This is a genomic window from Kaistella sp. CFF1-2 (assembly GCF_059509915.1).
Genome location: NZ_JCAKLF010000001.1, coordinates 692060 through 749730 on the forward strand (window position 1 = coordinate 692060; position 57671 = coordinate 749730).

At 36.8% G+C, this 57671-nt stretch carries 45 protein-coding genes (2 of these 45 running past the window's edge); 22 read left to right on the forward strand and 23 right to left on the reverse strand.

From position 1 onward, the window contains the following. Both AC5XHR_RS03205 and AC5XHR_RS03210 read left to right on the forward strand, forming a co-directional pair. Window positions 1-587, forward strand: the 3' portion of a protein-coding gene (locus AC5XHR_RS03205) for a porin family protein (protein ID WP_495949334.1). It extends 460 nt beyond the left edge of the window; the window shows 587 of its 1047 coding nt (coding positions 461-1047); its start codon lies off the left edge, out of view; it ends in the stop codon at window positions 585-587. Window positions 588-703: 116 nt separating this feature from the next. Then, entirely contained in the window at window positions 704-1882 is a 1179-nt protein-coding gene (locus AC5XHR_RS03210; RefSeq protein WP_495949335.1) for a thioredoxin family protein, read from the forward strand. A gap of 81 nt (window positions 1883-1963) precedes the next feature. Here the strand turns inward: AC5XHR_RS03210 and AC5XHR_RS03215 are convergent, their stop codons facing one another. Beyond that, window positions 1964-2986 carry a 3-oxoacyl-ACP synthase III family protein gene (locus tag AC5XHR_RS03215; protein ID WP_495949336.1) on the reverse strand — a complete coding sequence of 341 codons (1023 nt, stop codon included), beginning with the start codon at window positions 2984-2986 and terminating at the stop codon, window positions 1964-1966. A 127-nt stretch (window positions 2987-3113) separates the two neighbouring features. Between AC5XHR_RS03215 and AC5XHR_RS03220 the strand changes: the two genes are divergently transcribed. Continuing rightward, the gene (locus AC5XHR_RS03220) at window positions 3114-4016 is read left to right on the forward strand and encodes a CorA family divalent cation transporter (RefSeq protein ID WP_495949337.1); all 903 of its coding nucleotides are present in this window, start codon (window positions 3114-3116) and stop codon (window positions 4014-4016) included. 47 nt (window positions 4017-4063) lie between these two features. Here the strand turns inward: AC5XHR_RS03220 and AC5XHR_RS03225 are convergent, their stop codons facing one another. The 5 genes from AC5XHR_RS03225 to AC5XHR_RS03245 all read right to left on the reverse strand — a co-directional run bounded on the left by AC5XHR_RS03225 (window position 4064) and on the right by AC5XHR_RS03245 (window position 9639). Then, on the reverse strand, window positions 4064-5644 hold the full coding sequence (locus AC5XHR_RS03225; RefSeq protein WP_495949338.1) for a DHA2 family efflux MFS transporter permease subunit: 1581 nt from the start codon (window positions 5642-5644) through the stop codon (window positions 4064-4066). Window positions 5645-5691: 47 nt separating this feature from the next. Continuing rightward, window positions 5692-6792 (reverse strand): HlyD family secretion protein, encoded by a 1101-nt coding sequence (locus tag AC5XHR_RS03230; RefSeq protein WP_495949339.1) that lies wholly within the window; start codon window positions 6790-6792, stop codon window positions 5692-5694. 27 nt (window positions 6793-6819) lie between these two features. Then, entirely contained in the window at window positions 6820-8124 is a 1305-nt protein-coding gene (locus AC5XHR_RS03235; RefSeq protein WP_495949340.1) for a TolC family protein, read from the reverse strand. Then, window positions 8111-8725, reverse strand: coding sequence for a TetR/AcrR family transcriptional regulator (locus AC5XHR_RS03240; RefSeq protein ID WP_495949341.1), 615 nt, complete (start codon window positions 8723-8725; stop codon window positions 8111-8113). The genes AC5XHR_RS03235 and AC5XHR_RS03240 overlap by 14 nt, the downstream gene beginning before the upstream one ends. Before the next feature lie 107 nt (window positions 8726-8832). Beyond that, window positions 8833-9639, reverse strand: coding sequence for an SDR family oxidoreductase (locus AC5XHR_RS03245; protein WP_495949342.1), 807 nt, complete (start codon window positions 9637-9639; stop codon window positions 8833-8835). A gap of 53 nt (window positions 9640-9692) precedes the next feature. Here AC5XHR_RS03245 and AC5XHR_RS03250 point away from each other — a divergent pair, with 53 nt between their 5' ends. Then, a complete protein-coding gene (locus tag AC5XHR_RS03250; protein WP_495949343.1) occupies window positions 9693-11054 on the forward strand; it encodes an aldehyde dehydrogenase in 1362 nt (453 codons plus the stop codon). 43 nt (window positions 11055-11097) lie between these two features. Here AC5XHR_RS03250 and AC5XHR_RS03255 read toward each other — a convergent pair whose 3' ends face one another. Then, window positions 11098-11634, reverse strand: coding sequence for a thioredoxin family protein (locus tag AC5XHR_RS03255; protein ID WP_495949344.1), 537 nt, complete (start codon window positions 11632-11634; stop codon window positions 11098-11100). A 67-nt stretch (window positions 11635-11701) separates the two neighbouring features. Between AC5XHR_RS03255 and AC5XHR_RS03260 the strand changes: the two genes are divergently transcribed. From AC5XHR_RS03260 to AC5XHR_RS03270, 3 genes are read left to right on the forward strand one after another with little or no spacing between them, the layout of a single operon-like run. After that, entirely contained in the window at window positions 11702-12595 is an 894-nt protein-coding gene (locus AC5XHR_RS03260) for a lysophospholipid acyltransferase family protein (RefSeq protein ID WP_495949709.1), read from the forward strand. Next, window positions 12595-13557, forward strand: a complete 963-nt coding sequence (locus AC5XHR_RS03265) for a glycosyltransferase family 2 protein (RefSeq protein WP_495949345.1) — start codon at window positions 12595-12597, stop codon at window positions 13555-13557. Before AC5XHR_RS03260 ends, AC5XHR_RS03265 begins: the two co-directional genes overlap by 1 nt. 6 nt (window positions 13558-13563) lie before the next feature. Next, on the forward strand, window positions 13564-14121 hold the full coding sequence (locus AC5XHR_RS03270; RefSeq protein ID WP_495949346.1) for a 3'-5' exonuclease: 558 nt from the start codon (window positions 13564-13566) through the stop codon (window positions 14119-14121). Here the strand turns inward: AC5XHR_RS03270 and apaG are convergent. From apaG to glgB, 7 genes are all read right to left on the reverse strand, one after another. Then, on the reverse strand, window positions 14118-14504 hold the full coding sequence (gene apaG / locus AC5XHR_RS03275) for a Co2+/Mg2+ efflux facilitator ApaG/CorD (RefSeq protein ID WP_495949347.1): 387 nt from the start codon (window positions 14502-14504) through the stop codon (window positions 14118-14120). The two genes, AC5XHR_RS03270 and apaG, sit on opposite strands and share 4 nt — an antisense overlap. 100 nt (window positions 14505-14604) lie before the next feature. After that, entirely contained in the window at window positions 14605-15849 is a 1245-nt protein-coding gene (gene odhB / locus AC5XHR_RS03280; protein ID WP_495949348.1) for a 2-oxoglutarate dehydrogenase complex dihydrolipoyllysine-residue succinyltransferase, read from the reverse strand. A gap of 44 nt (window positions 15850-15893) precedes the next feature. After that, the gene (locus AC5XHR_RS03285) at window positions 15894-18692 is read right to left on the reverse strand and encodes a 2-oxoglutarate dehydrogenase E1 component (RefSeq protein ID WP_495949349.1); all 2799 of its coding nucleotides are present in this window, start codon (window positions 18690-18692) and stop codon (window positions 15894-15896) included. Window positions 18693-18790: 98 nt separating this feature from the next. Then, a complete protein-coding gene (locus AC5XHR_RS03290) occupies window positions 18791-19813 on the reverse strand; it encodes an SRPBCC family protein (RefSeq protein ID WP_495949350.1) in 1023 nt (340 codons plus the stop codon). A gap of 109 nt (window positions 19814-19922) precedes the next feature. After that, window positions 19923-21194 carry a glucose-1-phosphate adenylyltransferase gene (locus AC5XHR_RS03295; RefSeq protein ID WP_495949351.1) on the reverse strand — a complete coding sequence of 424 codons (1272 nt, stop codon included), beginning with the start codon at window positions 21192-21194 and terminating at the stop codon, window positions 19923-19925. 53 nt (window positions 21195-21247) lie between these two features. After that, a complete protein-coding gene (locus AC5XHR_RS03300) occupies window positions 21248-22657 on the reverse strand; it encodes a glycogen synthase (protein WP_495949352.1) in 1410 nt (469 codons plus the stop codon). 38 nt (window positions 22658-22695) lie between these two features. Then, on the reverse strand, window positions 22696-24681 hold the full coding sequence (glgB, locus tag AC5XHR_RS03305) for a 1,4-alpha-glucan branching protein GlgB (protein ID WP_495949353.1): 1986 nt from the start codon (window positions 24679-24681) through the stop codon (window positions 22696-22698). Window positions 24682-24968: 287 nt separating this feature from the next. On the opposite strand from glgB, the gene AC5XHR_RS03310 reads away from it, so the two are divergent. From AC5XHR_RS03310 to AC5XHR_RS03350, 9 genes are all read left to right on the forward strand, one after another. Then, window positions 24969-26078 (forward strand): alpha/beta hydrolase-fold protein, encoded by a 1110-nt coding sequence (locus AC5XHR_RS03310; protein ID WP_495949354.1) that lies wholly within the window; start codon window positions 24969-24971, stop codon window positions 26076-26078. Window positions 26079-26083: 5 nt separating this feature from the next. Next, complete coding sequence (locus tag AC5XHR_RS03315) at window positions 26084-27499, forward strand: M17 family metallopeptidase (protein WP_495949355.1); 1416 nt, start codon at window positions 26084-26086, stop codon at window positions 27497-27499. A 113-nt stretch (window positions 27500-27612) separates the two neighbouring features. After that, complete coding sequence (locus AC5XHR_RS03320) at window positions 27613-28827, forward strand: ATP-grasp domain-containing protein (protein WP_495949356.1); 1215 nt, start codon at window positions 27613-27615, stop codon at window positions 28825-28827. Between the two features lie 18 nt (window positions 28828-28845). Then, window positions 28846-29565 (forward strand): alpha/beta hydrolase-fold protein, encoded by a 720-nt coding sequence (locus tag AC5XHR_RS03325; protein ID WP_495949357.1) that lies wholly within the window; start codon window positions 28846-28848, stop codon window positions 29563-29565. A 38-nt stretch (window positions 29566-29603) separates the two neighbouring features. Further along, window positions 29604-30560: an ATP-grasp domain-containing protein gene (locus AC5XHR_RS03330; protein WP_495949358.1), complete on the forward strand. Its 957-nt coding sequence runs from the start codon at window positions 29604-29606 to the stop codon at window positions 30558-30560. A 41-nt stretch (window positions 30561-30601) separates the two neighbouring features. Beyond that, on the forward strand, window positions 30602-31711 hold the full coding sequence (locus tag AC5XHR_RS03335; RefSeq protein WP_495949359.1) for a carboxylate-amine ligase: 1110 nt from the start codon (window positions 30602-30604) through the stop codon (window positions 31709-31711). A gap of 49 nt (window positions 31712-31760) precedes the next feature. Then, the gene (locus AC5XHR_RS03340) at window positions 31761-32594 is read left to right on the forward strand and encodes a type 1 glutamine amidotransferase (RefSeq protein ID WP_495949360.1); all 834 of its coding nucleotides are present in this window, start codon (window positions 31761-31763) and stop codon (window positions 32592-32594) included. A gap of 55 nt (window positions 32595-32649) precedes the next feature. Continuing rightward, the gene (locus AC5XHR_RS03345) at window positions 32650-33834 is read left to right on the forward strand and encodes a hypothetical protein (protein WP_495949361.1); all 1185 of its coding nucleotides are present in this window, start codon (window positions 32650-32652) and stop codon (window positions 33832-33834) included. A gap of 82 nt (window positions 33835-33916) precedes the next feature. After that, on the forward strand, window positions 33917-36172 hold the full coding sequence (locus AC5XHR_RS03350) for an FUSC family protein (protein ID WP_495949362.1): 2256 nt from the start codon (window positions 33917-33919) through the stop codon (window positions 36170-36172). Here the strand turns inward: AC5XHR_RS03350 and AC5XHR_RS03355 are convergent. Further along, a complete protein-coding gene (locus AC5XHR_RS03355) occupies window positions 36156-36767 on the reverse strand; it encodes a 4'-phosphopantetheinyl transferase family protein (protein WP_495949363.1) in 612 nt (203 codons plus the stop codon). The two genes, AC5XHR_RS03350 and AC5XHR_RS03355, sit on opposite strands and share 17 nt — an antisense overlap. A gap of 167 nt (window positions 36768-36934) precedes the next feature. Here AC5XHR_RS03355 and AC5XHR_RS03360 point away from each other — a divergent pair, with 167 nt between their 5' ends. From AC5XHR_RS03360 to ahcY, 5 genes are all read left to right on the forward strand, one after another. Beyond that, window positions 36935-37318: a hypothetical protein gene (locus AC5XHR_RS03360; RefSeq protein ID WP_495949364.1), complete on the forward strand. Its 384-nt coding sequence runs from the start codon at window positions 36935-36937 to the stop codon at window positions 37316-37318. Between the two features lie 132 nt (window positions 37319-37450). Further along, the gene (locus AC5XHR_RS03365; protein WP_495949365.1) at window positions 37451-38533 is read left to right on the forward strand and encodes an efflux RND transporter periplasmic adaptor subunit; all 1083 of its coding nucleotides are present in this window, start codon (window positions 37451-37453) and stop codon (window positions 38531-38533) included. Window positions 38534-38555: 22 nt separating this feature from the next. Beyond that, window positions 38556-41750: an efflux RND transporter permease subunit gene (locus AC5XHR_RS03370; RefSeq protein ID WP_495949366.1), complete on the forward strand. Its 3195-nt coding sequence runs from the start codon at window positions 38556-38558 to the stop codon at window positions 41748-41750. Further along, window positions 41725-43176: a TolC family protein gene (locus tag AC5XHR_RS03375; RefSeq protein WP_495949367.1), complete on the forward strand. Its 1452-nt coding sequence runs from the start codon at window positions 41725-41727 to the stop codon at window positions 43174-43176. Before AC5XHR_RS03370 ends, AC5XHR_RS03375 begins: the two co-directional genes overlap by 26 nt. Window positions 43177-43347: 171 nt before the next feature. Next, window positions 43348-44661: an adenosylhomocysteinase gene (gene ahcY, locus AC5XHR_RS03380; RefSeq protein ID WP_495949368.1), complete on the forward strand. Its 1314-nt coding sequence runs from the start codon at window positions 43348-43350 to the stop codon at window positions 44659-44661. Between the two features lie 54 nt (window positions 44662-44715). Here the strand turns inward: ahcY and AC5XHR_RS03385 are convergent, their stop codons facing one another. The 8 genes from AC5XHR_RS03385 to AC5XHR_RS03420 all read right to left on the reverse strand — a co-directional run bounded on the left by AC5XHR_RS03385 (window position 44716) and on the right by AC5XHR_RS03420 (window position 56774). Continuing rightward, window positions 44716-45249, reverse strand: a complete 534-nt coding sequence (locus tag AC5XHR_RS03385; protein ID WP_495949369.1) for a hypothetical protein — start codon at window positions 45247-45249, stop codon at window positions 44716-44718. Further along, a complete protein-coding gene (locus AC5XHR_RS03390) occupies window positions 45249-47672 on the reverse strand; it encodes a hypothetical protein (protein ID WP_495949370.1) in 2424 nt (807 codons plus the stop codon). The genes AC5XHR_RS03385 and AC5XHR_RS03390 overlap by 1 nt, the downstream gene beginning before the upstream one ends. A gap of 155 nt (window positions 47673-47827) precedes the next feature. Further along, window positions 47828-49633 carry a cytochrome-c peroxidase gene (locus AC5XHR_RS03395; protein WP_495949371.1) on the reverse strand — a complete coding sequence of 602 codons (1806 nt, stop codon included), beginning with the start codon at window positions 49631-49633 and terminating at the stop codon, window positions 47828-47830. 66 nt (window positions 49634-49699) lie between these two features. Then, complete coding sequence (locus AC5XHR_RS03400; RefSeq protein ID WP_495949372.1) at window positions 49700-51175, reverse strand: PhoX family protein; 1476 nt, start codon at window positions 51173-51175, stop codon at window positions 49700-49702. A gap of 213 nt (window positions 51176-51388) precedes the next feature. Then, window positions 51389-52129 carry a hypothetical protein gene (locus AC5XHR_RS03405; protein WP_495949373.1) on the reverse strand — a complete coding sequence of 247 codons (741 nt, stop codon included), beginning with the start codon at window positions 52127-52129 and terminating at the stop codon, window positions 51389-51391. A gap of 118 nt (window positions 52130-52247) precedes the next feature. After that, complete coding sequence (gene alaS / locus AC5XHR_RS03410; RefSeq protein ID WP_495949374.1) at window positions 52248-54851, reverse strand: alanine--tRNA ligase; 2604 nt, start codon at window positions 54849-54851, stop codon at window positions 52248-52250. Between the two features lie 178 nt (window positions 54852-55029). Continuing rightward, window positions 55030-55878, reverse strand: coding sequence for an ABC transporter permease (locus AC5XHR_RS03415; RefSeq protein WP_495949375.1), 849 nt, complete (start codon window positions 55876-55878; stop codon window positions 55030-55032). Next, window positions 55878-56774 carry an ABC transporter ATP-binding protein gene (locus tag AC5XHR_RS03420; RefSeq protein WP_495949376.1) on the reverse strand — a complete coding sequence of 299 codons (897 nt, stop codon included), beginning with the start codon at window positions 56772-56774 and terminating at the stop codon, window positions 55878-55880. Before AC5XHR_RS03420 ends, AC5XHR_RS03415 begins: the two co-directional genes overlap by 1 nt. Before the next feature lie 101 nt (window positions 56775-56875). Between AC5XHR_RS03420 and AC5XHR_RS03425 the strand changes: the two genes are divergently transcribed. Next, window positions 56876-57671, forward strand: partial view of an AAA family ATPase gene (locus AC5XHR_RS03425; RefSeq protein WP_495949377.1) — the 5' portion only. It continues 548 nt past the right edge of the window; 796 of the gene's 1344 nt are visible here — the first part of the coding sequence; its start codon is at window positions 56876-56878; its stop codon lies beyond the right edge, outside the window.

A 57671-nucleotide genomic window follows, 5' to 3' on the forward strand; every position in this document is an offset into this window, starting at 1 on the left:
CTATGATTTTAGACAAAAGCAACGAAGAGACCTTAGATCAGCATAAAGGTTTTGCTAATAATTTGGAGGTAGGCTTTAAACTTAATTATCAATTTTCACAAACCAGCCCTTGGGCATTAACTTCGGGACTAGCCCTTTCTTGGAGAACGCTAAGAATGCAGGACAACTATTACTTCACAAAAGTGAATACAGGAGAAACGATCCTTGCACAAGACTCGAAAAACTTAGATAAATCAAAACTAAGAACAGGATACATAATGATTCCGTTTGGGTTGCAATACAACTTTTCAAAACTAAAAACAGTTGCAGAAGACATTACGTATCGCCCGTATTATAATGGTTTAAAACTGGGTGCGAATGTTTATGGTGGCGTCCGAATGGGAACCAATAACATTGTAAAAGGAGACCAAATGAATTTCCGAAACAAAGAAGATTACAACGTAAATCCTTTTGTATATGGAGCTCAGGTTACTTTAGGTTATAATAGTTGGAGTTTATTCGTGAAACGTGATTTCAGCGATTATTTTAAAAACAACAATTTCAACAACACCAAAATGGTTCAGGTTGGTTTAACGTACGATTTCTAATTTTACATTCATATTAGCATTTTTGCAAAGAGTCGGAAGAAATTCTGACTTTTTTTGATTTTTTTAACACAATGCGTTACATATTATTATTACATTTACGCGGAAAAAAAATCAAAATGACAAAATCAATACAAATTCTATCACTTGTTACCATTAGCGCTATGGCTTTTGGACAAGGAATACAGTTCGAGAAAACCACTTTCAATGATATCTTAGCCAAAGCAAAAAAAGAAAACAAATTAATTTTTCTTGATGCTTATGCTTCTTGGTGTGGTCCATGTAAATTAATGGATAAAAATATCTTCCCTTTAAAATCAGTTGGCGATTTCTACAATGGAAATTTTGTAAATGCTAAAATCGATATGGAAAAAGGTGAAGGAGTTGCATTAGCGAAAAAATATGGAGTTTCAGCCTACCCAACCTACCTTTTCATTGATGGAGACGGTAAGGAAGTTCACAGAACTTTAGGGTATGTTGAAGAAAATGACTTCCTACAATTTGCGAAAGACGCCATGGATCCTTCAAAAAGAATTGGTGCTTTGCAAAAAGAATATGAAAATGGGAAAAAAGATTTAGTATTCTTAAAAAAACTAGCCGAAATGACCATGTTTTCTGATGCTACATTTTCAGGACGTGTACTAGACACGTATTTTACAGAAAAAAAGAAGCAGAACTTAGATTTGGAAAAAGAGGATGTGACTATTTTGATGATGGCGGCAAGATCTGCAAATCCTAAGGCTTTAGAAACTTTCGGAAAACACCAAGAAGCCCTAACAAAAGTACTTGGTGAGAAGTCTTATACAAACTTCTACAACGGACAAAAAGTTAACGCTGCTATTAACAAGGCATACAATAAAGAAACAAAAACGTTTGACGAAAATCTTTTTTATACCGAAACAGCATCAATTTTGAGTAAAGAAGAGGCGGCAAAAGCAATCACAAAAGCAAAAGCTTCTCGTGCTTTAAAAGCGAAGGACTTCGCAACGTATGAAAAGTTAATTTTAGAAAGTTACCAAGATTTTTCTAAGGCTTCTGCGAATGAATTGAATAGCGCGGCTTGGAATTTTTATGAAAATGTAACCAACAAAACTTCTTTGGAAAAAGCAGTTACTTGGGCATTACAATCGATTAAACTTTCCGAAAATTTTGCTAATACGGACACTCTTGCTCATTTGTACAGCAAATTAGGAGACAAAACCAATGCAAAACTATGGGCTGAGAAATCAATTGAACTAGGAAAAGCAGCGGGGCAAGAAACGGAAAGTTCAGCAAAATTATTAGAGTCTTTGAAATAAGATTTTTAATTTAAATAAAACGAATCGGCAACCTCTTCGAGGTTGCCGATTCGTTTATCATCTGTTTGCTTTAATCAAATTCTAGTATTCAAACAAAACACTTCCCCAAGTAAATCCGCTACCAAAAGCAGAAAGAAGCACTAAATCACCCCTCTTGATTTTCCCTTGTTCAATCGCTTCGCTTAACGCAATTGGAATAGAAGCTGCCGTTGTATTACCGTATTTCTGAATATTATTGAAAACCTTTTCATCAGGTAATCCAAACTTCTCCTGAACGAATTGCGCAATTCTCAAATTCGCTTGATGCGGAATGAACATATCCAAATCTTCAACCGTTTTCCCTGCTTTTGTTAATGCTTCAATCATGGTTTCAGGGAAACGCGTTACCGCATGTTTGAAAACGTAATTTCCATTCATTACCGGATAGATTTCTGCGTTAGTGATTTTTTCTGGATGATTTTTCAAAACATCACTCCAACCGAACTTTGTTCCTGGAAATTTCACGGCTAATTCCTCAGCATACTTCCCTTCAGAATGCATATTCGTTGACAAAATATCACCAGCATTCGCATCTTCTGAAGCCGATAAAATTACGGCACCCGCTCCATCACCAAAAATGACAGAAACCCCTCTTCCTTCATCACTAAAATCCAATCCAAAAGAATGAATTTCGGCCCCAACAACTAAGATATTTTTATAAACTCCCGCTTTAATAAAAGCATTGGCAACACCCATTGCATAGACAAAACCTGAACATTGATTGCGAACATCCAACGCTCCAATCGTATCGCAGCCCAACAAATCTTGAAGCACTACACCACTTCCAGGAAAGAAATAGTCTGGAGATAGCGTTGCAAAAACGATATAATCGATATCTTTTGCCGTTAGATTAGCCATTGCCAAAGCCTTTTGAGATGCTTTCATCCCATAAAAAGCCGTTGTTTCTTCGCTATCCAATCTATTTTTACGATGTCTTCTTTCTTTAATTCCGGTTCTTTCGGTAATCCATTCGTCGTTTGTGGTCATTAATTTTGCGAGATCATCATTGGTTACAACGTTTTCAGGAACATAATGTCCTACCCCTTTTATGATACTTTTTACCATTAAAAAAAATATTTATGCAAAGATATTTGATATTCCCTACATACTAAAATTTATTTTGCAAAAGCCACCCAAATTCCTGTAAGGAACCAAAAAGAAAATAGCTTAAATTTGCAGCCAAAAAGCAGGTATGGCGATAGAAATAGCATACAAAAATGAACATTGCGAATGGTTGGATTGTGAAAATGCATCTTTAGAAGATATCAATTTTCTAAAAGACCGCTATAACATCGATCCTCTTTTATTGGAAGATACTACGGATGCCAATCACCTTCCCAAATTCGAAGAAGATGAAGGTGTGCTTTTCTTTTTAACACGTGAAAATACTGATTTGGAACGTAAAAGTCTCAACAACATAAGTGATGTGAGCACCAAATTGGGAATATTTATCGTCGGAAATACCATTATCACTGTTCACCGACTTAAAAATCGCAGTATTTATGAATATAGAGCGGAAATAGAAGGTGAACGAACGGAAGTAACCACCAGTTCTATAGCTCTTCATTTATTTCTAAAAGTCCTTAAATCATTCGATGATGAAAGTATTCGTTTGATTGATATAATTGAAAAAATGGAGAACGATATTTTTCTGCATGACAATAACCATTCATCCCAAATCCGAAAGCTTTTTCGTGTGAAACGTAAAGCGGGTTTGAATTTTAGAATTCTAAATATTTCTGGTGATTGGGTTCGAAATGTCAACAAATTACAACTTACAGATGCTCAAATAGCCGATATCGAAGATAAACACAAGGATGTTGTTGCCGATTTTGATCATCTTATCGCTCAAGTAAGCAACTTGATTTCAATGTTTTTAGCGCTTTCCGATCAGAAAGCCAATCAAGTCATGAAACTTTTGGCTATCTATTCTGTTTATTTTTTACCCCTAACATTTATCGCAGGGGTTTATGGAATGAATTTCGACAACATGCCCGAACTTCACACTCCATTTGGTTACTTTGTTACTTTAGGTGTAATGTTTTTAATCGTCTTTTGCACATTTATCTATTTCAAAAAGAAACGATGGCATTAATAAAACAAAACCGAATCAGCTCTGATTCGGTTTTTTATTTTTCACGTTTAGTGCATTGCTTCACTTAAATCAATGGGTTCACGACCTTTTTTCTGTCTCACAAACAACACAAATGGGATACATACCAAAAAGATCAATCCTAAATACAGGAAAACATCCATATAGGAAAGCACTGCCGCTTGTTTCATCACCGAGCCTTGCATCGCTTTATATGCTGATGCTAAAGCCACGTCGGGCGTCATTCCTTTGCCCATAAAACTGGCTTTCAGAGCGCTTATTCTTTGCTGAACATTCCAATCATTCATATTGAGATGTTCGGATAAAGCTGCAGCATGTTTCGACGTTTGATTGGAAATAAATGTCGTTATCGCGGCGATCCCAAATGAACCTCCTAACTGTCGCATCATTCCCGTAAATGCAGCTCCTTGACCAATTTCTTGACCTTTTAATGTACTTAATGACAACGATGTAATTGGAATAAACAAAAGTCCTAATCCCGCACCACGAACTATCAACATCCAAAAGAAATCATCTTTTCCCGTATCTGGAGTTAAAATTTTATAACCCCAAAAACTATACACGAAGAAAATAAACAAACCGATGGAAACTAAAATTTGTTGTTTTGCTCCGCGAGTTAATAATCGACCAATAATAGGCATCATAAACGCCGTTGTTAATGCGGCTGGAATCATCAATGCTCCCGATTGCAAAGCCGTCCAACCCAAAATACTTTGCGTATATAATGGAACGATAAATGTGGATCCGTACAAACCAAAACCTAAAATAAACGACATGATTGTTCCGATTCGTAGATTTCCATTTTTCAAAACACGCAATTCAACAATTGGATATTTGAAGGTTAATTCTCGCCAAAGGAATAAGATAAAACCTAAAACAGCGACAACGGTTAAGAATACAATCGTTCGGCTTTCAAACCAATCATCTTCATGGCCTCTCTCTAAAATATATTGTAGCGAACCAACAAACGCACTTAACAAGAAAATCCCGATCCAATCGACATCGCGAATGGCACGCTTGGCTGCAAATTTCGGACTTCGAACAAACTGTAACGTAAGCATTGTTGCCGCAATCCCAATAGGAATGTTAATGTAAAAAATGTACGGCCAACTGTAATTATCAACGATATATCCTCCTAAAGGCGGACCTAAAGTAGGTCCAATAATAACTCCTAAACCATAAATCGCTTGCGCCATACTTCGTTTTTCAATGGGATAGGATTCGGTAATAATCGTTTGAGAAGTCACTAATAATGCACCACCACCAATACCTTGCATCAATCTAAAAAAGACCAATTCCCAGATATTAGTTGCATTTCCGCAAAGAAATGAACAGATGGTAAATATAACAATGGATGCTGCAAAATAATTTCGGCGCCCAAATTGTTGCGAAAGCCAACTTGTCATTGGTACAACAATCACGTTACCAATAGCATAGGCTGTAATTACCCAACCAACTTCGGATAACGTTGCCCCAAGGTTTCCTTTCATTTCGTTGAGCGCTACATTCACAATTGTAGAATCTACAATCTCAAGCAATGCGCAAAGAATGGCTGTAACGGTGATTATGACACGCCGCGAACCGTATTCTACTAATGAATCTTGTTCCATAATTGTGGTATCAAAAGTTCACCTAATAATAAACTTTCAAAAAAGTATTAATTTAAAGTAACTTCGGCTTTAACATTCATTCCCGCACGTAATTTCTTGGCAATCGTTGGATCAAGATGAACAAAATCCAAGCGAACAGGAACACGTTGAACAACTTTCACAAAGTTTCCACTCGCATTATCTGGAGGCAAAATAGAGAATGACGATCCTGTTGCTGGTGAAAATGAACTCACTTTAGCTTCAAAATCGGTATCTGGAAAAGCATCAATTTCAACTTTCACTTTCTGACCTTCCACCATTTTTGATAACTGCGTTTCTTTAAAATTCGCTACAATCCATTTATCATTATCACGAACCAAGCTAAATAACTGCGATCCTGCCTGAATAAATTGACCTGCCTGAACTGGAATTTTAGATACGAATCCGTCCTCAGGAGCAACAATAACGGTATAGGAAAGGCTTAATCTTGCATTTTCAACATCCGCTTCTCGTTGCTTCACAACCGAATTTGCAACGTTAATTTGTTGCGAACTCGCAGCAGTTTGAGATTGTACCACTCCCGTTTGCTGAGCCACTTGATTTCTTTGATCAACCAAAACTTGCAATTGCTTATCCGCAGCTTGTTTGGCTGCATACGCTTGTTCGTATTGCTGTTGTGTTATGGAATGATCTTTAATTAAATTCTGATATCTTTTTAAATCTTCACCTGTTTTCCAAACATTAACTTTTGCGGCTTCAATTTGCGCATTTGCCGTCGCGATCGCCGCTTGAGTCGTGTTAATGTTTTGAGATGTTGCTTGTGTACTTGCTTGCGCTGATGAAACGCTTGAATGCGCCGTTCCTAAAGCTGCTTCGGCTTGGTGAAGAACGACCTGCTGATCGCGAGAATCCAAAACAACCAACGTATCACCTTTGTGCACAAATTGATTGTCTTTTACTTTAACCTCTTTTATGTATCCCGAAATTTTAGAAACAACGGGTGACATATTAGACGCAATCTGCGCGTCATCCGTTTCTTCATGCGTTTTCCCGTACGAATAGGCATGATATCCATACGCGCCACCACCAATAACAACAGCGGCTAAAATGATGGGAAACAAAAGTGATTTTTTCTTTTTACTCGGTTGTATTTCTGTAGTATCTGACATTTTTTTATTGTGTTTTAGTCTAAATTTTTAAAGGAGAATTCCTGCAGTTTGTTGCAATTTTTTCTGAGCTAATGCTGCATCAGCTTTGGCATTAGTCACTTCAATATGAGCCGAAATTTGAGCCGTATTTGCATCTAAAAGTTCCGTCATTGTTGCTAAACCGTTGTCGTATTTATTTTTTGTAATTCGATAGTTTTCGTCGGCTTGAGTTTGGGCATTTTCCAAAACATCAATTTTCCTCTGAGCCAATTCGAATGAATTGAAATCACGAAAAACTTCTAATTTAATCTGATCTCTAAGTAAATCTGAAGTTGCTGCCAATTCTCTCTCCTTAGCTTCGGCATTGAGTAAACTTGAATTTTTCTTCCACAAATGCGACAATTCATATTGTACGCCCAAACCAACATTAGCAGCGTTCGTTACGGTAAGAATTTTCGGAACGTGAGCTGCAACATATCCTGCGGTTACCGCAATACTTGGCAACTCTTCTGCTTTTGCCGCCTTGCTTCCTAAATTCGCAGCCGATTGTTGTTTTCCAACCGCTTGTAAATCATTTCTATTTTGATAGGCTTCGGAATAATAATACTTCAAATCATGTAAAGAATTGGAATTTTCCCAAAATCCACGATCGACTTCGATTTGAGTTTCATCTGGTAAACCCAAAAGCAAATCCATATTAAGATTGGCTACCAAAAAATTGTTTTGGGCGTCCAATAATTGCAATTCCAAATTCGACGTTTGTAGATTGGCTTTCAAACGATCATTTCTTGCAATAACGCCGTTATTTTCAAGTTTTAAAAATTGAGAATCACGTTGTCTTGATGCTTTCAAATTTTCTTCTAAAACCTCAATCATTTGTTCAGCTTTAAACAAATTCGTGTACGCCTTTGCAATGGTGAAAGCGACTGCTTCCTTATCATTTTCTGCATTCAAACGCACGGCATCCAAAACGTATTCGGCAGATTGAATTCCATACTTAATACGTCCACCTGCAAAAAGAGGCAAAGAAAGATTTGCACTTCCGAAAAATGCAGAATTCGCTTTTGGCGTCGCTCCCCCGCCACCTTGAGCGATTTTAAGATCAACATTCGCATTGGCTAATGCAAGTGCGCTTCCGGAAATACTCAAATCGGGAAGTTTTTTATTTTTGGCTTCAATGATATGGGCTTCGGCTTGCTCAATTTTTGTTTGATCTATTTTTAGATTTTTAGAATTTCCCAATCCTAAAGCGACCGCTTGATCTAATGTTATATGCTTCTTTTCTTGAGCAAAACTGGACAAACTTAAGCTTACAAAAAATGCAATGAGTAATCCGTTTTTATTTTTCTTCATAACCTACGACGAGTTTTATGGTGTCTTTGAGTTGTTGAGTTAATTGTTGATAATATGTTTCTTCGTCACGAGGAACTTCCTGAGAAAATTCTTGATAGACTTCGTACATATTCATCGCTGTGTATAAACTTCCAGAAATAATTGCATGGACTAAAGACACATCTGGTCTTTTAGTGAATATTCCTTCGTTGAAGCCCATTTCTACAATATTTTGATAGAATTGTAGAAATTTCAACTTGGATTCTTTTAAAATTTGAATAGTTGATGTTCGTTTAAAATTTAATTGCTCTCTTTGTAGAATGAGATAGAAGTTTTTCAATGTTCGAACTCGTTGAACGTAACGATCAATGATTACAGAAAGTTTCTCAATTGCTGACATTTCATGATTCTCCATTGTTTGGTGGATGAAATCGTAGCCTTGTTTCATGCGATAAACAAAAATTTGCTCAAACAATTTTTCTTTAGACCCAAAGTAGTACGAAATCATCGAAACATTTACATTAGCAGCTTTTGCAATCTCACGCGTAGATGTAGCGCTAAAACCTTTCTCTGCAAAAAGCACTTCCGAATGTAAAAGAATATGTTCTTCTTTGCTAACCATTATTTTTTAATTTTTGCGGGGACAAATTTAAATCACAGCGTAAAATTAATCAAACGATTGATTGATTTTAACAAATTTTAACACAATTGGAGCTAAAAAAAGGAAGCTTATTTTCTTCCTTTAAAATCTGTCATTGTTTCGTAAATACCGAAAATATGTTCCATAACCCAGTCGTAAAGGCCTAACGGGAGAATCCCTTGCGACAGTCGAATAAACCAAAACGGAAGTGGTAAAGCCAACATTTTGCGTTCCTTTTCAATTGCTCGAATAATTTTTTCTGAAGTTTTTTCCGGATCTAAAATGGGAATTAACTTTGATTTTACTCCATCAAACATCCCTGTATTGATGTAATACGGCATAATCGTGGTAAAGTGAATATTCTTTTTCAGTTTTTCCATTTCCAATCGAACGCTGTCGCTCCACCCCACTGCTGCCCATTTTGAAGCTGCATAAACTGACATTTTAGGATTAGAAACCAAAGCTGCAGACGATGCTACGGTACAAACCGAACCTCGATTTTGAGAAATCATTCCAGGAAGAATGGCACGAGTTAAATGCATTGGAGCCAAAGAATTGATTTTCATATTAAATTCAATTTGTTCGTGCGAATGTTCATGAAAATAGGTTCCAGTAACTACTCCTGCGTTATTTATGAGAATATCCACGCTTCCAATATCAGTTTTTATTTGAGCACCAACGGAAATTATCGCGGCCAAATTCCCCAAATCAATAGGATACGTAGAAATTGTTTTTCCAAAATGGCTGAATTCTTGTTTCACATTCTGCAAACCTTGTTCATTAATATCCAAAAGAATCAGATGTTTACAGCTTCGCTCAAGTGATTTGCGAGCCATAATTTTACCAATTCCGGAACAACCACCGGTGATTAAAACGACTTTATCTTTAAATTCCATGGATATTTTTTAACTTAGAAATCCTAAAATTACAATTTTAAGCGCACGGAAAAATGAATTATCAACATATTTTAACGCAACAACGCGAATTTTTTAGCACCCAAGCCACGAAAGATATTTCCTTCCGAAAACGACAATTGGAAAAGCTAAAAAAAGCAATTCAAAATAACGAAAATTTACTGTATAAGGCGATAGAAAAGGATTTTGGAAAATCAGCTATTGAAACGTATCTCACGGAAATTTCATTTATATACAATGAAATTAACTATTTTCTAAAAAATCTTAATCGACTTTCGAAGCCAAAATCGGTGCGAACCAACTTGGTGAATCTTCCTGGAAGTAGCCAAATTATCCCCGAACCTCTTGGTTGCACGCTTATTATTGGAGCGTGGAATTACCCGTATCAATTAACCATTTGTCCAATGATTGCGGCTATGGCAGCTGGAAATTGCTGTATTGTAAAGCCAAGTGAAATTGCAAATCACACGATGCAAGCCATGGAAACGTTGATTAATACGAATTTTGAAGAGAATTATGTTCATGTAATTCCTGGTGGAATTCCAGAAACAACGGAGATTCTGAAATTACGATTTGATAAGATTTTCTTCACAGGAAGTACAAAAGTTGGTCAGATTGTTTACGAAGCGGCTGCAAAACATTTAACGCCTGTCACTTTAGAATTGGGAGGAAAGTCGCCAGCTATTATTTCGGATGATTCCAATTTTGAATTGGCTGCAAAGCGCATCGTTTGGGGAAAATTTTTAAATGCAGGTCAAACGTGCATCGCTCCAGATTACATTTTAGTTTCTAAAAAGTCGGAACAAAAATTTCTTGAATACTTAAAACAGTATATCGAAAAATTCAACTATTCTGAAGGTTCAGAAAACTATACAAACATCATCAACACAAGAAATTTTGAACGTTTGCAGAGTTTTATTTCTCCGGAGAAAATCTATTATGGTGGAAAATCAAATGCAGAAACACGTTATCTAGAACCAACAATTCTTAAAAATGTTACTTGGAATGACGCCGTCATGCAAGAAGAAATTTTCGGTCCTATTCTTCCCGTTCTTACGTACGAATTTTTCCACGAAGCCATCAACATGATTTTATCTAAGGAAAAGCCACTTTCAGCGTATTTGTTTTCTAACAGTTCAAGCGAACAACGTCTTTTTATGGATAAATTATCTTTTGGTGGTGGTTGTATTAACGATGTTCTCATGCACATCAGCAACGAAAATTTGCCTTTTGGAGGCGTAGGAAATTCGGGAATGGGAAGTTATCATGGAAAGTTTGGATTTGACACGTTTAGTCATCACAAAGCCATTCTACATAAGGCAACTTGGGGCGAACCTGATTTGAAATATCCGCCATATACAGAGAAAAAGAAGAATTGGCTGAAAAAAATAATGTAAAAAAAAATCCAGAATTGCTTCCGGATTTTTTATATCGATTTGATTAGCCTTTGGGAACCCATTTTGAGAAAAATTCTTTTACTTTTTCCAGTCCATATCCTTTACCATCTTCTAAAACAGCAGAATCTTGAACGTGAATCATTTTCCCATCTTTATCTAAAACAATAAAAACGGGGTATCCGAATTTGTCTCCAGGATTACCATATTTTGCAAAAACTTTTTCGTTTTTGTTTTCTTTCGAATAATTAAGGTGGTAGTACAAATAATTGTCATCCACAATTTTCTTTAGTTCTGGCGTATCTTGAACGTATTGATTGAATCTCAGGCACCAAATACACCAATTTCCACCCGCTTGAAGGATAATATTTTTATTCTCTGCTTGGGCTTTCTTCACTAATTCAGTGATTTTTTCCTCCGCATTTTCTTTGTCGTTATACGGTTTTCCAAGTTTGGCTTTTTCATCTGCTGCCTTTTGTTTGGCTTCAGCTTGAGCATCTGCAGTCGTCGTGGTTTGGGCAAAACTTAGTGTTGAAAGTCCCAAAACACCTAAAAACAAAGCTTTGTTGAATGTATTTTTCATTTATTTTTTATGCATTAAATTAAACTTCAGCCTTTGCTATTACAAAAACGAATCCAAAATACGAATTATTCGTAAATTTGCACACTTCATGAAGATTTTAGTTTACATAGTCAAATTATTTTCTCAACTTCCGCTGGGAATTCTGTATGTATTTTCGGATCTATTTTTTGTTCTAAACTATTATATAATAGGCTATAGAAGAAAAGTAGTCTATGAAAATATACGCAATTCGTTTCCTGAAAAATCGAAAGAAGAAATTAAAAAAATTGAAAAGCAATTTTTCAAAAACTTCGCCGATTATATTGTTGAAACTCTAAAAGCGCTTACAATTTCTGAAAATGAATTGAAAGTTCGTGTTCAGCATATCAATCAAAATATTTTTAAGGAAGCCAAAGCCGAAGGGAAAAACATCGTCTTGCTTACGGGGCATGTCTTTAATTGGGAGTGGTTTACGGGATTAGCAAATATGGTTCCTCAAGAAAATTCGCATCCGGTTTACAAGAAGGTGAAAAATGAATTTTGGGGTAAGGAAATTGTTGCCATTCGAAATCGTTTTGGGAACGAATCTGTAGAATCGCGTGAAGTGATGCGCCATATGTTGAAAACACCTAACAACGGGAATTCTATTTATATGTTTGTTGCGGATCAGTCTCCAAAAGCCGATGCCGTGAATATCGGAACCGAATTCTTGAATCAGAAAACACCCGTTTTTATTGGCTATGATAAGATTTCAACCAAAATGAATCTCGCATTTGTGTATTGCGAAATGAAAAAAGTAAAACGCGGATTCTATCAAGTTAATTATTACAGAATATATCCTGATGGTGAGCGTTTCCAAGAATTGGAAGTGGTAAAAAAATTCCATATCTTGTTGGAAAACACCATTAACAAGCATCCCGACAATTATCTTTGGTCGCATAAACGTTGGAAATATACCGACCTAATTAAACGAATGATTTAGTGAAAACAGCCATAGCCATCCTCAATTTCAACGGAAAACATTGGTTAGAAAAATTTCTACCTTCTGTCGTTGAACATTCTCAAAATGAAGAAATTTATGTCATCGACAATCAAAGTTCAGATGACAGTTTGGCGTTTGTAGGAAGCAATTATCCAGCAATAAAAATTGTTCAGAATTCAGGTAATTTTGGCTTTGCAAAAGGCTACAACAAAGGTTTAAAATCCATTAAAGCAGATGTTTATTGTCTGTTGAATTCGGATGTTGAAGTCACCGAAAATTGGGTCGAAAAAGCAGTTAAAATTTTTGAAAAAGATCCGTTAATAGCTGCTGTTCAACCAAAAATAAAATCCTATCATCAAAAAAATTATTTCGAATTTGCGGGTGCAGCAGGCGGAATGATGGACAATTTGGGATATCCTTATTGTCGAGGTCGCGTTTTTGATACGATAGAAAAAGATGAAGGTCAATACGATGATATTAGTGAAATTTTTTGGGCTTCGGGAGCTGCTTTGTTCATTAAATCGGATGTTTTTTGGGAGCAAAATGGTTTCGATGAGCGCTACTTTGCGCATCAGGAAGAAATCGATTTGTGTTGGCGAATAATTAATTCTGGGAAGAAAGTATTTTACACTTACGAATCGGTTGTTTTCCACGTTGGTGGTGGAACTTTGAATAAAAATTCAGCTCAAAAAACCTATTTAAATATTCGAAATAATCTTTCCACACTTTTAAAAAACCTGCCTTTTCCCAAATTAATTTGGTTGATTTTCTTCCGATTATGTTTGGATGGCGTTGCGGGAATTTATTTTGGAATCAAAATGGGATTTCCGCATTTATGGGCGGTTGTACGTGCGCACTTTGGATTTTACAGCCAAGCAATTGGAACCTTACAACGACGAGGAAAGCATCAAATATCCAAATATTATCAAGCCAAATGGCTTATATTTAAACACTTTATTTAAACACGAATGATAGATTTTTGTGCCATCGATTTTGAAACAGCAACTCATGAGCGGCATTCCGCTTGTGAATTGGGAATCTCTGTGGTTGAAAATGGAACGATCGTTCAAACCAAAACTTGGTTGATTAAGCCACCTTCTTTTCCGTATTTTCATCCAAGAAACATCGATGTTCACGGCATTACGCCTTCAGAAGTCGCAGATGCTCCTACATTTGATGAAATTTGGTACGAAGCGGAAGAATTGCTTTACGGAAATTTCTTTGTCGCTCATAATGCTTCTTTTGATGCTTCTGTATTACGTGGCTGTTTGGATTATTATGGTCTTTTCAAACCAAAAATGGACTATTTATGCAGCATTCAAGTTGCTAAAAAGTCTTGGAAGAACATCCCGAAATATGGTTTGAAATCTCTTGCAGAAGCTCATCAAATCAAATTTAATCACCACAGAGCAGGTGATGATGCCGAAGTTTGCGCAAAAATAGCTTTATTGGGCTTCGAGCGCCTGATGTTGACTTCCAATGATGAAATTAAAAGTTTGCTAAAGACGAATTTTAAACCGCTTTAGTTACTCAACATCGTCGCCATTAAATGAAACTTGGGAATTTCGATGCTTTTTGTTTCTCCGTTTTCCAAATTCTCAATCAAATAACTTCCTTCCATGTGTCCGATTCCTGATCGTAAAAAAACGTTTGAAAAATAGGTGAAATCATCTTGAGACTTGATTTCAGGAGTTAAGCCAATAACGCCTTCCCCCGAAACTTCAGTGAAGCCAAATCCAACATCGTAAATAATCCAATGTCTTCTCAATACTTTTATTGGAACTGCGGAAAAGTTTTCAATATTGATAAAGTATTTGAAAAGAAAACGGTTCTCGGATGGATTGCTGTTTTTCTCATCATAGTCGGGCATTACGCTTACCCTAATATTATCTGTGGTTTTTGAAAACATAGCCTTTGATTTATCAATACTCGATCATACAAAGTAAAACAACTCAGCTCATAAATTTATTACAAAAAAATCCTGCATTTGATGCAGGATTTTAAGTATTTTAAAGTTCTAAACCTTTCTTTTCGTCACCTCCAAGAAGGAATTCAACCGGATTGTCTAGCGCTTCTTTCACCGCAACTAGGAATCCTACAGACTCCCTACCGTCGATAATTCGGTGGTCATAAGAAACTGCAAGGTACATCATTGGTCTAATTTCAACCTGACCGTTCACTGCAACTGGTCTTTGAATAATGTTGTGCATTCCTAAAATAGCCGATTGTGGCGGGTTGATGATTGGCGTAGATAACATCGATCCAAATACACCACCATTGGTAATTGTAAATGTACCTCCCGTCATTTCGTCAACTGTAATTTTTCCGTCACGTACTTTTTCCGCTAATGCTTTAATGTTGGCTTCAACACCTGCAAGGCTCATGTTTTCTGCATTTCTCAATACAGGAACCATTAATCCTTTTGGACCTGAAACTGCAATTGAAATATCGCAGAAATCGTAGTTTGTTTTGAAATCACCATCCAAAGATGCATTCACATCTGGGAATAATTGTAAAGCTCTAGTAACCGCTTTCGTGAAGAAAGACATGAAACCAAGACCTACACCATGTTTCTGAGCGAATTCTTCTTTGTATTGTTTTCTGATTCTGAAAATTTCAGACATGTCCACTTCGTTAAACGTCGTTAACATTGCTGTTTCATTTTTCACAGAAACCAATCTCGAAGCTAATTTTCTTCTTAATACAGAAAGTTTAGTTGTCGTTGTTCCTCTAGAACCACCAGCTGGAGCTGATCCCATTGCTGGAACGGAAGCTAATTCTGCATCATATTTTGTAACTCTACCGTCTTTTCCTGTTCCTTGAACTGCACCAGCATCTAGACCTTTTTCGTCTAAGATTTTCTTAGCTGCTGGTGAAGGAGTTCCTGTTGCATAAGAAGCTGGAGCTGCTTTTTCAGCTGGCTTAGGAGCTTCCGCTTTTGGAGCCTCTGCTTTTACTTCCGCAGGTTTTTCTTCTGATTTTGGAGCTTCTGCAGCACCACCTTCAGGTTTAGCAGCAGCCATATCGATAAGGCAAACCACTTGTCCTACTTGTACAACGTCACCTTCTTCTGCTTTCAAAGTGATCACACCACTTTCTTCCGCAGGAAGTTCTAAAGTTGCTTTGTCTGAATCTACTTCAGCAATGGGTTGATCTTTTTCAACATAGTCGCCATCTTTTACCAACCAAGTAGCGATTTCTACTTCTGTGATTGATTCTCCCGGCGAAGGAACTTTCATTTCTAATACTGACATCGGTATATTATTTTATTTTTTACGATTATATTTTTATTCTTCACTTACGCTTTTACAGTGTTGCTTGCTTTTTCGAAAACGCGATTGATAACACCCGACTGATTTCTGTCGAACATTTTATGGCTTCCTGGCGCAGGCGATCCACTTGGAACTGGTGCTACAACATCGATTCCTGTATCTCTAAGATTTCTCAAGATGAACGTCCAAGCTCCCATGTTTTCTGGTTCTTCTTGTGCCCAAACTAGAGATGTTCTTTGGTTGTATTTCGCAAAAAGCTCATCTAATTTTTGTTTATCAAGCGGATATATTTGCTCCAAACGAACTAAAGCAACACTTTCGTCGTTGGTTTCTTCTTTCTTCGCCAATAATTCGTAGTATAATTTACCAGAACAAAGAACTAATTTTTCCACTTTAGAAGCATCTGCTGTTGCATCGTCAATAATCGGTTGGAATTGTCCTTCAGCTAAATCTTCAAGAGACGAAACCACTTTTGGATGTCTCAACAATGATTTTGGCGACATCACGATTAATGGCTTACGGAAACTCCATTTCATTTGTCTTCTCATCATGTGGAAGAAGTTGGCTGGAGTTGTACAATTAGCCACAATCATATTTTCATTTGCACAAAGTGCTAAAAATCTTTCTAATCGAGCCGAAGAATGCTCTGCACCTTGACCTTCGAAACCGTGAGGAAGCAACATCACCAATCCGTTTTGGATTTTCCATTTCTCTTCCGCTGCAACCAAATATTGGTCGATAATAATTTGGGCTCCGTTTACGAAGTCACCAAATTGTGCTTCCCAAATCGTTAACGTGTTTGGAGAGGCCATTGCGTATCCATAATCAAATCCTAAAACTCCGTATTCTGACAAATGAGAATTATAAATATGGAATTTCGAATCTGAAACATGCTGTAACGGAATGTATTCTTCTTCGTTATCTTCTGTCTTTACAACGGCGTGTCTGTGAGAGAACGTTCCTCTTTCCACATCTTCACCCGAAATACGAATGTTTTTACCTTCGGTTAATAAAGTTGCATACGCTAACCATTCACCAACAGCCCAATCAATGCTATCCGAATCAATCATCTTCAAACGAGCATCAAACAATCTTGTGATTTTATTGATGAATTTTTTATCCGCTGGAAGCGTTGACATTTTCACCGCCAATTCTTTTAATTGAGCCAATGGATATTTCGTATCAACTGGAGTTAAAACTTCCGATTTTCTTGAGAACGCATAATCTTTCCAATCATTTGCCATGAAAATCTCCATGGTGTTGCGTTCAATTTCTTTAGAAGCATCAAAATCTTTATCTAAAAGCGCTTTGAATTCAACTTCCATTTTCTTTAAAACCTCATCCGAAACTACATTTCCATTTTTCAATTTCTCTTTGTAGATTTCTCTTGGATTTGGATGTTTTGAAATTGTTTTATACAACTGAGGTTGCGTAAATCTTGGTTCATCACCTTCGTTATGACCGTACTTTCTGTATCCTAAAAGATCAATGTACACGTCTTTTCCAAACTTAGCTCTGAATTCTGCAGCGAAATGCAATGCGTGAACGACTGCCTCTACATCATCTGCATTCACATGCATTACTGGAGAGTCCGTTACTTTCGCAATATCCGTGCTATAAATAGACGATCTAGAATCGGTATAATTGGTTGTAAACGCAACTTGATTGTTCACAACGATATGAACTGTTCCACCTGTTCTATATCCTTCTAAAGTCATCATTTGAGCAACTTCGTACACAATTCCTTGTCCAGCAATTGCACCGTCACCGTGAATGATGATTGGTAAAACTTTATTGAAATCGTGGTACTTGTTATCCACTTTTGCACGAGAAATCCCTTCTACCAATGCAGCAACGGTTTCCAAGTGCGATGGATTCGGCGTTAAGTTGATAATCACCTCTTCTCCATTTGCCGTTTTGATCGTGTTGGTAGAACCTAAGTGATATTTCACATCACCAGAAAACACATCTTCTTCAAACTCTTTCCCTTCGAATTCTGAGAAAATTTGCTTGTATGATTTACCAAAAATATTTGTCAAAACATTTAATCTACCACGGTGTGCCATACCCAAAACCACTTCCTGAACTCCTAATTTTGAAGATCTCGTGATTAATTGATCTAAAGCAGGAATCAGCGATTCGCCACCTTCCAATGAAAATCTTTTTTGACCAACAAATTTCGTGTTCAAATAATTTTCAAAAGCTACGGCTTGATTTAGTTTATGTAAAATTTCCGTTTTTTCTTCAGCTGAAAGCGAGGGATGATTTTCATTGACCTGTAGGAATCTACGAATGAAATCGCGTTCTTCCACATTGTGAATATGCATATACTCTACCCCGATAGAATCGCAATAGATGTTATCCAAATGCGTAATAATCTCTTGTAAAGTAGAAGCTTCCTTCATCCCAGTTTGCACCGCACAGTTGAATTTTCTTCCCAAATCTTCCTTCGTTAAACCGAAATTTTCGATATCCAACGTTGGCTGATAATGTCTGCGCTCTCTAACAGGGTTTGTTTTTGTAAAAAGATGACCTCTTAATCGGTAGGCTTCAATAAGGTTTACCACCTTAAACTCTCTTCGGATGTCCTCCGGAACTTCTCCGTTAGCCGAAGCTTGTTGTGCTTGTTGCACCACATTAGCACCAGAAGCTACCGGTGCGCTCCCAAAATAATCTTCATCGCCATAGTTTTCTAGAGCGAAGTCGAAACCTTGAAAAAAGGCTTTCCATGAGGGTTCTAAGGAGTCTGGATGCTTTCTGTACTGCTGATATAAATCTTCAATCAGCTGCGAATGTGCTGCATTCAAAAATGAAAATCTGTCCATTATTTTCGATGTCTATTTTTCTAATTTTGGTAATCCACAAATCTAATAAATTTTGGTTGGATACGGCCAAAATAAGTCATTGATTTTACTAATTAAACCTATTTAAAGACTGGTAGCTCCATTTTCATCATCACATCCGAATTTTCTTCTGGAGGTTCAATGAACGTTTGCATTAAGTCTAAGTGTCGCATGGTGTCTTTTTTCGCCTTTTGAAGCAACTTAGAGATCGCATTTTGCCTTCCCGCAAAGCTTCCTTTGTAAAAAATTGTATACACTTTGCTTGCATTAAGTGTTCGGAAACTGAAATTATTATCGGAAACTCCGATACGTTTTGATAGCGGAATTCCCATATAGTAAGACACTTCTTTATCTTTAAAATTAGAAGCTTCATTAATCATCACTGGAAGCCCAACCTCATCTTCGCCTTTTCCTAGATCGCTGGTGACAAAATTGAACACTTTGCTGTAATTCATCACAACATTTTTCTGCAATGCATCTTTCTTATTGGATGTACTTACGTTAACTCCCAGAAGCAACTGTCCCTCGAACTGATCCACCATGACGGAATCGTATTTAATGTTCTGAAGTTGCTCGTCTTTATCCACTTTATTGGCCAACATATTTTTAAGGTTGGTCATACTTTTTTCCAAATTCTCGACAAATTCTTCTTCTGTCCAAAAGTTGACAGGACGTTGTAACAACGGTAATTTCGGAGAATGTACATACCATGTTATTTTGGTTTTTGTATCCGAAATTGCTTTGAATTTAAGATCAATCACGTACGGATTGTTATCCTCATCTTCAAAAAGTTGGTATTTCAACGTTTTGAATTTATTCTCATATCGGATATACATTTCTCCAGCTTTATCGCCCTTTATTTCACGAAAACGAATAGCGCTTCCCTGCCCTTCATAAGGTTTAAAATAGTCAATATTCAAGTTTTTTTCATTGGAAAAATACGCATTCCAACGAACAAAATTCTGAAAATTATTAAACTGTGGAAAAACCTTTTCCATAGGATAATCAATCTCTTTTTCTACTGTAAAGGTTTTGCTTTCATCCACAAAAAAATACATGACTGCTGTATAAATCCCGAACAGAGCGAGAAGGATGAGTACCATAAATTTGAACCAACGCATCCGACAAAATTAGGATTAAAAATACGGCTATACAACATTCTTGCACACAAAAAAAAGAGCACTTTCGTACTCTTTCTATTTCATTTGTCTATTAACCAATTTGGGTTCCTGGTTCTATTACGGCATTCTTTTTCACAACAACGATTCCATCTTTTATCGAGTGCGTGTGAAAATCTCCATCAGGAAGATGTTTTCCTCCAATAATGCGAACATTATTCCCGATGCTGCAGTTTTTATCTAGAATTGCTTTGTCTATATAACAGTATTTTCCGACACCCAGATTTGGTGCTCCAACCTGGTCTTTTTCAATAATATCATTCGTATTTTGATAATAATCAGATCCCATGATGTACGAATTAACAACCGTACTTCCTTTATCAATACGTGTTCGGTTTCCGATAATTGAATTTTCAATTTTATCAGCCATGACGATACATCCATCTCCAAAAATCGCTCGATTAACATACGATCCTAATATTTTAGAAGGTGGAAGCATTCGCGCTCTTGAGTAAATAGGCGATGAACTAAATAAATTGAATTTCGGAAAATCTTGACACAAATCTAAATTAGCATCAAAAAACGAATCGATTGTTCCGATATCCGTCCAGTAGCCGTTGTATTGGAAACTCAAGGTGTTATAGCCTCTTTCAATCGCATTTGGAATTAATTCTTTACCGAAATCGTCCCCTTTATCTTCAGCAAAAATTTTTTTCAGAACGCCTTTTGAGAAAATATAAATTCCCATTGAAGCGAGATATTCTTTTCCTTCACTTCGAGACGCATCAGAAACTTCGGATTTCCAATCCCCTAAAATATCGTTATCTGGTTTTTCAATAAACGAGGTAATAACGCCATCATCATTGGCTTTCAAAATTCCAAATCCGGTTGCATCTTTGGCGTTAACGGGAATAGTAGCAATAGTAATATCGCCCCCATTATCTTCATGAAATTTCATCATTTCACGGAAATCCATTTGATACAATTGATCCCCAGACAAAATCAAAATATGATCGTATTCGTATTTTTCAAGATGCTTCATGGTTTGTCGAACCGCGTCTGCAGTTCCTTGAAACCATTGATCGCTATCCACATTTTGTTCTGCCGCCAAAATATCTACAAAACCACGACTAAACGTGTCAAAATGATAGGTATTTTTAATATGCGAGTTCAATGAAGCAGAGTTGAACTGCGTAAGAACCATAATTTTATTGTAGCCCGAATTCAAACAATTGGAAATCGGAATATCCACCAAACGGTACTTTCCTGCGATAGGCACAGCAGGTTTAGAACGGGAATAAGTTAATGGAAAAAGGCGAGTTCCTCTACCACCACCTAAAACAATTGAGATTACATTATTACTCATTTTCAAGTGTTATTGCTTTATAGATTTATGTATTGAAGTTACAAAATATTTACTCATACAGAGTACATTTTCAAATAATTTTGAGCTGAATTTTCCCAAGAAAAATCAAAACTCATATTGGTATGAACCAATTCGTTCATGTATCCCGTGTTGTAGTATAGCCCAAGTGCGCGATGCATGGCATGAACGACATCATCGGCACCCGCATTTGCGAAATTAATCCCAGCACCACCGCTAGAAACATCTTCAACGGTATCACGCAAACCGCCTGTATATCGAACAATCGGAATTGTTCCGTAACGCATCGAATACATTTGATTTAAACCACACGGCTCTACTCGCGATGGCATCAGTAGAAAATCGGCTGATGCATAGATTTTATGCGACAAATACTCTTTATACCCTAAATCGAGCGCGAAATTGGTGTAATTATAACTCAAACCTTTTAATGCGTTTTCAATAGCAGGATCGCCAGAACCAAGGATAATAATATTCAAAGCACCTTTGGACTGTTGAATACTTTTTGAAACAATATCAGGAAGAAAATCAGCTCCTTTTTCGCCCGCAAAGCGCCCAATAAAAGCAAAAAGTGGCAAATCTGGATTTAAATTATACTCATTACACAAGTCCAATTTATTTTTCCATTTCCCCTCTAAAGCCGTTTCATTATCGAAATTCACAGCCAAGAAATCGTCCGTTTTGGGATTCCAAACTTCGGTATCAATTCCATTAATAATTCCGTACGCTTTTGCATATTCCTGTTGAACCAACTTTTCCAAACCTTTGAACGATTGAAAAAGTTCTTCCAAATATCCTTCTGAAACCGCATTAAACGCATCACAACATTTAATCATCGCTGCTAAAGGGTTAATATAACCTGCCCAATCTAGTAAACCTAAATTCGATTTTCCATCAACCCAAGGGAAATAATCGAGCATCGACCAACGCATTTGCCCTTGATATTCACCATTATGAATTGTCCCTATCGTTTTTACTCCTTTCAAGAAGCTAAATTCTGGACAATGCTGTATCATAAAAGGAACCAAACCTGTGTGATAATCGTGACAATGCAGAATATCGGGTTTAATTTTCATCGCTGACAACCAATGCAAAACACCGTGTTGAAAAGCTAAAAACTGCTGGCTTTCATCCCAATAACCATACGGATTATCACGATCTAGCAAACCTGGAATTTTCACCAAAAACAAGTCGAAACCCAACGTATTAGAACGTTCCTTCAGTATTTGAACTTGATGCATTTGATCTTTCTGATGAATATAGCCCTCGAAAACCAATTCGAAATCATGATCATGAACAAAAGGTTTATTGTACCAAGGCATCACCACCTTCGCATCTATACCTTCTATTTTGTTTTGATACTTGGGAAGCGCTCCCACCACATCTGCTAAACCGCCAACTTTGGCTACAGGATAGCATTCCATACTCAAATGATATATCGTCATTGGCTTGCGATTTTTATTTCTAAACTCAATCGTGTTTTTTATTTTTTAGGAGATTTCAATCTAATTGGCTTTAGTTTTTTAAATGCTTTGGCTTCCAATTTGCCTTTTTTACTTGGTTTATCAGCCATTCTTTTCAAAACAACACCTGACAAAGCTGGTAAGCGAACTAAAATTGAATTCGGTTTATTCATCCAATCCGAATCAAATTCTTGTAAAACCTCCGCATGAACTCCGCTTCCCCCAAATCGTTCTTCATCCGAATTCAAAATCACCTTCCACGTACTATTTTCTTCAACACCAATTTTATAGTCTAAAACTCGAGGTGTTAAATTTAAAATCGTCATGGTTTCATCACCCTGATTTTCCCCTTTTCTAAGATAAACATAAATCGAATTATCTTCATCATTGGCTTCAACCCAATCAAATCCTTTTGGGTTAAATTGCAATTCGTACAAAGATTTTTCTGATCTATATAGATGATTTAAAGCTTTAACAAAGTCATTTAAACCTTGATGAACAGGATAATCTAAGAGATGCCAATCAAGCGATGCGGCAAAATTCCATTCTGACGTTTGTGCAATTTCATTACCCATAAACAATAATTTTGCGCCAGGATGTGTAAACATAAACGTATACAGTGTCCTTAAATTGGCAAATTTTTGCCATTCGTCCCCCTTCATTTTGTAAATCATACTGGCTTTTCCATGAACGACCTCGTCGTGAGACAAGGGCATCATGTAATGTTCATTGAACGCATACATGGACTGAAACGTAATTTTATGATGATGGTATTTGCGATGCACGGGATCTTCTTTGAAATAATCCAACGTATCGTGCATCCAGCCCATCATCCATTTCATTCCGAAGCCAATTCCACCATTGTGAACAGGCTTGGTTAAGTTTGGAAAATCTGAACTTTCCTCCGCAATCGTTATAATATCTGGAAACTCACGATACACCGTGGTATTCATTTGTTTTAGAAAAGCTTCTGCTTCAAGATTAACATTTCCGCCGCGAATATTTGGCTCCCATTCGCCTTCATTTCGAGCATAATCTAAATATAACATCGAAGTCACCGCGTCTACTCTTAAACCATCTGCATGATAGCGATCCAACCAAAAAGCGGCATTGGAAATCAAAAACGATTTCACTTCATTTCGTCCGTAGTTGAAAATATGTGAGTTCCATTGAGGATGAAATCCTTTTCGCGGATCTTCATGTTCGTACAAGAACGTTCCATCAAAAAAGTGAAGTCCATTCGCATCTCCAGGAAAATGTGACGGAACCCAATCCAGAAAAACACCGATATCGTTTCGATGCAATTCGTTGATTAAAAACATTAAATCTTGAGGCGATCCAAAACGTGAATTGGCCGCAAAGAAACCAGTAATTTGATAACCCCAACTAGGTTCATACGGGTGCTCCATCACGGGCAAAAACTCCACATGCGTGAACTCCATTTTTTTGAGATAGGGAATCAAACGCTCTGCAATTTCACGATAACTGAAGAATCGTTTTGGATCATCCATACCTCGCATCCAAGACCCCATATGCATTTCGTAAACGGAAATAGGCGCTTTCAGATTATTAAATTGATAACGTTTTGCCATCCAATCTTGGTCGTTCCATTCAAACCAATTCGTAGAAACCAAAGACGCGGCTTGAACATTTTGCTCCCAGCTTAAAGCGTACGGATCACTTTTCTCCAATAAAACACCTTGACGCGTTCTAATGGCATATTTGTAAACCGTTCCCCAAGAAAGACCCGGAATAAAGCCTTCCCAAATCCCAGAACCATCCCATCTTGGATAAAGCGGATGCGCAAACGAATTCCATTGATTAAAATTTCCAATAACAGAAACTTCTTTAGCATTGGGCGCCCAAACCGAGAAATAAACACCCTCTTTTCCATCCACCACAACCGAATGCGAACCCATTTTTTCGTACAAACGACTATGCGTTCCTTCTCGAAATAAAAAGATATCGTGGTCCGTAAATAAAGTGTAAGGTTGGGTTGCGTTCATAAAATCGGATTTATCAATCACTTGTTCTCAATTCTTAAATTTACAAAATTCTTTGAAGCAATGCCGATTTTTAAAAATAAATTAAGAAAAAGATCAAGTCTTAGTAAATAATTCATTTTTGACGTTCAAATCCGCTGTAACACGACACTTGATTCATAAATAATTCATATTTGCTTAAAAATGAAATTAAATACGAAGGTTTTTATATTGAATTTCAAAACTTTTCCCACAAAAAAACCGCATAATTTTTCTACTTTTAAGGTTTTGAAAAATGCAGATGTAAACCCATGATTTTTAATCTCGAAACTTTAGATACAGACGACCGAAAAATATACATTACCGGGAATTTCAATGCTTGGAATCCCAAAGATGCAACCTATATCCTTCAACAAAAGGATGAAAATCATTTTTTTATAGAAATCGAAGACGAAATTCTACCAGAAAAAATTGAATATAAATTCACCAAAGGAGGCTGGGAAAACGTTGAACTGGATCTATATGGCTCCATTACACCCAACAGAAAAACCTTAAAAAAAGACAAAAAAACAAACGATATTGTTACAAAATGGCGTTTGAATTGGGGACCCTTCAAAAAAGAACTTTTTCCAATTGCAGAAGTTGTTGCGGAAGAATTCTACATTCCACAATTGGATCGATATCGTAAAGTTTGGGCGCTTTTGCCGCACGATTATCACACGAGCAAAAAAGAGTATCCTGTTTTGTACCTTCACGATGCTCAAAATCTATTTAACGAAGGAAGTTTGTACGGAAATTGGGAAATCGATAAAAAACTTTCCATCCTGACTGAATACGGTCGTGGCGATCTTATTGTCGTTGCGGTTGATCATGGAAAAGAATCTCGAATCAATGAGTACATCTTCGATAACGACAATGTTTCCAAAGGTTCTGAAGGAAAAAAATACATACGTTTTATAACCGATACATTAAAACCGTTTATTGACCAAAAATACCGAACCAAAAAAGACCGCGAACACACCGGAATTGGCGGTAGTTCACTTGGAGGCTTAATCAGTATTTACAGTGGTTTTTTATATCCTGAAGTGTATTCGAAATTGTTGATTTTTTCACCCTCTTTATGGGTGGAACCGAACAATAATTTCCCGATGTTCACCTTTAAAAATCCGTATAAAACGAAAGTTTATCTCTATGGAGGCGAATTGGAAGGCTCGCAAATGGTGAATCGAATTTTCACCTTTGAAGAAAAGTTAAAAGAATGGGAAGACAAAAAATTATTTGATTTCCAAATTCGAAAAAGCATCAATCCAGACGGAACGCACAACGAATATTTTTGGTCACAAGAGTTCCCACGAGCGATTGAATGGCTTTATTATGACAATACCGAAAACCCTGTAGAAGTAGCACCAATACAATCTTAAACACAATGAAAAACAATCCTTTTATCCTAAAATCAAAAAACGCAAAACAAACATTCAGCCTTTTTTCAGAAGACCAATGGAAAGAAAAATCAGCTTCATATCCTACTGAAATTCAACATTTTTTTAGCGGAAAGAAGAAAGAATTTTTCGTTTTAACGCATCAAAACAAAACGGAGTTTCTTATTGGTTTAGGAAGCGATCCAAAGACTTTCGAACTTCAAGAAGTCGGCGAAAAGTTTTCTTCAGCCTATTCAAAAAACATTCAATCGGTTGAATCCAATATCGTTAGTGATTTGAATCCATCTGATCTGGAAGCTTTTGTTTTAGGATTATTTTTAGGTTCGTACCAATATCCATTTTCGGAAAAACATCCAATTTGGAACTCAAAATTTAAACTAGATATTCCAAATTCAACCAAAAAATCGAATGAAAAACTTGCCCAAAAAGTTGACGCATTTTGCACTGGGCAATTTGCTGCGATGGATTGGTTAAACAAACCCGCAAACTTCAAAAAAACACCTCAAGTTACCGATTTTCTGAAGAAAATATCCAAAGAATTTGCATTTGATCTTCAAATTTTCAATCGTAAGGAATCGGAAAAGTTAGGATTAGGTGCCTTTGTAGCCGTGAATCAGGGAAGCGCAGAGGATTGTGCATTTAGCATTATTAAATATAACGGCGGAAAGAAAAATGCAAAAACCATTGGTTTAATTGGGAAATGCGTTCTTTTTGACACGGGAGGTATTTCCATTAAGGGTTCTGCAAATTTACATTATATGAAATCAGATATGGGAGGCGCAACAGCCGTTATCGGAACTTTAATTACTGCTGCAAAACTTCAACTTCCGATTAATATTATTGCGATTTTGCCCGTGACTGATAATGCGGTTTCAGATCGAGCGTACTTGCCAAGTGACGTGGTAACAGCGTATAATGGAAAAACAATTGAAGTTTTAAATACCGACGCCGAAGGCCGAATGACGCTTGCAGACTCCCTAGCCTACCATACGAAAAACTTCAAAACCGAATATTTAATTGACCTTGCAACGCTTACAGGAAGCGCCGTGCGAATGTTTGGTGATACCTGTGGAGCCTTATTCTCCAATGATGAAGGTTTGCAAAAAGCGTTGATAACTTCAGGCGACAAAACCAATCAGCGTTTATGGAATATGCCGATGTGGGATGTTTGGAATGATGATTTCAAATCCGATGTTGCTGATTTTAAGAACATTTCTATGAAACCAGTTGGCGACTGCATCGTTGCCGCAAAATTCCTTGAACATTTCTTAGAAAATGAAGTAAAATGGGCACATTTGGACATTGCTGGAGTCGCTTTCGGAAATACCAATTATTCAAAAGAAAAAGCAGCAACGGGTTACGGTGTTCAATTATTGATTGATTTTATTGAAAATTTAGCATAAAATTGATCTAAATATCAAAATTTCTCTGTATTATTACATTAGAGTTTCTGATTTCTTATGTCGTTCTAGCAACATCAGACGCACGAAACCGATAAATCCACACACTTTAATGTATGAATATGGAGGAGAAAACGATAGTTTGTATTTCCTGCTACTATAAAGGATATGATTTCATGGACGAGATGAAAAAATTAGGGAATAAAGTCATCCTAATTACATCATCGAAACTTCGTGATAAAAACTGGCCGTGGCACGCAATAGACGAAACATTTTATATGAACGAAAGCGCTCCTTCCGTTTGGAATATGGAGCATTTGGTTCAAGGATTTTCCCATTTACTTACGACACGAAAAGTAAGTGCCGTCGTTGCTTTGGATGACTATGATGTTGAAAAAGCAGCATTAATCAGAGAAACATTCCGTATTCCAGGGATGGGACAAACCACGCATCGTTATTTTCGTGATAAATTAGCCATGCGTCAACAAGCTTTAGATACGGGAATTTCAGTTCCAGAATTCACATCTATATTTAATAATGATGATGTTACTGCTTTTGTTGAAAAAGTTTCTCCACCTTGGGTTCTGAAACCTCGTTCGGAAGCCTCAGCTAGTGGAATTAAAAAGCTTCACACCAAGGAAGATCTTTGGCAAGCCATTGAAAATCTGAAAGAAGAACGTCATCTTTTTCTTCTTGAAAGCTTTAAACCGGGCGATGTTTATCATGTTGACAGTTTAACGTATCATAAAGACATTGTGTTTACATGCTGTTCAAAATACTTAGCTCCACCGATGAGCGTTTCGCATGATGGTGGCGTTTTCAGAACAAAAACATTGAATCGCTATTCCGATGAATTTGCGGAATTAAGTAAAATCAACGAAGAAGTTCTTCATAATTTCGGATTGCAAAACGGAGCTACACACACCGAGTTTATTCGTGGAACCGACGGTAAATACTATTTTCTCGAAACCTCTTCACGAGTTGGCGGCGCCAATATTCCTGATTTGGTAGAAGCGGCGACAGGAATAAATATTTGGCGAGAATGGGCTCGACTAGAAAATTCATTACTCAACAAAAAAGAATATACGTTAGCTAAACCTACGGGGTTTTCGGCTGGCTTGTTAATTTCACTAGCCAACGAAAAAAATCCAGACACAACTCCATTTGATTCGGATGAAGTTCATAAATACATAACACTCGACCATCATATTGGAATTGTCTTCAAATCAAATGATGAAGCTTTGGTTCAACGACGTTTGGACGAAGCTGCGGATTTGGTTACCGAGAAATTACTCAACGTTATTCCGCCACAAACCAAACCAACTTCTTAATTAAAAAACGGAGCAACCATGCCTAAAATTGAACATACAGATTATTATTCTAACATACTCGGGATGCATGTTAATGTGGAAGTAACCGGTCATTACGGTTATCCATTGATTATGTTTCCCACATCGCAAGGTTCGTATACGCAAAATCACGATTTCAAACTAAACGATAGCATCAGTTGGTTTGTGGATCAAGGAATTATTAAAATTTACAACGTACAAACCATTGATAAAATAAGCTTTTACAACAAAAGTATTTCGCCTGCAGATCGCATTCGAAACTACGAACTTTGGGTTCAGTTTATGCATCAGGAATTTATTCCTGCCATTCAAAAAGCACATCAAACGCATCGCGTTGCGTTGGCTGGAGCTAGTTTTGGTGGCTATCATGCTGCAAATTTAGCATTTCGATTTCCCGATTTAGTTTCACATATGTTTTGCCTTTCGGGAACGTTCTCCATCCGAAATTTCATGGATGGTTACGACAGTGATTTGGTGTATTTCAATTGCGCGAAAGACTTTATCCCAAATGATGAAGCCTGGAAGTACAAGCACATGCATATCGTTTTAAGCACCTCCGATCAAGATATTTGTTTGGAACCCACGAAAGAAATGGCGGCGCTTTTAGATGCAAAAGGAATCAACAATTGGTACGACGAAAGAAAATGGATTAATCACGATTGGCCGCTTTGGCGAATGGTTTTTCCAATGTTTATCGGTCGATTATTTGGAAATAGTTAAAAAATTAAAAATAAGTAAAACTAAAAATTCACAATATTATGAGTAAAAAAGTAGGAATCCTTTTTGGGATGGAAGATACCTTTCCATGGGCATTTATAGATAAAGTAAATGAATTGGGAAATGGCGAAATTATTGCCGAACCCGTTTCTATTGACAAATTAGAACAAGGTGCAGATTATGGTTATGCGGTAATAATCGATCGTATCTCACAAGACGTTCCTTTTTATAGAGCCTACCTTAAAAATGCTTCTGTTAATGGCACCTACGTTATCAACAATCCGTTTTGGTGGAGCGCAGATGAAAAATTCTTCAACAATGCATTAATGTTGAAATTAGGAATTCCACTTCCGAAAACCGTACTTCTTCCGTCTCACGAAAGACCAACAAATACATCGGAAACATCTTTTAGAAATTTAAAATTCCCACACGATTGGGAGTATATCTTCAATTACATTGGTTTTCCAGCGTATATGAAACCGCACGATGGTGGCGGTTGGAGAAACGTTTATCGCGTAGAAAATCCGGAAGATCTTTGGAATAAGCTTTCAGAAACAGAACAATTGGTGATGATGGTTCAGGAAGAAATCATTTTTGACGATTATTACCGTGTCTATTGCTTGGGCAAAAAATACGTACACATTATGCCGTACGAACCAAGAAATGAACCTCATTTACGTTACGCAACCGAACATAAAACGAAAGGCGAAGAATTAACGAAATTGCTGAAGCAAATTGAAGAATTGACCATCAAAATGAATGAGGCTTTAGGTTATGACTTCAATACGGTGGAATTTGCAGTTCGTGATGGAATTCCGTACGCAATTGATTTCTGTAATCCAGCTCCTGACGCAGACAGAAACTCTGTTGGGGAAGAAAATTTCCAATGGATTATTGAACACGCAGCTAAATTAGCAATTGAAAAAGCAAAAGAATACAAACCTGGAGTTCCGAATATTTCTTGGGGAACATTCGTAACCGATTCTATTAAAAAGTAACTGATTTTCTTTGAAAATCGGTCTAAAAACACAATGAAGTTATGTCGCACACATTTACCATAGGGGTCGAAGAAGAATATCAAATCATTGATGCCGAATCACGTGATTTGATTTCCCATGTATCCAAGATAATCGAAGGAGGAAAGGCTACCTTGAGCGAACATTTGAAACATGAAATGCACGAATCCGTTGTTGAGATGGAAACCGGCATTTGCAACAATATTAAAGAAGCACGAGAAGAACTCTACTCGCTTCGTAAACGATTGATTACCATTGCCCATGAACAAAATTTGCGTGTTTCTGGAGGTGGTACGCATCCGTTTTCGCGTTGGCAAGACAACACCATCACCAAAGATGTCCGTTATGACAAAATCGTAGGTGACATGGGTGATGTGGCTCGTGAAAACCTTATTTTTGGATTGCATGTTCATATTGGAATTCCAAATCGGGAAGAAGGTGTACGTATCCAAAATGTAATGCGTTATTTCCTTCCGCACGTGTATGCACTTTCTACGAATTCACCGTTTTGGGTAGGAAGACAAACCGGCTTCAAATCCTATCGTCAAGAAGTTTTTGCAAAATTTCCAAGAACGGGAATTCCAAGTTACTTCTCGAGCGTGGCGGAATTTGATTCGTATGTTGATTTGATGATTAAAACAGGAACTATCGATAACGCTAAGAAAATTTGGTGGGATCTGCGAGTTCACCCATTTTACCCAACCATCGAATTCCGAATTTGTGATATGCCCATGCGTGTTGAAGAAACCGTATGTTTAGCGGCAATTATGCAAGCTTTAACAGCCAAAATTTACAAATTGCATCAGCAAAACTTAAGTTTCCGCAGTTATCGCAGATTGTTGATTACCGAAAACAAATGGCGCGCTTCAAAAGACGGAATTCATTCTCAGTTAATTGATTTTGGAAAAGAAGCAAGCGTTCCGTATGCAGAACTTTTAGAGGAATTATTAGCCTTTATTGATGATGTTGTTGATGAATTAAACTGCCGCAACGAAGTTGAATACGCATGGGAAATCCTAAAAAGAGGAACTGGTGCAGATCGACAATTGGAAGTTTTTGAGCGAACAGGAAACTTAAAAGATGTTGTTGATTACATGATTTCGGAAACCGAATACGGAATTACCGAAAACTAAAAACGCATAAAATTGAAATTTTGTAATTTTGCAAATTAAACCATTCTCAATGAGCACAATAAAACTTGCCTTGCTGGACATGAACAACAACCATCCCAACCAAGGTATGCGTAATATCAAAGAAATTTCTGAGGCTTTTCGACTTCAATTTGAATCGCAAGTGGAGGTTTCGTATTTTGATGTTCGCTATAAAAATGAAGTGCCGGATTATCAAGATTTCGATATTTTCATTTCTTCCGGTGGACCAGGAAACCCACATCGTGAAGGGTATGAATGGGAACAGAAATTTGCAGATTTCCTAGACCAAGTTTGGGAACACAACATTCATAACGAGCAAAAAAAATATTTGTTTTTAATCTGTCACTCATTCCAATTGGCGAGTATTCACTGGAAATTAGGAAATGTTTGCAAGCGAAAATCGTATTCATTTGGCGTGATGCCTATTCACAAAACCAAGGAGGGCGAGCAAGATTTCTTGTTAAAAAACCTACCGGAACCTTTCTACGCAGTAGATTCACGTTCGTTTCAGTTAATTGAACCTAATTTGGATTTATTTGCTGAAAAAGGAATGAAAATAGTTGCCAAAGAAAAAGTTCGTCCGCACATTCATTTAGAAAGAGCGGTGATGGCGATTCGTTTTTCGGAAGAAATTTTCGGAACGCAATTTCATCCTGAGGCTGATCCTGAAGGGATGATGGAAAACTTGAAAGACGAAACCAATAAAGAAGCCATGATTAAAAATTTTGGCGAGGAAAAATATTTGGAAACGGTAGATAGAATGGATGATCCCGATAAAATCGTTCTCACCCAAGCCCAAATTCTTCCAAGGTTTCTAAGGCACGCCGCCAAACAAATTTTAAAAGAAGAATTAAGCGTATGCTAACATAGAAATCGGGTTTTAACAGCCCGATTTTTTACACCAAACACCACAAAAACGTATGATCAAAAAAATTCGAGACCAATTCAATTCCGAGTTTTCAAATGAAAAATACCAAGAACTTTTAGAAAATTTAAAAGCAAAGACGGGTTTTCCACCTTTGTTTCGCGTTTCTGAAAGTCCAATTTTTCTTACGAATGAATTTCGAAATAAACTTCTTGGCGCCTCAGAAAGTATTTTAAATCAAATTCAAAACATTTCTGATGAAGAGTTGAAGAAAGCCGTTCCAGAAAATTATTTGGTTCCCAACGACACCAAAAAGACGCACTTTTTCACAATTGATTTTGGAATTTGCGAAAATGAAAACGGTGAAATCGAACCGCAATTAATCGAATTACAAGCATTTCCAACTTTATACGCGTTTCAACGAGAATTAAAAAATGCGTTTTGTGAAGTTTATCCTTTTTTAGGCGAGTTCAGACGTAAAATATCGGACGATGCTTACTATGAAAAGCTAAAACAAGTACTTGTCAGTGATGAAGATCCTAAACATGTCGTTTTATTGGAAATTTATCCTGAAAAGCAAAAAACAAATATCGATTTCTACTTAACTGAAAAACATTTAGGCATTAAAACCGTTTGTTTAACGAAGGTTCAGAAAGAAGGAAATCAACTTTTTTACGATAATAACGGTGAAAAAACGCAAATCAAACGAATTTACAACCGCGTTATTTTTGATGAACTCGACCGAATTCCCGATTTGAAAACCGCTTTTGATTTCCGTGAAGATTTGGATGTTACTTGGGTAACGCACCCGAACTGGTTTTTCAAAATTTCAAAATTCTTGTTGCCGAAACTTCAACACGATTTCGTACCGAAAAGCTATTTCTTAAATGAATTTCCAAAAGATGAAAACGTGGAAAATTTTGTTTTGAAACCACTTTTTTCCTTTGCAGGAAGCGGCGTGAATTTGCATCCAACTTGGGAACAAATCAATTCCATTCAAGATCAAGAAAATTTTATCATGCAACGAAAAGTTCAGTACGCTCCTATTTTTGAAGATCCCAACGGAGAGTTTTCCAAAGCTGAAATTCGACTGCTTTACATTTGGCCCGAAAATGAAGAACAACCAACCTTAATGGAATATCTTGTTCGAATGACCAAAGCCGAAATGGTAAATGTGGATTTCAATAAAAAAGACGCCATTTGGATTGGTGGAACGACCGCCTTTTTCACTGAATATTAACAAATAGTAAAGCTGAATTATTCAGCTTTTTTTTATGCTTTTTTAGCCTTCAAATTCTCGAATTTAGCCCTACATTTGTTGTATGAATTACAAAGCCGAATTGCAAAGATTCGTTACCAGTCAGTACATCTATTCGGGTGTGCGAATCACGTTGGCTTGTGTGGTTCCGGCGATCATTCTAGCGCATTTCGGGATTTTAAAAGAGTATTTTCTATTCCCATTAGCAACCAGTTTTGTTGGTTTAACAGACCAACCCGGACCTTTTATCCGAAGACGAAACGCCTTAATTTTAGCCATTATTTCGTTCGTCATTGTTGCCTTTATTTCGATTTTAATTAAACATTACGAACCGCTCGTTTTTGTATTAATCGCCGTTTTCGGAATGCTTTTCACCATGATTGGCGTCTATGGACAACGACTCGCTGCCGTGGGCTCCTTATCACTCGTCGTTATGGCGATTTTCTTGGATCACAGCATGGCAAACGGTCCCATCTTAAAAAGTATGGGCATCTTTTTGGCGGGATGTATTTGGTTTTTCCTTGTTTTTCTACTTGTTTCGAGAATTCAGCCCTATAAATTAGCTTTTCAAATGGTTGGTGAAAACTATTTGGAACTCGCCGAATTTCTTCGAATTAGAGCACGTTATTATCAAGAAAAGCCAGAGTTTGACAAGCTTTTCCCGCAAATTATAGCGAAGCAAATTGATATAAAAAATCAGCAAGAAGCAACACGCGAAATTGTTTTCAAAACACGAACCATTGTAAACGAATCCACCACAACAAGTCGTTTGCTGATGATGATGTTTCTAAATTCCTTAGAACTTCATGAAAAATTAATGACCTCCGATAGCGATTATGAGAAGATTAATCGTCGTTTCGGAAAGTTTAAAATTCTACCAAAAATTCATGATTATCTGATTCTTTTATCGGAAGAAATAACCAATATTGGGATTGCGATGCAAAGTGGAGCCAAGGCGAAACCCATCAACAATATTAAAAAAGAACATCAAAATCTTTACGAATACTATTTCAATTTCAGAAATCAGAATCTAACTCCAGAAAATTTAGAAGACTTTATGATTCTACGTTTGATTTTGATTCGAGTGAATGAAATTACGGATGAAATCAACAGTATTTACAAAGTTTTTGATCAAGACATTTCATTGGCGAAAAGTTTATCTTCTGGTTTAGATTATCAAAAATTTGTTCCGTATCAGGAAAAAATCAACTTAAAAGTTCTCAAAAATAACCTTTCAATCAAGTCCGAACATTTCCGACATGCGATTCGGATTACATTAGCATTGTTAATTGGATACGGCTTTTCGTACGCGACATTTCTGGGATTAGGACATACCTATTGGATATTAATTACCATAACCGCAATTTTAAAACCGTCCTACTCCACAACCAAAACGCGAAACTTATGGCGTTTGGGTGGAACCGTTGCTGGCGGTGTTTTCGCTTACGTTTTACTCATGTTCGTTGACGACAGCAGAATATTGCTCACCATTCTGTTTTCGAGTATGATTTTGTGTTTCACGTTTTTGCGTGGAAAATACCTTATCGCTGTGTTTTTCATGACTATTTATGTATTTCTGACTTTCAACTTCATGCATCCAGGAAACGTGAATATCATCTTCCGAGATCGCTTGGTAGACACCTTCATTGCGGGAATTATTGCCTTTATCGTTTCGTATTTGGTATTACCGGTTTGGCAGCATTCTCAAAATATTGATTTGATGAAAGAGTCGGCAAATTCCAATATAAAATACTTTGAATCGGTGATGCAATATCTTGGAACAACGGAGTTTAAAGAGCAAAATTATCGTCTTGCTCGTAAAGATGCCATGATTTCGTTAGCGAATTTAAGTGATAATTTTCAACGGATGATTTCGGATCCTAAAACGCAGCAAATCCGTATTGAAACCGTGCATCAGTTTGTAACAACATCGCATTTGATTACGGCGTATATTGCTTCGCTTTCACAATATGCGAAATACGAAAAAGACTATCCAAATATTGATATTGAAGGTTGGCATACGAAGATTTTGGCAGAACTTCAACGAACGGAACATATTTTGAATCAGCAAAAAATTGATCCTACACTACAAGAAGAAAGTAAGATTATTCCTGAAGATTTTGTGAGTGAACTTTTAGAAAATCGTAAAAAAGAACTTCAAGAAGAAGAACAAGAATTTTTTGATCGTCGCGACATGCATAAAATCTCCTACGTTGCTGAAATTAAAAACATCAAAGAAATTCTTTCATTGCTTTTCAATACGGCAAAAGAACAACGTCGATTGGTTCAGAATTACTACAAAACTAATCCACAATCGTAAAAACGTAGTCTTCGAAAAACTCAACACGTGCGTAGAAATCGTCCGAGCCATTTTCATCATAAACACGGCATTGAACGCTGTGTAAATGCTCCATATTAAACGGTAAAACTTCGTAATGTTTTTTCAACGACCAATGTTTGGAGTGATGAATTTTGTACAAACTTTCCTTTACAGACCAGATAATCGTTAAATATTCCATTTCCAAATCGGCTGGAATAAATTCGCGCTCTTCAGGATACACAAACTTATCTTTTAACCTAGTCATTTTTGGATTAAACTTCTCCAAGTCTATTCCTACGGGCCATTTCGAAAAAGCAATCGCTGCAAAAGGATATGAATTGGTTATAGAAATTTCGTAATCTCTTGGCGATAAAAACGGCTGTCGATCCTCATACAAAATCTTATGATCGGGTAATTCATCTTTTAAAATTTGTCTAACCATCAAGGTTTCCAGCAATTTTTTCGGATGATATTCTTCAATTCGGGATTTGTTTTCAGGTTCAATTAATTTTTCAGTGTCAAAAAAATCCGTTTCATCGTATTTCCACAAATGAATTTTGGCTTTAATGTTTGAAAAATCTTGAAATAAAGGCATTTTTTGTTTGCTATTTGAAACCTCTAAAGTAGCCAAAAAGCGTGAAATTCTAAAATAATTGCAGAGGATTCCGATTGCTTTGTCTGAAAACTCAAGATGTTTTCTTAGTTAAAGTTTGTTAATGTACATCGAGAAATCAAATCAAGATTTAAATTTGCATCATCAAAATGAAAAATTTCCTGACATATTTGCTCACCGCCCTACTCTTGGTTTTTGTTGTAGGAAGCAAAGTTTACACTCCTGCTCAGGAAAATTTAACGACGATTTCTGCACCTCATCAACTTCCAAAAAAAGTTAACCACCTCAACAAAACGATGGTGAAAACGGATCATCAACAAAATGATGCACCCAATTTTTTTGTAGAATCTGAGGATGTTGATTTTTCGGCTGCTGATCAGCTTGCCAACCTTAGTTTTGCTATTGGAATTGTTTCTGGACTTTTTCTTCTCATTCAATTTTTTGAAAAAAAGAGAACTCTAGCATTTCAATCAGCACCGAGAGGAATCCCTCATGTTAAGCGATTTATTTTAATCCGCTCTATTAGAATTTAGACCGTCTTTGTTTTTACCAAACATGCTATTATTTCTGTTAATAGCCTCTTTTGCGATGTTTTTCATTGAAAAAATCAGCAAAGGAAACTCATTCAAAAAAACGTTTAAGATTAAGTAAATTCTAAGAGAACTATGAAAAAAGCAATTGCTTTTGGTGCGTTATGCACGCTACTTTTTGCACAATCATGCAAAAACAAAGACGAAAAAAAAGAAGACGAAGTCACGTATCAAGTTACCAATCCGTTACAAAAAGACACGGTCGTAACTAAAGAATATGTAGCCCAAATTCAATCGGTAAAAAATATTGAAATTCGTGCTCAAGAAAAAGGATTTTTACAATCCATTTACATTGACGAAGGTCAAAGTGTAGGCGCTGGACAACCGTTGTTCAAAATTATGCCGCAAATCTACCAAGCCGAAGTTATGAAAACTAAAGCCGAAGTAGAACAAGCGCGAATCGAATTGCAAAATGCGTCTACTTTAGCTGGAAACAATATCGTTTCGCCCAACGAAAGAGCCATGGCTAAAGCCAAATTAGATGGTTCAAGAGCGGAAATGCAACTTGCGCAAACTCATTTAGCTTTCACCAATATTCGCGCTCCTTTTTCTGGATTAATCAATAGAATTCCACTAAAAATCGGAAGTTTAGTTGATGAAGGCGCTTTATTAACAACGCTTTCGGATAACTCCAATGTCTATGCCTATTTCAACATGTCGGAACCTGAATATTTGAATTATCAAACGCATGCTGCGGAACGCGGAAGTCAAGAAGTTAAGCTTCTGATGGCCAATGGCGATGCTTTCCCCGAAAAAGGCTATGTACAGACGATTGAAGGAGAATTTGATAACGAAACGGGAAATATTGCATTCAGAGCCAAATTTGCTAACCCAAATCGTTTACTACGAAATGGCGAAACAGGAAAAATTCAAATGAGCATTCCTGTAAACAAAGCTTTGATTATTCCGCAAAAAGCGACCTATGAAATTCAAGATCAAGTTTACGTTTTTGTGGTAGATAAAAATGGCGTGGCGAAATCTAGAAATATCAAGGTAGCATACGAACTTCCCGATATTTATATAGTCGCTTCAGGTTTGAATCCCGAAGACAAAATCTTGGTTGATGGCGTACAAAAAGTGAAAGACGATCAAAAAATCAAGATGCAATACCAAAATCCACAAAAGGTGTTGCAAAACTTGACTTTAAAAGCAGAATAATTCCTTTTTAAAAATCAAAAGTATGTTTAGAAGATTTATTCGCAGACCCGTTCTGTCGATCGTTATATCGTTGATTATTATTTTTTTAGGAATTTTATCACTCATTAAACTTCCTGTTACTCAGTTTCCATCGATCTCGCCACCCAAAGTAAATATCACCGCCGAATATCCCGGCGCCAATAATGAATTGCTCGTTAAATCGGTTGTTATTCCGCTAGAAAGAGCTATTAATGGTGTTCCTGGAATGAAATATATGGCTTCCGATGCCGGAAATGATGGCGAAGCCTCCATCCAAGTCGTTTTTGATTTGGGGACGGATCCCAATGTTGCTGCAGTGAATGTTCAAAATCACATTTCATCTGCCATAAACAAACTACCACCTTTGGTCGTTCGTGAAGGAGTGAAAATTACGCGTGAGGAACCGAACATGTTAATGTACATCAACTTGTACAGTGATGATCATAAAGCCAATCAAAAATTCCTTTTCAACTATGCAGACATCAATATTTTGTCTGAGTTGAAACGTATAAAAGGCGTTGGTGAAGCGGACATTTTAGGAACTCGTGAATATGCGATGCGTATTTGGTTAAAACCAGACCGTCTTACCGCTTACAATATTTCTGCGGATGAAGTCATGGAAGCTTTGAATGCCCAAAGCATCGAAGCTTCGCCCGGAAAAACCGGTGAAAGTTCGGGTAAAAAATCGCAATCATTTGAGTATATTTTGAAATATCCTGGTCGTTACAACAATGAAAAAGACTACGGAAATATCATTTTAAGATCAACATCTAATGGTGAATTTATTCGTTTGAAAGACGTTGCTGATGTCGAATTTGGAAGCTCTATGTACGACATCTACTCAACTTTAAATGGAAAACCTTCAGCCGCAATTACCATCAAACAATCCTATGGATCGAATGCAAGTGATGTTATTAAAAATGTGAAAACCTTGATGCAAGATTTGGAGAAAGTAAATTTCCCAAAAGGCATGCATTATGAAATTTCATACGACGTTTCTCGATTCTTGGATGCGTCAATGGAAAAGGTAGTTCACACCTTGTTTGAAGCCTTTATTTTAGTAGGAATCGTCGTTTTCCTTTTCCTTGGAGACTGGCGTTCAACATTAATTCCGACCATTGCCGTTCCTGTTTCATTGATTGGAACTTTTGCGATCATGTCTGCATTTGGAATAACGCTGAATATGATTTCGCTTTTTGCCCTTGTGATGGCGATTGGTGTTGTGGTGGATGATGCGATTGTCGTCATCGAGGCTGTTCATGCCAAGATGGAAGAAAAACATCTTTCGCCGTTAAAAGCAACCGAAGAAGCAATGCATGAAATCAGCGGAGCGATCATTGCCATCACGTTGGTTATGGCTTCGGTTTTCATTCCGGTTGCGTTTATGAGCGGACCCGTTGGGATTTTCTATCGTCAGTTTTCAATTACGATGGTTTCATCCATCATGTTATCGGGTGTTGTCGCGTTAACATTGACACCAGCGTTATGTGCTTTGATTTTGAAAAACAATCACGGAAAAGAAAGAAAAAGAACTCCAATCAATCGATTTTTGGATCACTTCAACAATAATTTCAATAAAGGAGCAGGAAAATATCGAAACTTATTGAACAAATCGGTTACTAAAAAAGCATTTACACTTCCTATCTTATTGATTTTCTGTGTCATGGCCTTCTTTTTAAGTAATAAACTTCCGTCAGGATTTATTCCAGCAGAAGATCAAGGGATGATTTATGCTATTATTCAAACGCCGCCAGGATCAACGTTAGAGCGTACCAACAAAATTGCTATGGAGCTTCAAAAAGCATCTGAAGACATTGATGGAGTTTCTTCGGTTTCCTCTTTGGCTGGGTATGAAATTCTTACCGAAGGAACGGGTTCTAACTCTGGAACGTGTTTGATTAATTTAAAATCTTGGGACGATCGTAAGGAATCTGCCGCCGAAGTCATTGAACAGTTAGAAGAAAAAGCGAAAAATATTACAGGAGCCAATATTGAATTCTTCCAACCGCCTTCTATTCCTGGTTATGGTGCTGCGGGAGGTTTTGAATTGAGATTACTCGACAAAGCAGGAAGTGGCGATTACAAAAAAATGGAAACGGTTGCGAATGACTTTGTGAAAGAATTGAAAAAACGTCCAGAATTAGGTTCTGCATTTACGTTTTATTCAGCCAGTTTCCCGCAATACATGCTGAAAATTGACAATGATCTTGCAGAGCAAAAAGGAGTTTCTATTGAAAAAGCGATGGATAATCTTTCAACTTTAATTGGTTCGAATTACGAAACGAGTTTTATCCGATTTGATAGACCGTATAAAGTTGTTGTACAAGCTGGGCCACAATACAGAGCTTTGCCTTCTGACATTTTGAAGCTTTATGTGAAAAATGATCAGGATCAAATGGTTCCCTATTCCGATTTCATGCATTTGGAAAAAGTGTACGGTTTGTCCGAAATCACGCGTCACAACATGTATAATGCAGCCGAAGTTAGTGGAACGCCTGCACCTGGCTATAGTTCTGGACAAGCAATTGCTGCCATTCAAGAAGTTGCTGATAAAACCCTTCCGCGCGGATTTGGAATTGACTGGGCGGGAATTTCCAAAGATGAAGTTTCTCGAGGAAATGAAGCGTTATACATTTTCTTAGTGTGTTTAGGCTTTGTCTATCTCATTCTTTCCGCACAATACGAAAGTTTTATTTTGCCTTTGCCTGTTATCCTTTCCCTTCCTATCGGGATTGCAGGAGCATTTATCGCATTGCAAGCTTTTGGCTTGGAGAATAATATTTATGCGCAAGTTGCGATGGTGATGCTCATTGGTTTGCTCGGTAAAAACGCCGTGTTGATTGTTGAATTTGCCGTCCAGCGGAAGGCTGAAGGAATTAGCGTCCGTGATGCTGCTATAGAAGGAGCCTACGCACGTTTCCGACCAATATTGATGACTTCTTTTGCGTTTATCGCAGGGCTTTTACCACTTGTTTTTGCATCAGGTCCTGGAGCTATTGGAAACCGAACTATTGGTACTGCATCGGCTGGGGGAATGTTGATAGGAACTATTTTCGGACTATTAGTCATTCCGGGATTATATTTCCTATTTGGAACCCTTGCCGCAAAAAGCAAACTATCGCATTATGAAGAAGAAAATCCATTAACTGAACAAACAGAACCTTACCAACACGATGGAAAATTTGAAGATTACCACTAAAAATATCATTTGCCTAGCCACTTTAGCTTTAGTGGTTAGCTGCAAAGCACCGATGGCAACCGTAATTCAAGATCAAGTGAAAACGGATTTGCCAGCACAATTTGAAAAAGAAGCCAATACTGAAAATACCCAAAATAGTGGTATTACGCCTTGGCGACAGTTTTTTACCGATTCTGATTTAACCAATCTTATAGAAATCGCTTTAAAAAACAATCAAGAATTACTGATTACGCTGCAAAAAATTGAAATTGCAAAAAGTGGTGTTCTTTATACCAATGGAAATCTAAAGCCGAGCGTTTCCGCAGGAATTGGAGCGGGTGTTGAAAAAGTTGGACGATATACAAGCGCTGGAGCCGGCGATGCGACAACCGAAATAAAACCTGGAAAAGAAATGCCCGATCCGCTTGGAAATTTCGAAGCTGGAATTTCTACGGACTGGGAGGTGGATATTTGGCATAAACTGAGAACCGAAAAAGAATCAGCGGTGGCGCATTATCTTTCCACTGTTGAAGGGAAAAATTTTGTTCTTTCTTCCTTAATTTCAGAGGTTGCGGAAAACTATTACGAACTTTTAGCTTTGGATAATCAATTGGATATTGTTGATCAGTACATCGATTTGCAGAAAAAAGCGTTAGAGGTTTCAAAAATCCAAAAGCAAGCGATGGCTGCTACAGAATTGGCTGTGAAGAAATTTGAAGCCGAATTATCTAAAGCGCAAGCCATGGAGTTTGACATTAAGCAACAAATCACCGAAAAAGAAAATCAAATCAATACTTTGCTTGGAAGATATCCGCAACCAATTGTTCGAAACAAATCGGCGTTTATGTCTATTGTTCCACAAACGGTTTATACAGGTATTCCTTCGGAACTATTGACCAACCGACCTGATATCAAAGAAGCTGAACTAGAATTAAAAGCTGCACAACTCGATGTTCAAGCAGCGAGAAAAGAATTTTATCCTTCATTGAGTATTTCAGCAACCTTAGGTTTGGAAGCCTTCAAACCAACCTATCTTTTAAAAATGCCCGAATCATTAGCCTATGGTTTGGCAGCGGATTTGGCAGGACCATTGATTAACAAAACGGCGATACAAGCTAATTTTCACACGGCGGATGCTAAACAAATTCAAGCGTTATATGAATACGACAAAACGATCCTGAATGCGTATATGGAAGTAACAAACCAAATGTCGAAAATCAAAAACATCGATCAATACTATCAATTCAAAGCTAAGGAAGCTAAATCTTTGGACGAATCGATCGGAATTGCCAATCAACTTTTTAGAAATTCTAGAGCCGATTATTTGGAAGTTTTGATGAATCAGCGTGACGCTTTGGATGCGAAAATGGAATTGGTAGAAGCCAAAGAAAAACAATTAAGTACCGTGGTTACTATTTATAAAAGCCTCGGTGGCGGATGGAAATAACACTTTTTTAATACACTTACTCTTAAACGACATCCTTTGGATGGGAAGGCACGAAACGTTTGAACAACAGACTCTTATAGTCTTAGCGAAAAGCGTTTCGCCTTTTTTTTATATGTGGGTAATAAATTGTATTTTTGCATCGAAAATTAATTCAAAAACAAAACTGTATTTATGGATACAACAACACAATATGTTCCTTACAAGGTTAAGGATATTTCTCTAGCAGAATGGGGAAGAAAAGAAATTACGTTAGCAGAAGCTGAAATGCCAGGTTTAATGGCGATTCGTGAAGAATACGGACCATCTCAACCATTGAAAGGCGCTAGAATTGCAGGATGTCTTCACATGACGATTCAAACTGCGGTTTTAATCGAAACTTTGGTAGCTCTTGGTGCAGAAGTTACTTGGTCTTCTTGTAATATCTTCTCAACTCAGGATCACGCTGCTGCTGCGATTGCTGCTGCTGGAATTCCAGTTTACGCTTGGAAAGGTCTTAACGAAGAGGAATTCGATTGGTGTATTGAGCAAACTTTGTTCTTCGGTGAAGATAGAAAACCATTAAACATGATTTTGGATGATGGTGGAGATTTAACAAACATGGTTTTTGATAAATATCCAGAATTCACGAAAGATATCAAAGGACTTTCTGAAGAAACAACAACAGGCGTTCACAGATTGTACGAAAGAATGAAAAACGGAACTTTGGTAATGCCTGCAATCAACGTAAACGATTCGGTTACTAAGTCTAAATTCGATAACAAATACGGTTGTAAAGAATCTGCTGTTGATGCGGTAAGAAGAGCAACTGACGTTATGTTAGCTGGTAAAAGAGTGGTAGTTTGTGGTTACGGAGACGTTGGTAAAGGTACTGCAGCATCTTTCAGAGGAGCTGGTTCTATCGTTACGGTTACAGAAATCGATCCAATTTGTGCGCTTCAAGCCGCAATGGACGGGTACGAAGTAAAAAGATTAGATACAGTTGTTGATAATGCAGATATCGTAATTACGACGACTGGTAACTTCAACATCGTAAGACCTGAGCATTTCAAGAAAATGAAGGATAAAACAATCGTTTGTAACATTGGACACTTTGATAACGAAATCGATATGGCTTGGTTAAACGAAAACTACGGTTCAACTAAAACAGAAGTTAAGCCTCAAGTTGATATTTACAACGTTGATGGTAAAGAAATCATCATCTTGGCTGAAGGTCGTTTAGTAAACCTTGGTTGCGCGACTGGTCACCCATCTTTTGTAATGTCGAACTCGTTCTCAAACCAAACGTTGGCTCAGATCGAATTATGGACAAACTCTGCTGCTTACGGAAATGAAGTGTATATGTTACCTAAACATTTGGATGAAAAAGTAGCGGCTTTACACCTTAAAAAATTAAGCGTTGAATTGGAAACTCTTTCTCCTGCACAAGCTGATTACATCGGAGTTGCTGTTGAAGGACCTTTCAAACCTGAATATTACAGATACTAAAACTTCTTAGTTCTTAAAAATAGAAACGCTTCTCTTGGAGAAGCGTTTTTTGTTTTATTCTTTAGTTGATTCTTCAACTGGTTTTTCATAAAGTTCAAGAACCTCATCTTTTCCAGGATGCTGCCATTCCCAATCAGCAAAAATGCCTAAATAATTCATCATTTTTTCTGAAAATTTGGGATATCCCGGAACGGTATCGAGAATATCTAATTTCCTATCTTTTGTTTCGATTCTAACTTTCAAAAAAGATTCGCCTTTGGATTTAGCATATTTGTAAATGCTAATTTTCTCAACATCGTCCCAATCGACTTTTGCCGTATTTTGAATAGAAAAACCTGATTCATCAAACACAAAATCACCATCGTCTTCTAAAGAGGCTTCAAATTCATCATAATCGGCATTAGAATAGGTCTTTTTCTTCGACTCCAAATTTTGATACCAATTCAAACCAACAAAAACAGCAATTGCAAAAGCCACAAAAACAACAAAGATATATTTGCGTTCACCTTGATCAACATACCACCGAATACTTGCATAAACCAATAGAAGCGACGCTACAAAGTAGAGTAACCGATTATGCAAAACCATTAAAACCCTAAGAATTTAAATTTAAACTGAATGGCAAAATTATCTTTGAAAATTTGCGTGTGGTAATACCCAACTCGGTAGAAAAACCCAAGATTAAATTGCGAACTCAAGAAATTATTCCACTCTAAGCCAACTTCTTGGTAGAAATGATTCAACTTATCATATTTAAACTGATGATCCGCCATATCATCCATATTTCCGATAATTCCTCGATAAACGACATCAAAACTAGAGGTGTTTTTTCCGAAACTTTTGAAATACCACGGAATTCGATGCGTTAAATAAAATCCCGCAAATCGATCGTTATAGTATTTTCCAGCTTCCATCGTAGCAAAACCTAAATAGGAGGTCAAGTTGAAATTAAATGAATTTTCTTTTCCAGAACCCAAACCATTTTGCTGAAAGTGATGCCAAATCGGAGCATTTCCAGACATCAAACCTGCATAAGCGCGAACTCCAGTTACACCACCACCCCATTTTAGCTGATGGGCTAATAAAACATCAAAACGATCATACTCCAAATCACCACCAAAAGCTTTCATTCCTTTTTCGTAATTGAAGAAAACTTCAGGAAAATTTTGCTCAAATGTATATTTTCCAGAAGGCGTCATGATATTTTTCGATCCAGGCGAATACTTCAGTGATATTTTCGTACTGAAATTATCAAAACGATCACCTAAACCTCTAAAATTATAATCAAACAAGGATCTTTCCTGATCTTTTTTGGCAGCAACTTGCACCGTTAATGAGTTAGCAATATCTGCTTCGTAAGAAAGTTTAAATCCTCTGTAACCGTAAAAAACGTCGTTTTTCATATCTACTCCAGAATTCATCAGCTTCATACGGAAGTTCCACATATTTTCACTGAATTTCCCTGAAGCCACGACATCATTGTAGTATTCAAATCGGAAAAAAGAAGTTTTTCTTGTCGTCGTGCGAACATCCAAACCTACTCCATACTTGAACCCTTCATCTTTAAAGCCATAGCCCACATACGCATCTGGCGAAATATATTTATGGAAACGCTCATTCATTTTTGCGCCAACGCCGACTCTAAAACCTTCGTACAAATTGTATTTTAGAAACTGTGACGCATCAAAATCAACATTTCCAACTCGAACTTTTCCTTTTACTAAAGCCGAAAGCACACTTGCTTTTTGATCGACTTTATATTTTTTCCCTAAACTATCAATCTGTTTATAGGTATCTGCTTCGCGTTCCGAAAGCGGATTGATACGGTATTGATCTAAAGTTTTCCCATCTGTATTCTGAACTTCCATCGTGTAGCCTTTGAAATCTTTGGCTTTCACATCGGCTGGAACTTTAAAATCAAAGAAATCTGAAGTTAAAAAAACATACATCCCAAACTGCTTTTTTAAACCTGCGGAATCCGCTTTCTTCGCACCAAAATTGACATTTCCGGCTTTCAGCTTAAAATTTTCTTTCACCAAAAACCATTTGTTATCAATCGGTTTCCAAATACTCGTAATGGTCCCTTCATTGGCTTTTTTCGAGCTACTTTCAAGCTTTTTCACCGCATAAGTATCTTTGTCTATGTACAAATAACCATTAAATTTTCTTCGATTAATAGCCTGTTTGTAATCTACTTGACGAAAACGAATTACGTAATTCATTCGACCATCTATTTCAATGGAATCAGAAAGGAAAAAACGATACAGATTCCGGTTTTCTTTAGCGACCTCCCGTGGAACTTTTGTTCGGTTCGAACGCAAAGTGAACATTTCATAAATCGGCTCTTTCAATCCTGAAATTCGATTGTCTAAAATGTTTATTTTCTCACCATATTTTTTAGAATACAAATATTCTTGTGCTTTTTCCCAAAGAAACATTTTGGATTTCCCCATCATTTTGCTCACTCCATTCCACTCCAACGAATCTTTTTTCTGCTCTTCTGTTTGTTCTTTTTTCGGAAGTTTAGAAAGCAAATCCAATCGTTTTTCTAGAAAATCATTATACGCTCTAATGCTGTCTTCATCGAAATCATAGGAAATTTTCTCGTATGATTTGAAGGAATACGAATCCAATCTTTTTGGTGAATTATTTTCGTAATTCGCATTTACTTTATCCAGAATTTTCAGGGCTTCGGGATCACTTTTATCGTTTAATACAACCGTTTCTATCGTTCTCGTTTCGCCATCAACTTCACTTAAAGTAGCTTCCATACGCTTATCAACCAAAACATCTTCCGAGTAATATCCCGGCATAGAAACTTCAATCATTTTACATTTAGTCCGAAAATCCAATTGCCCCAACGAATTGGTTTTTCCAATAGGAACTTTATTGCATGAAACCGTCGCATTTGCAATTGGCTTGCGCTTCCCTGCCTCAAAAACCGTGATTTTATTCTGGGAAAAAATGGAGATAAAGACGAAAAATAAAACGAGTGACGCGTATTTTTTCATAAGCAAAATTAGTGTTTAAAAATAAGTAGCTTTTCCAGCTGGAAAGTTACATTTTTAAAGAATGGTTTTATATTTCAATCACACTAAAAAATAAAATTCGCACCAAGAAACTTTTATTTCTTCATGCGAATTGATTTTATAGGCAAGCCCATTTCTTATTTATCATCCAAAGTCTTCATAAAATCAATGATTTGATCGATTTCTTTATCGGTCAAATTCAGTTGATCTTCGGGCAAAGTTTGATTATCCGCTTTTAAACCTAAGCCTTTTCCACCACCTTTATTGTAGAAATCCATCACTTGTTTTAAGGTTTGATAACCACCGTTATGCATATACGGTCCTGTTTTATTGATGTTTCGAATGGTTGGGGTTTTAAAAGAATGTTGCAATTCCTGCACTGTTGCATGGAATTTTCCTCGACCTAAATCAGAATCCAAATTTTGATTCTTCGCATTTTCGGCGGTTCCTAACACTTCTTGTTCGGTTTTTACGTAATTCGGCGGAACGGTTCCATTGAACAACGGAAAGAAGTGACAAGTCGTACATTTTGCTTTCCCAACAAACAAATTAAAACCTTGTTTTTGATTCGCCGTAATGGCGTTTTTATTTCCGCGCATGAAAGCGTCGAAATTAGAATTAAACGTCGGCAAAGATCGAATATAACTCGCCAAAGCATTCTGAAGTTGCCACGTTTCTACTTTGTTAGTCTGATAGATTTTTTTGAAAACGTTCGCATATTCAGGGTGCGCATTAATTTTGGTAATAATTGTTTCCAAATCGCCGTGCATTTCTTCTTTATTCGTGATGACATCGGAACTTTGACCTTCCAAATCAGCTTGTCGCATATCCCAAAATTGCGCCTGTTGCAAGCCTGAATAATTCAGCGAAGGTGTATTTCTGGAAAGCGGTGCTCCCATGAGTGAAAGTGACTTTTCCATGCCATCTGTAAACGCTTTTCCGGCAACGTGACATGTTGAACAACTTCGATCACTGTTTTTAGAAAGTAAATTATCGCTAAACAATTTCTTTCCTAAATCCGCTTTTTCAGTGGACATTTCAAACTTTTTCCCAGGTACAAATGCATTGGGATTAAAAGCGTCCTTTGAGAAAAAATTGGCTGCGTTTTTATTGATAACAGAAGTAACTTCAATATCCTGAATGTCTTCAATTTTCTTAAACTCCAAAACTTCGGATGCTAAAGGATTTAAGATATCAGCTATAAAATCAGCATAATTAAACGTGTCTTTGTTGGGATTCTTTTGAAGTTCAGCTTTGGCTTTATCAATTAATCCTGAAATATTCTGAAAAGCTTTGTTGTTTTTCTCGTACGAAATATGGTTCAGAAAATACTTCAAACTTTCCAATGTATACGGCATTTCTTGAAGATGCTTTCCTGAAATTGGCGTATCAAAACCAGCAATTCCTAAACTTGTAATTCGGAAAACCTCTTGTCGAAGCGCATCAAAAACTTGGTTCCGATTGACTGAAATGGTTTCAAAATTTGTTTTTATAGCTCCTGATTTATTAATTAACTTTTTGAGCGTTCGGATAACTTCTTCTTTATTTTCGGGAGAATATGGGTAAATAAGTTCTTCTAAAACTTGCAACCCTTCAGGTTCGAGAACGGTGTGTTCTTCAAACTCAATTTCGGGAAGCGCGGGACCATTAATAAATCGAGCCGAATTGGGAAGGAAATACTCAATCGCCCATTCCATTTTTTTATAGCTTAATCGAAGTTGATCAAAACGAGCTTGAATGGTTTGTTCATCCTTATTTTCTTCTACTAAATGAATGAGTTCACTTGTTTGCGTATTAAAGGTTTGGTTGATTTTTAAAATCTCGGTTTTTATTGTTCCTAAATCTTCGCTAATTGGTTTCTGACCTTGGTCTTTACACTGAATAATAGAACCAAAAATCGAAATTAAAACGAGAAAATATATAGTTTTGAAAAGGTTTTTCATACTTGCGAAAAAGTACCAGTAGAAAGAAAATCTACTGATACTTTATAGAAAAAAGTTACTAATTAGTTATCTCTGTACGTTGCGAATCAATACGACTTGTCCACCTTCTTTATTGGTATTCACACCTGCTCCATCTGCATTTTTGAACGCATCTTTTTGCCAAGTATGTGAGTGAACGTTTACTGCAAATGTGTTAGGAACGCCGATGATATCCGACACATCAACCATGGCTCCAAACTCCCAAGAACCAAATTTTTGTAAGTTTCCAGACTGGTTGTAAGCCGTTTGCCAAGCTGCATCTGTTCTGTTATGCTTCATGTTCAACCAAGGTTTGTACTCTTTCGTTGAAATATTAAATTGCCAGATGTATGAATCGTGCTTCGCAGCCGTATAATATGAATCTCCATCCTCTTGAATGTAAACGTAGTTTTCCGTTACACAAAGGTTATCTGGGTTGATGATGTTGTTTCCTGGATTTGAATCTCCTTCTGCAACCAATTCCAATTTCCCGGTAAGCATGTTGTTTTCGTTTAAAACCAATTTGTAAACTCTACCCCACATCGTGAATCCTGGTTTTGGAGTAACTCCATCACTGGATTCTCCCGTTGCTGTAAAGTAAATTTCTCTTCCTTTATTGGCTCCTTTTCTGTAATCTACATCTTCAACTCTTGAAAAACGAATCGCATTATTGTCGATATTTTTCTGGTTGATTTCTGCCCCTGTTAGTTTTTTCGCATTTGGAATTTCAAAAAACTCAACATCATACGAACTTCCTTTCGTAATATTGGTTTCTGTATAATCGTTGTTTTTTCTTTTTAAAGCGTATAATTTTCCATTATCCAAATCTCCTTGCTTGTCTGCAACGTACATTACCAATTGACCAGCCGACTGATGTGTAGACGAATACGATTGATCTTCACCGATTAAAATATACATTTTCCCACCTGAAACATCCTTAGGAAGCGGAACCGCATTTTCCATAGAAGCTTTTCCTAAAGCAGGTTTTACTCGTGATTGATCCGAAGCTTGAGAAGCTGGCGCCAACGGATTAATGGCATGAACCATACTTTCCGCACCCGATTCACCCGCTGTTAAAAACGCGCTGAACCCGTGTGTTTCTGGCGTTGCTAATGTTGCCGAACACAAACGCGTCATCCCACCAATTCCATTTAAAATATACTCGCCTTTGATTGGTCTAAAGGTTTTATCTAAATATACTCTTGAAACCGATTGCGTGATTTCGTGATTCGTAATCATTAAATAGCCGTCTGATGCAGGATCTTTCATAATTCCCATTCCGTCTGGCTGTCCTGCAAACACGAAGTTTGGTGATTGCGGAAGCGCATCCGAACTCGAAATAAGCGTATTAATTTCTAAATTTTCAAAACCCGGCATTCCAAAAACGAAAGCCGGTTCTTTAGAAAAATTTTCAATTTTAATTTCTGGATTTACAGGTTTGTTTTCTGAACCCGACTCGTCATTACAGCTTTGAAATGTTAAAGCTAAAAACGCAAAAGCTGCAATACTGTGATGTAATTTCATATTTGATTTCATTTTTACTAGAGCAAAACTATGCCTTGAATATGAACTGTGTTTTAAGAAACCGACACCATATTTTTAAGTTTTCTACTGAGAATCGTTTAAATATGAATACAATATCAATAATTAGAATTGGTCTTGATAATCTAAAATCGCTAGTAAATGAAACAAAAAAACGTCCCATAAATGGGACGTTTTATAAGTTGTATAACTAAATTATTTAAAATCTTTAGGATGCATTTCTATTTCCTGAAGCAGCTTTCCAGCATTATCTCGGTATTGATATTTCAAAGATTTGATGTCAAAATACAATAACTCATTTAAGACTTTTTTCAATTGCTGGTCTTTGCTCATATCCGATTTGATAATATTCTTCGACTCGTTGCGCTTGACGATATCTTTCAATTTGTTCGGGACTACGGCAGTATAAACAACATCGCTATTTTTTCCTAGCGAAATCATCGTGATTTTCACTCCCGAAACAGAATCCGTTATTGGAAGATTTCCGTTGTAGACTTCCAACATTTTTTGAAGTTCGTTATGTTTTGGATTGATGATTTCTCCAGGTTTCAAACCATTCATATTGGATTTGTTCATCAATTCCTCAGCAACGATTTTCCCATTTTGATCTTGAACTAAAATTCGGAAATTAATACCTTCATTAAACAATTTCTTGTTTTCAGGATTACTCCAAATCATTTTCCCGACCATCCCAATCAAAGCGGATTTGATGACTGTAATTTCACTCAATCGTTCATCGACATCATACGAAAAAAGCAAGCTGATTTCTTGGTCGCCCGTACGTTCGGACTTCATCAATTTCAATCCATTTGCTTGATAGGATTTTGATTCGGCTTGAATGTTCTTCAAAACCTTATTCACATTGGTTTCTTCCTCTTTTTTGCATGAAACGAGAACTAAGCTTAAACCAAAAAATAAACTAATGAATAAACGCATGACTGAATTTGTTGCGGAAAAAATGAGTTTTAAAAAGGGTTTCGGCGGCTTCGCCGCCGAAAATATACTAGGTTATTTTCTTCGTTTTGAGAAATAGTAAACTATTAAAAAAACTAAACTACAAAGCTAAAGCCTTCTGATAGGCATTTTCAATTCCATCTAGATTTTTTCCACCTGCAGTTGCGAAACCTGGATTTCCTCCACCTCCACCTTGGATTTCTTTTGCTAAATCTTTTACGATTGCACCTGCTTGGTAAGTTGTTTCCAAATCTGCTGAAACACCAACCGTAATCATTGGTTTGTCACCAGCATCAGAAATAATTACAATAACCGATTTCGGCATATCTTTTTTCAATTGGAAAACAATATCCTTCACAGAACCTGCGTCCAAAGACGTTTTCTTCACCAAAAAATTTTTATCCTCTTTGGCTACAAATTCGTTTTTCCAGTTTTGGATTTCGCCTTTTGCTTTTTCTTTTTTCAGACCTTCAATTTCGGCTTTCAATTGCTGATTTTCTTCAACCAATTTCTCAACCGATTTCAAAACATCTTTTGACTTCAACAATTGAGATAATTCTGAAATTTGAGTTTCTAAACCTTTAAAGTAGGCTTCAGATTTATCACCAGAAATCGCTTCAATTCTACGGATTCCCGCGGCTGTTGAACTTTCATTCACCAATTTGAAATGACCAATTTCCGACGTTGATTTCACGTGTGTCCCACCACAAAGTTCTTTGGACGAACCAAACTGAATCATGCGCACATTATCTCCGTATTTTTCTCCAAACAAAGCCATTGCTCCTTTATCCAAAGCTTCCTGAATAGGAATATTTCTGAATTCTTGCAGTGCAATATTTTCTTTGATTTTCTCGTTCACTTTTTCCTCAACCAAAGCCAATTCTTCTTCAGTCATTTTTGAGAAATGAGAAAAATCAAAACGCAAATAATCTGGACCAACATACGAACCTTTTTGCTCAACATGTGTTCCTAAAACATCACGCAACGCTTCGTGCAACAAGTGCGTTACAGAGTGATTTGCTTGGCTATTTTTACGATCCGCCGTATTTACTTTCGCATAAAAAACAGCTCCAGCATCTTTCGGAAGCCCATTAATTAAGGAAATAATCAAGTTGTTCTCTTTTTTTGTTTCTAAAACTTCAAAGCTCTCAACTGCATTTTCAAGAACACCTTTATCGCCAACTTGCCCTCCACCTTCTGGATAGAAAGGCGATTTATCTAAAACGATTTGATAAAACTCACCGTCTTTATTTTCAATTTTACGATAACGGGTAATTAAAACTTCAGCTTCCGTTTGATCGTAACCAACAAATGTTTCCGGCTTTTCTTCTAAAACAACCCAGTCATACACTTTTGCCGCTGAATCTTTTTTAGAACGTTGCTTTTGCTTTTGCATTTCGGCTTCAAAACCAGTTTCGTCAATCGTTAATCCTTTTTCTTCCGCAATAATTCTTGTCAAATCATCTGGGAAACCGTAGGTATCGTACAATTCAAAAACCTCTTCACTAGGAAGAACTTTTTCGTTTTTCGCTTGGGTTTGTTGAATTAGCTTTTCAACACGTACTAAACCATGCTCGATTGTCTTTAAAAAAGAATTTTCTTCTTCTTTGATTACTTCTGTAATCAGCTTTTCTTGTTTTTCTAATTCTGGGAAGAATGCACCCATTTGATTTTTCAAAATGCCAACCAATTCGTACAAAAATGGTTCTTTCATATCCAAGAAACGATACGCATACGAAATCGCTCTTCTCAAAATACGACGAATTACATAACCTGCTCCGTTGTTTGAAGGAAGTTGTCCATCAGCAATTGCGAATGAAACCGCACGAATATGATCCACCACAACTCGGATTGCGATGTCTTTTTCGTCTGTTAAAATTCCTGTATATTTTTTCCCTGAAAGTTCTTCAACCTTAGCAATTAAAGGTGTGAAAACATCGGTATCATAATTCGATTCTTTGTGTTGTAAAGCCATACAAAGACGTTCGAAGCCCATTCCGGTATCGATATGTTTTGCTGGAAGATTTTCTAAACTTCCATCTGCTTTACGGTTGTACTGCATGAAAACGAGATTCCAAATTTCCACCACTTGCGGATGGTCGTTGTTCACCAATTCAAGACCCGAAACTTTTGCTTTTTCTTCTTCGGTACGTAAATCAACATGAATTTCAGAACAGGGTCCACACGGCCCGCTCGCACCCATTTCCCAGAAATTATCTTTCTTGTTTCCGTTGATAATTCGATCTTCCGAAATAAACGCTTTCCAATAATCATACGCATCTTGGTCACGATCCAAATTTTCCGTTGCATCGCCTTCAAAAATCGTTACGTATAGATTTTCTTTTGGAATTTTATACACTTCCGTCAATAATTCCCAAGCCCAAGAAATCGCTTCTTTTTTGAAATAATCCCCAAAAGACCAGTTCCCCAACATTTCGAACATCGTGTGGTGATACGTATCACGACCCACATCGTCCAAATCGTTGTGCTTTCCAGAAACACGAAGACATTTTTGCGTATCGGCAATACGTAACGCTTTAGGTTCTTTATACCCTAAAAAATAATCCTTAAACTGCGTCATCCCAGAATTGGAGAACATCAACGTGGGATCATCTTTCAAAACGATCGGTGCAGAAGGAACGATTAAATGTTCTTTGCTTTTGAAAAAATCTAAAAACTGCTGGCGTATTTCTTGTGAAGTCATATCTTTTTTTTGATTTTAGAGTTTTGAGTTTCAGGTTTAAAGTTTCTTGACTTCAATCTCTACTCGTGGCTCTATTTTACAAGTCGCAAATTTAGTGAAAATTAGCCGTTTTTTCGAAGTGGAATTCAACAAAAAATCCGACTAAAAAATAGTCGGATTATATTTAATCGAATTTGGATTACCAATCGCGTTTTTTCAAGATCCAATACGATCCCAAAATAAACAAAGTACACCATACCAATGTTGCAATTACGCTTTCTGTTGGGTAGTGAAATTTATATTCAAACCCCATCATTTTCGCCATATTTAGACGAATCAAAGGATTCGGAATCAAATTACTCATACTTTCTAAAGGCAAAACTTTAGAAATGAAAAACTGCTCTTGAATTGCTTCCATTTTTTGAGCTGGTTTTAAATTTCTCAAACGCGTAAAACTTTCGATTGCGCCAATAATTCCTTCAGCAATCCAATAAATGAAGAAGAAAAGGAATACGAAAATGGACTTACGAAGTAAAACGGATATGAACATCAAAAAGCTAAAAAACGTAAATAACTTCAAGAAATAATGTGGAATAAAAAAGAGTTCTTTCGTAACCAATTCCGTATCTGTTTTCTCAGAATAGGCGTAACCAATCGCTAACGTAATCCCGAATACCAATAAAGTAGAAATAAAACTAAATGAGAAAATGGTAAAAAGTTTAGATAAAATAAACTCTTTTCGAGAAAGTCCATCAATGACATTTTGCTTAAACATTCGGTTGGTGAATTCCTGACAAATGGAGAAAACAATGATTAATCCTAAGAAAATTTTCAAAATTGCGACAATCCAGGTCGTGAAATTCCAGATTTCAGGGAAGTTATAAATCCCCTGTTCTTTTAGGTTAATCGTAAACGAATCGGTGATCTGAAGATCGACCAAACCGATAAATAATAAAGCAACTAAAACCAAAAAATACAAAGCTGTAAAAATCTGGAAAGGCTTATAGGTAAGATTTTTATAAAATTCTAAAGTAGCTAGACGTTTCATTAATTCTGGTTTTTAACAAGTTGAAGAAATTGAGATTCAAGAGACTGCTTTTTCAGCACAAGTTGCGAAAGGAAAATTCCTTTTTCCGCCAATTTTTTGTTCAAATTAACAGCTGACATTTCGTTTTCTACCGAAACGATAACCAAATCGCCATCCAAACGAATATCCGAAGCGAAATTCAGTTCTTTAATCGCTGCAACAAGTTGATCGGTATTTTCAGCTTTAAGTTCGAAAAAGCCTTTAGAATTGGTCATTTCATCAACTCTACCGCAATAAATTGCGTTTCCTTCTTTCAAAACAACCACGTGAGAACAAATTTTCTCAATCTCGTCTAGCAAGTGGCTCGCAATAATAATCGTAATTCCTTTTTTTGCAATGGCGTTTATCAGTTCACGAATTTGGATAATTCCTTCAGGATCCAAACCGTTGGTTGGTTCATCCAAAATCAATACTTCTGGGCTATTCAACAATGCAGAAGCAATTGCTAAACGTTGTTTCATACCCAAAGAATAGGTTTTGAAAACATCTTTTTTACGTGCCAATAAACCTACTTGATCCAAAACCTCATCAATTCTTGAATACGGTGCACCTTTAATTTCGGCCATGATTTTCAAGTTCTTTTCAGCGCTCAGGTACGGATAAAAATTCGGTTGCTCGATAATCGCTCCGATTTTTTTTAAGGTTTTAGTAGAAGTACCTTCTTCTCCAAACCAGCTCCAATTGCCGCCCGTTGGGTTTATTGTGGTTAAAAGCATCCCAAAGGTTGTGGACTTTCCACTTCCGTTAGGACCCAAAATTCCGTAAACATTCCCACGTTCAACTTCGAACGAAAGATTGTTCACCACCACCCTTTTGAATTTCTTGGTGAGATTTTTTACTGATAATACGTGATCCATTGATTCTGTTTTACATAAAAAGTAGGATTTTTTATCATTTTGTTACAATTGAAAATGGTTTCGCTAAAAAAATTGTACTTTCAAACTTCAAAAAAAGATCAATGAAACTTATAGAACTTGCCAAAGAGCTCCAGATAACAACCGAAAGTATAAAAAGATTTATTCAGGATTTCGACCTCGATTTAGACGAATGTATTTTTTCCAACTTCGAAGTAAAACCCGATTTTATTCAATTTGCAAAGGAAAATGCAGATTTCCTTCAACGTTATGAAAAAGACCTCAACAAAACGAAATCTACGGATGATATTGCTGCAAAAATCCATCAACCGAAGGAAAAAGTAGAGGAAATTCTCAAAAGTCAAATGCCTCAAATTTTAGAAAACGGATATTTCAAATCGTCGGTTTCGTCGTTTGGAATTGACAATCAATTGGGAGGCGATTATCATTTTGTCTACGATTATTTCGGTAAAAAATCGCCGCTTCGAAAAAAAGATTTTATTGGGTATCGTGATTTGTTTTTCTATATCTCTGATGCTTTGGAACCGTTCATAAATAATGAAGAATCGAAGAATTGGGGTATTGAAAAACCGGCAGGAATTATCTTGTACGGCCCTCCAGGAAGTGGTAAAATATTTTGGGCGCATAAAATTTCTGAAATTATTGGTTATGAATTCACTGAGGTTAAAAAACATTTTCTAGGAACTTCCTACATTGGTGGTGATGTAGAAAATTTCAACACATTTTTACTTTCGATCTTACAAAAAGAAAAAATCGAATTGTTTATTGAGAATTTCGACGATATTATGCAGGAACGAAATGCTAATTATTCCCGTGAAAATGAGGAAACGAAGGAAATTATCATGCATAATGTTTCCCGTTTTCCTTACGAAGGAATTT

What these genes read in the sequence shown, in the direction of transcription:
- AC5XHR_RS03385 (WP_495949369.1), bottom strand. Translation starts at nt 45,249, where the DNA reads ATGGTTTTGCATAATCGGTTACTCTACTTTGTAGCGTCGCTTCTATTG.
- AC5XHR_RS03315 (WP_495949355.1), top strand. Translation starts at nt 26,084, where the DNA reads ATGAAAAACAATCCTTTTATCCTAAAATCAAAAAACGCAAAACAAACA.
- AC5XHR_RS03240 (WP_495949341.1), bottom strand. Translation starts at nt 8,725, where the DNA reads ATGGTTAGCAAAGAAGAACATATTCTTTTACATTCGGAAGTGCTTTTT.
- AC5XHR_RS03395 (WP_495949371.1), bottom strand. Translation starts at nt 49,633, where the DNA reads ATGAAAAACCTTTTCAAAACTATATATTTTCTCGTTTTAATTTCGATT.
- AC5XHR_RS03210 (WP_495949335.1), top strand. Translation starts at nt 704, where the DNA reads ATGACAAAATCAATACAAATTCTATCACTTGTTACCATTAGCGCTATG.
- odhB (WP_495949348.1), bottom strand. Translation starts at nt 15,849, where the DNA reads ATGTCAGTATTAGAAATGAAAGTTCCTTCGCCGGGAGAATCAATCACA.
- AC5XHR_RS03320 (WP_495949356.1), top strand. Translation starts at nt 27,613, where the DNA reads ATGAATATGGAGGAGAAAACGATAGTTTGTATTTCCTGCTACTATAAA.
- AC5XHR_RS03350 (WP_495949362.1), top strand. Translation starts at nt 33,917, where the DNA reads ATGAATTACAAAGCCGAATTGCAAAGATTCGTTACCAGTCAGTACATC.
- AC5XHR_RS03335 (WP_495949359.1), top strand. Translation starts at nt 30,602, where the DNA reads ATGTCGCACACATTTACCATAGGGGTCGAAGAAGAATATCAAATCATT.
- AC5XHR_RS03220 (WP_495949337.1), top strand. Translation starts at nt 3,114, where the DNA reads ATGGCGATAGAAATAGCATACAAAAATGAACATTGCGAATGGTTGGAT.
- AC5XHR_RS03300 (WP_495949352.1), bottom strand. Translation starts at nt 22,657, where the DNA reads ATGACGATATATCATTTGAGTATGGAATGCTATCCTGTAGCCAAAGTT.
- AC5XHR_RS03365 (WP_495949365.1), top strand. Translation starts at nt 37,451, where the DNA reads ATGAAAAAAGCAATTGCTTTTGGTGCGTTATGCACGCTACTTTTTGCA.
- AC5XHR_RS03310 (WP_495949354.1), top strand. Translation starts at nt 24,969, where the DNA reads ATGATTTTTAATCTCGAAACTTTAGATACAGACGACCGAAAAATATAC.
- AC5XHR_RS03230 (WP_495949339.1), bottom strand. Translation starts at nt 6,792, where the DNA reads ATGTCAGATACTACAGAAATACAACCGAGTAAAAAGAAAAAATCACTT.
- AC5XHR_RS03235 (WP_495949340.1), bottom strand. Translation starts at nt 8,124, where the DNA reads ATGAAGAAAAATAAAAACGGATTACTCATTGCATTTTTTGTAAGCTTA.
- ahcY (WP_495949368.1), top strand. Translation starts at nt 43,348, where the DNA reads ATGGATACAACAACACAATATGTTCCTTACAAGGTTAAGGATATTTCT.
- AC5XHR_RS03330 (WP_495949358.1), top strand. Translation starts at nt 29,604, where the DNA reads ATGAGTAAAAAAGTAGGAATCCTTTTTGGGATGGAAGATACCTTTCCA.
- AC5XHR_RS03290 (WP_495949350.1), bottom strand. Translation starts at nt 19,813, where the DNA reads ATGGTACTCATCCTTCTCGCTCTGTTCGGGATTTATACAGCAGTCATG.
- AC5XHR_RS03360 (WP_495949364.1), top strand. Translation starts at nt 36,935, where the DNA reads ATGAAAAATTTCCTGACATATTTGCTCACCGCCCTACTCTTGGTTTTT.
- AC5XHR_RS03255 (WP_495949344.1), bottom strand. Translation starts at nt 11,634, where the DNA reads ATGAAAAATACATTCAACAAAGCTTTGTTTTTAGGTGTTTTGGGACTT.
- AC5XHR_RS03415 (WP_495949375.1), bottom strand. Translation starts at nt 55,878, where the DNA reads ATGAAACGTCTAGCTACTTTAGAATTTTATAAAAATCTTACCTATAAG.
- AC5XHR_RS03225 (WP_495949338.1), bottom strand. Translation starts at nt 5,644, where the DNA reads ATGGAACAAGATTCATTAGTAGAATACGGTTCGCGGCGTGTCATAATC.
- AC5XHR_RS03405 (WP_495949373.1), bottom strand. Translation starts at nt 52,129, where the DNA reads ATGCGTTTATTCATTAGTTTATTTTTTGGTTTAAGCTTAGTTCTCGTT.
- AC5XHR_RS03295 (WP_495949351.1), bottom strand. Translation starts at nt 21,194, where the DNA reads ATGAGTAATAATGTAATCTCAATTGTTTTAGGTGGTGGTAGAGGAACT.
- AC5XHR_RS03325 (WP_495949357.1), top strand. Translation starts at nt 28,846, where the DNA reads ATGCCTAAAATTGAACATACAGATTATTATTCTAACATACTCGGGATG.
- AC5XHR_RS03270 (WP_495949346.1), top strand. Translation starts at nt 13,564, where the DNA reads ATGATAGATTTTTGTGCCATCGATTTTGAAACAGCAACTCATGAGCGG.
- AC5XHR_RS03345 (WP_495949361.1), top strand. Translation starts at nt 32,650, where the DNA reads ATGATCAAAAAAATTCGAGACCAATTCAATTCCGAGTTTTCAAATGAA.
- apaG (WP_495949347.1), bottom strand. Translation starts at nt 14,504, where the DNA reads ATGTTTTCAAAAACCACAGATAATATTAGGGTAAGCGTAATGCCCGAC.
- AC5XHR_RS03245 (WP_495949342.1), bottom strand. Translation starts at nt 9,639, where the DNA reads ATGGAATTTAAAGATAAAGTCGTTTTAATCACCGGTGGTTGTTCCGGA.
- AC5XHR_RS03340 (WP_495949360.1), top strand. Translation starts at nt 31,761, where the DNA reads ATGAGCACAATAAAACTTGCCTTGCTGGACATGAACAACAACCATCCC.
- AC5XHR_RS03370 (WP_495949366.1), top strand. Translation starts at nt 38,556, where the DNA reads ATGTTTAGAAGATTTATTCGCAGACCCGTTCTGTCGATCGTTATATCG.
- AC5XHR_RS03400 (WP_495949372.1), bottom strand. Translation starts at nt 51,175, where the DNA reads ATGAAATTACATCACAGTATTGCAGCTTTTGCGTTTTTAGCTTTAACA.
- AC5XHR_RS03215 (WP_495949336.1), bottom strand. Translation starts at nt 2,986, where the DNA reads ATGGTAAAAAGTATCATAAAAGGGGTAGGACATTATGTTCCTGAAAAC.
- AC5XHR_RS03285 (WP_495949349.1), bottom strand. Translation starts at nt 18,692, where the DNA reads ATGGACAGATTTTCATTTTTGAATGCAGCACATTCGCAGCTGATTGAA.
- AC5XHR_RS03355 (WP_495949363.1), bottom strand. Translation starts at nt 36,767, where the DNA reads ATGCCTTTATTTCAAGATTTTTCAAACATTAAAGCCAAAATTCATTTG.
- alaS (WP_495949374.1), bottom strand. Translation starts at nt 54,851, where the DNA reads ATGACTTCACAAGAAATACGCCAGCAGTTTTTAGATTTTTTCAAAAGC.
- glgB (WP_495949353.1), bottom strand. Translation starts at nt 24,681, where the DNA reads ATGAACGCAACCCAACCTTACACTTTATTTACGGACCACGATATCTTT.
- AC5XHR_RS03250 (WP_495949343.1), top strand. Translation starts at nt 9,693, where the DNA reads ATGAATTATCAACATATTTTAACGCAACAACGCGAATTTTTTAGCACC.
- AC5XHR_RS03375 (WP_495949367.1), top strand. Translation starts at nt 41,725, where the DNA reads ATGGAAAATTTGAAGATTACCACTAAAAATATCATTTGCCTAGCCACT.
- AC5XHR_RS03390 (WP_495949370.1), bottom strand. Translation starts at nt 47,672, where the DNA reads ATGAAAAAATACGCGTCACTCGTTTTATTTTTCGTCTTTATCTCCATT.
- AC5XHR_RS03420 (WP_495949376.1), bottom strand. Translation starts at nt 56,774, where the DNA reads ATGGATCACGTATTATCAGTAAAAAATCTCACCAAGAAATTCAAAAGG.